This is a genomic window from Calidifontibacter terrae (assembly GCF_054778835.1).
In genome coordinates this window covers 454,928-510,968 of the sequence record NZ_BAAGZF010000001.1, presented here as the reverse complement: position 1 = coordinate 510,968, position 56,041 = coordinate 454,928, and the positions used below count along the sequence as shown (strand labels likewise).

The following is a 56,041-nucleotide window of genomic DNA, read 5'->3' as shown; positions in this document are numbered from 1 at the left end:
ACTGAGTGGTTGCGCCCCAGTCGAGCAACGCCACCGACGCGTCGGCGAGGTGCTTCCCCTGGACCTGCTCGTTGACGATCGTGCGAAGGCGATCGACCGCGGCCGGGTCGTGAGCCACGCTGACGACCCGTTGGTGAACCCGGCCGGTCGACAGGATGATCACCGTCATCAACCGCATCTCGGTCAACGACACCAATTCGATGTGGCGAACGGTCGCCCGATTCAGCGTCGGGTATTGCATCACCGCGACCTGCTGGGTCAATGACGACAGCAGTCGTACGGTCCGGTCGACGACGTCGTCCAGATCGGCCGCCTGCTCCAGGAAGGTCTCGATCGCGCCGCGCTCGGGGCGCGACAGCGGCTTCATGTTGTCGATCCGGTCAACGAACCGCCGGTAGCCGGCATCGGTAGGCACCCGTCCAGCGGAGGTGTGCGGGGCGCTGATCAGCCCCTCCTCCTCCAACGCCGCCATGTCGTTGCGGATCGTGGCGGCGCTAACCCCGAGGTGGTGGCGATCAAGCAGCGCCTTACTGCCCACGGGTTCGGACGTGGCGACATAGTCCTGCACGATCGCGCGCAACACATCAAGTCGTCGTTCCTCGCTCATGGCACCTCCCGCCGTTTGGCACTCTGGACAATCGAGTGCCAATTCTACGTCGTCCGCGCGCTCGGGCGTGTCCCCTCCCGGGTGACGTTCATCGCGTCCTACGGTGGCGCGGTGAGTTACGACCGATACGGCAGCGACATCCTCTCCAGCGACTGGCGCGCACCCAAGCGCGGCCGCTCGGTCGATGTCCCCGCGGAGAAAGACCTGGTGGTCGAGGATGCCGAGTCCGGCTATGTCGGCGCGGTCGTACGGGTGGAGAAGGCCGGCGGCATGCACGTCGTCCACCTGGAAGACCGACGCGGCAAACTCAAGGCGTTCCCCCTCGGCGCAGGCTTCCTGATCGACGGTCGTCCCGCCACCCTCGTACGGCCGAAACCGGCTGACGCTCAAGCACTTTCGGCCGCCCGGCAGGCGACCTCCCGCACCGCGAGTGGCTCGGTGGCCGTGGCCGGCCAGCAGGCGCGTGTCGCCCTCGGCTCGCGGATCTTCGTCGAGGGAAAACACGACGCCGAACTGGTCGAAAAGGTGTGGGGTGACGACCTGCGCGTTGAAGGTGTCGTCGTCGAGATGCTCGACGGGGTCGATGACCTGGCGAGCGTGATCCGCGACTTCAACCCCACGGCGCAGCGCCGGATGGGGGTGCTGGTCGACCACCTGGTGACCGGGTCGAAGGAAGACCGGATCGTCCAGGTCGCCCGCAAGGTGCCCCAGGCCCGCGATCACGTGTTGATCCTCGGGCACCCCTACATCGATGTCTGGCAGAGCGTTCGGCCCGAGCGCCTGGGGTGGGAGGCCTGGCCGGTGATCCCGCGCGGCACCTCCTGGAAACACGGCATCCTGGCCGAACTCGGCTGGCCGCATAACACCCAGGCCGACGTCGCCCGCGGGTGGAAGCGGATCCTGGGAACCGTCACCTCGTACGCCGATCTGCAGCCCGAACTCCTGGGGCGCGTCGAGGAGCTCATCGACTTCGTCACCGCCCCGGTCTGACCGATTACGGTTAAGCCCGTGCCCCACGACATCTCCGCCGCCGCACTCGCCGCCGAACTGGTTGCGGTGGTCCTGTCGGTGGGCGAGGAACCCATGGTGCTCGCCGCGGGCGAGCCGCTGCACCTACCGTCCGGGCCGCTGCGCACCGACCACCATTCGTTGCAGAACGGTGTGCGCGCCTTCGCAGAGGAACAGACCGGCCAGGCCCTGGGTCACATCGAACAGCTCTACACGTTCGCTGACCTGGGCCGTTCGAGCGCGGCCGCCCGGTCGATTTCGATCTCCTACCTCGGCCTGACCCGGCCCTCCGCCGATCCCGGCTGGCGGCCTGTCTATGCGCTACTGCCGTGGGAAGACCGCCGCTCACCCGCCTCCGACGACCTCTGCCGTGAGCTGCGCGCGAGTTTGGCCACAGTCGGCAGCGACCTCGCGCAGCGGGCCGATCATCTCTTCGCCACGGGCCCAGACCTCTGGCGACCGGAGCTGGTGCTACAACGCTACGAACTGCTATGGGAAGCTGGGCTGGTCGACGAATCTCCTTCTGCCGCAGATCGATCCATCGACACTGGCAGTGGAATGTCGATGGACCACCGGCGAATCCTGGCCACCGCGCTCTCCCGACTGCGCTCCACATTGCAATACAGGCCGGTGGTGTTCGAGTTGTTGCCGCCGACGTTCACCCTCGGTCGGTTGCAGGCGGTCGTCGAGGCGCTCGCCGGGCAGACCATGCACAAACAGAACTTCCGCCGAGTCGTGGAGAACCAACACCAGTTGGTCGAGCAGACCGACGAGATCGACCACTCCACCGGTGGTCGCCCAGCCCGCCTCTACCGCTTCCGGCGCGAGGTTCACGCCGAGCGACTGCAAGCCGGAACCAAACTCCCGCTGCCGCGCGCTCGCTGAGTCAACCCAGCCAGGTCAGCGGCGACGGTTGAGCGATCCGATGCGCGCGGTCAGCACAGCCGCGAATCCGGTCCACAGCGCGTACGGCGCCAGCACCGCGCCCTTCTCCGGTGACACTGCGCGAGAGCGGCGAACCAGATCTGCGCTGCTCACCGCGAGGGCGACAGCCTCGAACGCCGCCGTGGTTGGCCGGTGGCGGCCGAAAAACAGGATGCTCCATCCCGCATTGAGAGCGAGGTTCGCCCCCAATGCGACTGCGTACGAACGCCGTTCGGTGGATCGCCCCGTCTCGGCGAGGTCAGCCAGGCTGAGGGCGGAAACCAGGGCGATATCGGTGTAGAGCGCAGTCCAGACCAACGGAAAGGCAACAGCAGGTGGCTGCCAAGACGGGGTGCGCAGCTCTCGATACCACCTACTCGAGGGGTCAGTCGCCGCCCCGCCAACCAGGGCCGTCGCCGCGACGGCCGCTGTCGTGGCGGCGAGCGTACGGACCCAGCGGTGCTGGTGATCCTGGGGCGCGGCCCGACGTACGGCCTCATCGAACGGCAGAACTCCGCCCGGCGGCGGACCCACCAGCTCGTCAAGGTCGCGTTCCTGAACGACAGTGTCGTGCAACAGGCTCCCGACCAGCGGCTTCGCCAACTCGGTTCCCACCGGCGTGACGAGTCCGATCCAGCGCGCGCCAAGGTTCGCGGTGGTCACCGGCGCGATGAACGCCGGGCGCGGTAGGCGCCCGGTGGCCCGGGCATAACGGCTGATCATCTCGCCATAACGCAGCGCCTCCGGTCCCCCGATGTCGAAGGTGCGGTTGAGGTCGGGCGGCAGATCCGCGGCGGCAACCAGGTAGTGGACGGCATCCGTCACCGCGATCGGCTGGATGCGATTGCGGACCCATCGCGGCGCGACGATCGCCGGCAACCGCTCGGCGAGATGGCGCATCATCACGAACGACGCAGACTCTGCCCCAATAACGACGCCGGCCTGCAATGCTGCAGTTGGCACACCTGAGTCGAGCAGGATCTTGCCGACGGCGACTCGGGAGGCGAGATGCTCGGACAGTTCTTCATCCCGCGGGTGCAGTCCGCCCAGGAAGACAATGCGTGAGACCTGTTGCGCGCGAGCCGCGTCGGCAAATGTGGTCGCCATCCGCTCTTCGGCCTGCGCGAAGTCATCACCCTGACCCATGGAGTGCAGGAGATACCAGGCGACGTCGACGTCAGCGAGCGCCTCGGCGACAGCTTGGGGATCGGTCGCGTCGCCCTCCACCACCTGCGCACGGCCGGGCGTTGCGGGCTCACCGTCCGGAACGACCAGCCCACCCCACGGCAAGTCACGGACGGCGTCAGCGTGACGACTGAGCAAGCGCACGCGCCAACCGCGACGCAGCAACTCCTGCGCCACTTCGCCGCCGACATAGCCGGTGGCACCCGTCACAAGTGCCAAACGTTCGCTCATACCGTTGCCTCCTGGATCAGTCGATCGGTCAGCCGGGCCCATTCGGCCCCAGCCCATCGTGTCAAAGGCGGCAGCACCACGATCGTCTCACTGGTCCAGATCAGCTGAATGATCATCGGCGACTGGACGCCGCCCTTGACCCGTCGCGCAGTGCCGGTGATCACCATCGTTGCCGCCGTCACGATCTGCCGACGGCGGAAGCTGCGGGCATCTTGATGGTGGTCTCGCTCAACCGGTTGCAGCCACGGCATCTTCGCGAGTCGTCGTGTCGTCGTGTTCATCCACGCCTCCCCTTCACGCCATCCGCAGGATCCCTACTGCGCACTCTTGGCGCAGCTCCTCGGGATCGAACGTAACTTCTGCCGCCCCCGAGCGGTGATCCGTTGTCCAACGTCCGTCTGTTATGCTCAACTTAAGCTTTTGCTCACAGTGAGCAGAACTAGCCGAGGGGTCGCCATGACGACAACGACGTACGACAAGGTCCGCAACATCATCCCCGAGGTCGAATGGGCCGTCTTCGAGCCCGAGATCGCGGCGATCGAGCAGCTCAAGCGCGACCACGACGCGGTGATCCTCGCGCACAACTACATGACGCCCGAGGTCTTTCACGGCGTCGCCGACATCGTTGGTGACTCCCTCGCCCTCGCCCGCGAGGCGCAGACCGTACGGGCCGGAACGATCGTTTTGGCCGGCGTGCACTTCATGGCCGAGACGGCGAAGCTGTTGAACCCGGCCAAGCGGGTGTTGCTGCCCGACCTGCGCTCCGGCTGCTCGCTCGCCGAGAGCATCACCCCGGCCGATATCGCAGCCCTGCGCGCCGAACACCCCGGCGTTCCGGTGGTGACCTACGTGAACACGTCTGCGGCGGTGAAGGCCGCCAGCGACATTTGCTGCACCTCCGGGAACGCGGTCGAAGTGATCGAGAGCCTCGGCGTCAACAAGGTGATCATGATCCCCGACCAATACCTCGCCCGGAACATCGCGGCGCGCACCGGCGTGGAAGTCATCACCCACCCTGGCGCCTGCGAGGTGCACGAACGGTTCAGCCCGAAGGACATCGCGGACATCCGCGACGGGAACCCGGGCGTCACCGTCATCGCTCACCCCGAGTGCCCGCCCGAGGTCGTTGCGGTCTCGGACTTCGCGGGGTCGACCGCTCAGATGATCGAGTTCGTCGCGATCAACAAGCCGCGCAACGTCGCGCTGATCACCGAATGCTCGATGAGCGACAACGTCGCCGCCGAACACCCCGACGTCGACTTCGTACGCCCCTGCAACCTCTGCCCGCACATGAAGCGCAACACGCTCACCGCGATCCGTCGATGCCTGGAGACCGGCACCCACGAGATCACGCTCGACCCGCTGCTCGAGGAGCCGGCGCGCCGGGCCATCGAGCGGATGCTGGCGGTGAAGTGATGCAGATCGACCGCCCCGTCGTCATCGGCTCCGGCCTCGCCGGATTGGCCACCGCGTGGGCCCTTTCCCCACAGCGGTGCATCCTGCTCACCCCGGGCCGGATCACCGAGCAGGCCGCGAGCATGTGGGCCCAAGGCGGTATCGCCGCTGCGCTGTCGGCGGACGACTCCCCCGAGTTGCACGCCGCCGACACGCTGCGCGCCGGCGCCTACGCCGGGGACACTCGCGCGATCGCGCGGATCACCGACGCAGCACCGGACACCGTACGACTGCTGGATGAGTTGGGGGTGCCGTTCGACCGCGCCGCCGACGGGTCGTACGACCTCGCCCTCGAAGGTGGCCACAGTCGGTCCCGCGTCGCCCACGCCGGCGACTCCTCCGGGGCCACCGTCACCGGAACCCTCGCCGGAATCGTCGCGGCTCTGCCTTCAGTCGACCTGCGCGAGGGCCACCGAGTGGTCGATCTGGTGACCGAGGGTGGGCGGGTGACCGGCCTGCTGGTGGCCGGTCCGGACGACGACATCTATCGGTTGTCGACATCTCGGGTGGTGCTCGCCACCGGCGGGATGGGCGGTCTGTGGCCGACCACCACCAACCCGGCGCAGGCCCTCGGTCAAGGCGTCGCGCTCGCCGCCCGCGCCGGGGCGCGCACCGACGACCTGCACCTCGTGCAGTTCCACCCGACCGCGCTCGACGTCGACGCCGACCCGAACCCGCTGCTCACCGAGGCCCTGCGTGGCGCCGGCGCCCTGCTGCTCGCCGACGGCGAACGGTTCGTCGAAGAGTTGCAGCCGCGTGACGTCGTCGCTGCCGCGGTGTGGGAGAAGCTGCAGGAGGGCCGCGCGGTGCGCCTCGACGTGCGCGCGATCCCGCAGGTGCGCGAGCGGTTCACCACCGTCGCCGCCTCCTGCGACCGGTTCGGCTTCGACATTGCCCACGACCTGCTGCCGGTGCGACCGGCACTGCACTACGCGATGGGCGGCGTCACGACCGACGCTCGGGCGCGGACCTCGGTTGCTGGGTTGTGGGCGGTGGGTGAGGTCTCGCGCACCGGTCTGCATGGGGCGAACCGGCTGGCTTCCAACTCGCTGCTCGAAGCGGTCGTCACCGGTCGAGCCGCCGCGCTCGACCTGGCCACGGCCGACGTTCGCCGGTGGTCCGCCGATGTCTTGCCAGTCGACCCAGCGACAGTAGTACCGCGATCGATCGACCCGAATCCGTTGGCCCGCAGCGAAATTCGCCGCCTCATCGGGGGATCATGTGGGGTGATCCGTGACGGATCGGCCCTGGAACATGTGGTCGACACGCTCAGCGCACATCGCGGCGACGACACTGCGTACGCCACCTGGCTGGTGGCCCGTTCGGCCCTGCTCCACCCGCATAGCGTCGGCGCGCACCGCCGCGCCGACGACCCCGCGCTGGTTTCCGAACTCGAGGTGGCCTCGGCATGAACCGCACCGAACTCGACCGCGTCATCGCTGTCGCCCTCAACGAAGACCTCGGATTGGCCGGCGACATCACAACAGCCGCCACCGTCGATCGCGATGCCACGGGCGTGGCTCACATCGTCGCCCGCGAAGAGGGCGTCATCTCCGGCGTCACGGTGGCCGACCGCGTCTTCACGACGGTCGACCCCACGCTGGCCTGCAGTTGGTCGGTCCGCGACGGCGACCGGATCACGCGAGGCACCGTCGTCGCGTCGATCAGCGGTTCATCGGCATCGATCCTCACCGCCGAGCGGACCGCGCTGAACCTGATCGGCCACCTCAGCGGCATTGCCAGCCGTACGGCATCGATGGTCAAGCTCGTCGACGGCACCGCCGCCAGGATCGCGGACACCCGCAAGACAACTCCCGGGCTGCGCGCACTGGAGAAGGCGGCTGTCGTCGACGGCGGCGGGGTGAACCACCGGTTCGGACTGCATGACGCAATCCTGGTGAAGGACAACCACATTGGTCTCGGTGGCGGTCTCCTGGCAGTGCTCGACCGGCTCGCCGCTCGCGCTGGCCACATGGTGCTCGTCGAGATCGAGGTCGACACCATCGACCAGTTGCAGGTCGTCCTGGCCTACGACGCCGCCCGGATCGCCAACCACCTCCCGCCGGTGGTCAACGGGGTGCTGCTGGACAACATGGTCCCCGACCAGATCCGCGCAGCCGTCGAACTGCTGCGCGCCCATCCCGCCCCGATCACCGTGGAGGTGTCCGGCGGGGTGAACGAGCAGACCGTACGCGGCCTGGCCGAAGCCGGCGCCCAGATCATCTCCGTCGGCGCGCTGACCCACAGCGTGACCTGCCTGGATCTCGGGCTGGACTTGTAAGCCCTCCCCCGGCGCCCAGCCGCGCCGCCGATACGTCGCAACGAGCCCGGCATTCCTGCCCGCCGCGCTCAGAACCCGAGGAGCCGCCGCACGACGGTGTCCGCGAGCAGCCGACCGCGCACGGTCAGCACCAGCCGCCGCTCGCGAAGCACCGTCGAGCCCTCGACCAGGCCGTCCGCGATGAGCCCAGCGACTGCCGTACGTCCTTGCGCGGCAAGGGAATCGACGGCAAGTCCGACGCTGCGGCGGATGCCGAGCAACACCTGCTCTTCATACCGCTGAGTGTCGGTGAGCAACTCGCGCCCGGCGCCTGGGGATTGGGTTTCCCGCAATCGGGAGGCATAGGCGGAAGGGTGCTTTACGTTCCACCAGCGAACGCCGCCGACGTGGCTGTGGGCGCCGGGCCCGAAGCCCCACCAGTTCGCATCCGACCAGTACAGCTCGTTGTGGCGGCAACGCAACGAGGCGTCGGTGGCCCAGTTCGAGACTTCGTACCAGCCGTAACCCGCGGCCGACAGCAACGCGTCGGCCAGTTCGTATTTGTCAGCCTCATCGTCGTCGTCGGGCATCGTCACCTGACCGCGCCGGACCTGCGCGGCCAACTTGGTGCCGTCTTCCACGACGAGCGCGTAGGCGCTGAGGTGACCGGGTTCGAGATCGATCGCCGTCTCGAGCGAGGTGCGCCAGTCGGCTAGTGACTCCCCCGGCGTGCCATAGATCAGGTCGAGGCTCACCGCGAGGCCCGCTCCACGGGCCGCCGCGAGCGCTCGACTCACATTGGCCGGATCGTGGGTGCGTTCGAGGGTGTGCAAGACGTGGGGAACCGCAGACTGCATGCCGAACGACACTCGAGTGAATCCGCCCTCGGCCAGCACGGCCAAGGACTGCGGGGTCACTGAGTCGGGGTTCGCCTCGGTGGTCACCTCAACATCCGCAGCGAACCCAAACCGGTCGCGGAGCCGATCCAGAATCCGCACCAAATCCGTGGCCGGCAGCATCGTCGGCGTTCCCCCACCGAAAAAGACCGTGTCGATCGGTGGGCGGGAGGGCAAAACCGACGCGGCGAGTTCGATCTCGGCAGCGACTGCGTCGGCGTAGGTGTCAACACTTGCGCCATGGCCACCCAGCTCAGTCAGCGTGTAGGTGTTGAAGTCGCAATAGCCGCAGCGCACCCGGCAGAACGGGATATGGACGTACGCGCCGAACGGGCGCTCCCCCGCGGTCGCCACCGCCGCTGCGGGTAGGGATCCGTCGGTCGGGACGGGTTCACCATCGGGAAGAGCGCTAGGCATTGCTCCATTGTCACCCAGCCGGAGCGGGCAACGTTCCACGCCAGGCCTCACGGTCGGCGGCGTAGGCAACCATCCAGTGCGGTCGCAGTCGATAGAACCGGATGTCGGGGCCCCAATCCAACGGTGAGCTGCCGTAGTGGGCGCTCCAATGCTCGTGGATCGGCGGGAAATCGGGGTGGTCGGGCAACAACCGCTCGGCGTCACCGTGGGCGAACAACGCGAAGGCCTCGCCGTCGACGTACGACACGCTCACCGCCGGTCGCTGCTGCAGGTGGCCTGCCTTCGCCGCGTCTCCGGCGGTCGAGAAAGTCCAACTTCCGAACAGGAAGTGGCCATCTAGCGCGCTGATCCGCGGCTCGCCGCGGGCGGTAACGGTCGCCACCGAGATCACCTTCATCCCGGTCAACGCGCGCACCACGTCACCAGCCGCAACCACCCGGTCGTCGTTGATGATGCTGCGCAAATGTTCGGTCGAGCGGCTGACCGACGCATCCAGCAACTCCTGCAATGCCTGCATATGGGCTGCGGTCTCCTTCATCACCTGAGGCTAGAGGGCGGCACCGACAACCCGGCGTGTCACCAGGTTCCGGTCAAGGCCTGCAGGCCAAGGCTCGAACAGGCCACCAGCACCCACAAGATTCCGCCGAGCAGCAGCGGACGCACGCCCGCTCGCCGCAGCTCGCCCAGGCGCAACGACAGACCGATCCCGGCCAACGCAACCGTGATCAGGAAGGTGCCAAAGGCGGTTAGCGACGGGTGCCAGGCGGCAGGCACCACACCGAGTGAGTTCAGCGCAGCAGCCACCAGGAAACCAACCAGGAACCCGGGAATCACCCGCCGCCACGGCACGCCGGCGGTGGTGTTGCCGGACCGGCGCGCGGTCAGCCAGGCGAGCACGACGGTCACCGGGATGATCATCAGCGAGCGGGTCAGCTTCACCACGATCGCGTATGGTCCCGCCCCGTCGCCGAACGAATATGCCGCCGCGACAACGGAAGACGTGTCGTTCACGGCCGTTCCGCTCCACAGACCGAACGCGTGACCGCCCATCCCGAACAGATGGCCGAGAACTGGGAAAGAGAGCACCGCCGCGATGTTGAACACGAAGATGGTGCCGATGGCGTAGCCCACATCGGCATCCTTGGGCCGGGTGACGGCGGTGGCGGCAGCAATGGCCGACGCACCGCAGATGCCCGTTCCGACGCCGATCAAGGTCCGTACGTCGCGCTCGACCCGCAGCGCCCGGCCGATCAGTGCCGCGCCACCCAAGGCCACGGCGAGAGTCCCCACCATCACCGGCAGTGACGAGCCACCCACCTGGACAACCTGGTGCAGCGACAAACCTGTGCCGAGCACCACGATCGAGGCCTGAAGCACCTGTTGCGCTGCAAACGTGCGCCCCGCGGCAAGAGCTGGGGCTCGCAGCGCGGGCACGGTCGAGGCGAACACGATGCCAAGGACGATGCCGAACACCGGGCCACCGACCAGCGGCAGCCAGGAACCGAGCAGGGCGGCGAGGCAGGCGACGAAGACGGCGACCAACAATCCGGGTAGGACTGAGCCGACGTCATGGACCACGGCGCGGGTGGGCCGTGCACAGACAGCAGTGGACATGACTCCAGATTGGTCGATCCACGGGGGCGGCGGTAGCCCCTACATGCGCATGACGGCATATCCTGCGCATATGCCAACGTGGCCCGACACCACCGCGCTCGAACTCCTGGTTGCCATCGCCGACCACGGCAGTGTGGGCGCCGCGGCTCGCGCCGTCGACATGGCCCAACCGAACGCCACCCGATCGTTGAGTCGACTGGAACGACAGTTGGGGTGTGACCTGGTGGTTCGCGGTGCGCGTGGATCAACACTCACTCCGGCCGGGGTGGTGTTGGTCGAGCGGGCGCGCGCAACTCTCGACGCTTGCCGTTCCCTGCTGGACACGGCAGCCTCGCTGCGCAACGACGGACAACAGAGCCTCACGGTCGCCGCCAGCCAAACGGTTGCCGAGCATCTCCTTCCGACATGGCTCGCCACCCTTCGCCGGGAACGCCCGGAGACGACCGTGGTGGTCCACGTGCACAACTCACATGACGTGGTCGACGACCTTCGAGAAGGTCGCGCAGCGCTCGGCTTCATCGAGCATCCAACCGTTCCGCCGGGGGTTCACCACCGGCGGGTAGCAGTCGACGAAATGGTTCTGGTCGTCGCTCCGCACCACGTCTGGGCAAAGCGCCGCCGCGCGGTGCCGCTCGAAGAATTGGCCGATACCCCGTTGATCACCCGCGAATCGGGCTCGGGAACCCGCGTTGCGCTCGACGAGGCGCTTGGCTCCCCCATCGAGCCCTATCTGGAGATGCCCAGCAATGCCGCCGTACGAGTCAGCGTCGCCTCGGGCGCTGCGCCCGCGGTGCTCAGCCGGCTGGCGGTCACCGACGCACTCGCGGCAGGGACGTTGGTCACCGTGCCGCTCGCGGCGCGGATCCGCCGGCCGCTGCACGCGGTCTGGACCGGACCGCGCCTTCTGACCGGCGTTGCCGCCGACCTGGTGCAGATCGCCGGCCGCGGATCAGCGTGAAGCTGTCACCCACACCGGGATGACGCCGCGTACGACCTCGGTGCCGTCGTCAATGCGAGCGACACAGATGACATCGACCTGGAACGGTGGCTCCTGGGCCCAGTCGGCCGCCGCGGTGGTCGCCTCGCAGCGAACGTTTGTGGGCACTTTCGCCAGGTAGTCGAGCTCAATTCCCTTGGGAATCCATCGCATTCCCGCCGGAACGGTGGCTTCACAGAGCAGCCCCATGGCGGCCTCCAGACCGTTCGCAACGGCAATGGCGTGAACCGTTCCGATGTGGTTCTGAACGGCACGACGCTTCTTGATCCGCACCTCGCTGTGATTCGGCTCCATGGTGACCACGCGTGGTCGCACACTGGCGAAGTAGGGCGCCTTCAAGCTGAAGCCGAGGTCGAACATCGCCCCGCCGAATGGCTTGTCGGACAGGCGGCGATAAAGATCGTAGGTCGCAGTCATACCCAGATGTTACTCATGGGTAGGGGTTAGCGGGTCGTCACCTGAAGATCGCGGACCACCCGATTGACCCGAAGCCCCTTGCCCTCGAACCTGGTGATGGGCCGCAGTTCGAAGCGCGGGGCGAACCCGCCTCGGTTTCCGGCAGGGTCGACCTCCGGGTCACCGGGATCGGCCAGCCGGCCGGCGTGTGGGTTGACCAGCTCGGGGCAATCCTCCACCACGTCACGCATCTGCCAGGCATAGTCGGCCCAATCCGTCGCGAGACGCCAACTCCCCAGCGGTTCAAGGAGTTCGGCAATCTGCAGGGCAAATTTCGGTTGCACCATCCGGCGCTTGTGGTGCTTCTTCTTGGGCCACGGGTCGGGGAAGAAGGTCCACACTTCGTGCAGCGAACCCGGCTCCATCATCAGTGGCAACGACCACGCGGCGTCAGCGATCGCGATCCGCAGGTTCGTCACCTCGGCGGCAACGGCCTTCGCGATGGTGTGCGCAACTCCGGGTCGCCAAACCTCAAACGCCAGGAAGTCCAGATCCGGCCGCGCGGCTGCGGCATGGACGACGCAGTCGCCAGCCCCCGAGCCGATTTCAACGATCAGCGGAGCTTCACGGCCGAAAGCTTCGGCACGGTCGAAGTGATAGTCGGCCACGAGCGCGGTGTCTGTGCCGTTCAACGGCAGATCGAGCACGTACGTCGGACCGTGATCGACCATCACCTTCTCGTGACGCTCCGGCATACGGCCACCGCGCCGGGTGAAGGAGCGGTTCCTGGCCACCGGACGACCGTCGGCGGTGAGTGGCACGACCGAATCAAGGTGTCGCTCGCGCACGGTCACTTCTTCTTTGGCTCGGGAGCGTCCTGGGACAAAGCGGCGATGAAGGCTTCCTGCGGGACCTCGACAGAGCCAACCATCTTCATCCGCTTCTTGCCCTCCTTCTGTTTCTCCAGCAGCTTGCGCTTACGGCTGATGTCGCCGCCGTAGCACTTGGCCAGGACATCCTTGCGGATCGCCCGAATGTTTTCGCGAGCGATGACGCGGGCGCCGATGGCAGCCTGAATCGGCACCTCGAACTGCTGGCGCGGAATGAGTTCCTTCAGCTTGCCGGCCATCTCGACGCCGTAGGCATAGGCCCTGTCGCGGTGGACAACATTGCTGAACGCGTCGACCGTGTCGCCCTGAAGCAGGATGTCGACCTTGACCAGATCGGCCACCTGGTCACCATCGGGTTCGTAGTCGAGCGAGGCATAACCACGGGTCTTTGACTTCAGCGAGTCGAAGAAGTCGAACACGATCTCCGCCAGCGGCAGCGTGTAACGCATCTCGACGCGGTCTTCGGAGAGATAGTCCATGCCGCGCAGGGTGCCTCGACGCGACTGGCACAGTTCCATGATCGCGCCGATGAACTCGCTGGGCGCCAGGATCGTGGAGCGGACCACCGGCTCGGTGATCGAGTCGATCTTGCCCTCGGGGAACTCCGAAGGGTTGGTGACGGTGACCACGCGACCGTCGTCGAGCTTCACCTCGTAGACCACCGACGGCAGCGTCGAGATCAGATCGAGCGAGAATTCGCGCTCGAGCCGCTCCCGAACGATCTCCAGGTGGAGCATCCCCAGGAAGCCAACGCGGAAGCCGAAGCCGAGCGCGGCGGAGGTCTCGGGCTCGTAGACCAATGCGGCGTCGTTCAACTTGAGCCGGTCGAGCGCGTCGCGCAACACCGGGTAGTCCGAACCGTCGATCGGGTAGAGCCCGGAGAAAACCATCGGCTTCGGGTCGCGGTAGCCGCCCAGTGCCTGGGTCGCCCCGTCGCGCGCAGAAGTGACGGTGTCACCGACGCGGGACTGGCGTACATCCTTCACACCGGTGATCAGATAGCCCACCTCGCCGACTCCGAGTCCCTTGGCCGGGACCGGTTCGGGCGAGATCACGCCGATCTCCAGCAGTTCGTGAGTGGCCTTCGTCGACATCATCTGGATCCGCTCGCGCGGGCTCAAGCTTCCGTCGATCACTCGCACGTAGGTGACCACACCGCGGTAGGTGTCGTAGACCGAGTCGAAAATCATCGCGCGGGCGGGCTTGTCGGCATCGCCCTGGGGGGCCGGGATCTGGCGGACGATCTGGTCGAGCAGTTCCTCCACCCCGGCTCCGGTCTTGCCGGACACCCGCAACACGTCGTCGGGGTCACAGCCGATCAGACCCGCCAGCTCGGCGGCATATTTCTCCGGCTGCGCCGCCGGCAGATCGATCTTGTTCAGCACCGGAATGATCGTCAGTTCGTTCTCCATCGCGAGATAGAGGTTCGCGAGGGTCTGGGCCTCGATGCCCTGCGCTGCATCCACCAGCAGGACCGCACCTTCACAGGCGGCCAGCGAGCGCGACACCTCGTAGGTGAAGTCGACGTGTCCAGGGGTGTCGATCATGTTCAGGCAGATGGTCTCGTCAGCCAGCTCCCACGGCATCCGGACGGCCTGGCTTTTGATCGTGATCCCGCGCTCACGCTCGATGTCCATCCGGTCGAGGTATTGCGCCCGCATCGCGCGCTCCTCGACGACCCCAGTGATCTGCAACATCCGGTCAGCCAGCGTCGACTTGCCGTGGTCGATGTGGGCGATGATGCAGAAGTTGCGGATCTGGGACGGCGGGGTCGCTGCGGGCTGCAGCGAGTTCTTGGCCATGGGTGCCACGTTGACGGGTTCCTCGAGACTTCTTCGCGGGTAGCGGTCGTACGACAGATCGCTCCAGTCTCCCACGTCGGCGACGGTGGTCGATCCGGTCGCGCAGGACTGGGCCTGGCGGCTCCTGCAGACCGAGCCGGACGCTCGAACGAATGCTGCCCAGAAGGTGACGCCGGAGTTCGACGTCAACCAGCTCACAACTTGTTACCGTCGAGTAGTAGTCCCAACGGAACCACCGACTGACCGCACACTTGAAGGAGTTCGCATGAAGCCGCTCGCCCGCCGCGCAACTCTGACCGTAGCCGCAGCTTCCACCATTGGCGCCGTTGTCGTCGCCACCAGCCCCGGTGCGTCCGCCACGACGGTCTGGACGCTGAAGTACAACGCGTCCGCCTCCACGACGATCGCCAAGATGGGCAAGACCGTCACGACGACGGGCACGGACACGACGTACTACACGCTCGACAACAACACGCTCACCTCCGACCTTGCGCTCGCGCCGGTGACCACTCCCGCGCTGAGCCTGGGCAGCCTGCCCCTCGCCTACGCGACGGTGGCCGTCGAACCGACCGCCAGGGCGACCGGATATGTCGACAAGAACCAGCTGGTGCACATCACCCAGAAGGTGAACTTCCACATCACCAAGCTGTCGGGTCCGGCCAAGGTGACCAACTTGGTCGGTTCCACCTGCAAGACCAGCACCCCGGTCACGATGAACCTCACCGGGAAGATGGGCGGACTGTTTGACCCGCTCAAGCTGTCCGGAAGCTTCACGATCCCGCAGTTCAGCGGCTGTGGCCTGCTCGGCGCCATGAACTCAGTTGTGTCCGGCCAGATGTCGGGACCAGGCAACTCGGTTGCCATCACGCTCACCCCGCGCGCCTAGTCACGCGCAAGCGTTCATGCCCCGTCCAGTTCCCGGGCGGGGCACGCTGCTGTTCAGGCGGTCGTACGGCGTTGCAGGACGGCCGAGATCGCGGTGATTCCCAGCCCGCCCACCGCCAGAACCGCACCGACTCGACTGGGCCACTCGTACCCATACCCGGAACTCAGGACCACACTGCCGAGCCATGCGCCCAGCGCGTTGGCCATGTTCAACGTCGAGTGGTTGAGCGCGGCGGCCAGAGATTGCCCTTCATGGGCCACGTCCATCAGCCGGGTCTGCAGCATCGGGACCAGGATCGTGGGCAGAAATCCGAGCAGGAAAACCGCCACGACCGCCGTCACCATGGTGTGCGCCATGAATCCGAAGACCGCCAGCAAGACCGCGATGGCGGCGAGGGTGCCGAAGATGCCGCGCATCAACCCGCGCTGGGCAACCCGGCCGGCAATGGTCGCGCCGATGGTCATGCCGACGCCGTAGACAACCAGGACCAGCGGCACCGCATGCTCCTGGAAACCGGACAGGTTCGTCAGTGTCGGGGTGATGTAGGAGAAGGTCGCGAACATTCCGCCGAACCCGACTGTCCCGATGCCGAGCGCCAGCCAGACCTGCGGCCGGCGCAGCGCGCTCAGTTCCGCGGCGGCCGACGCCTTCGGGTCGGCGGGCTGCGGCGGCACCCAGAGGCGCACGGCCACCACGCACAGCAGCGCGATCACCCCGACAAATACATACGGCACCTGCCAGCCGAGGTTCTGGCCGAGCACGGTTGCCAGCGGCACCCCGACGATGTTCGCGACCGTGAGACCAGCCAGCATCATCGACACCGCCCAGGTACGACGATGCGGCTCCACCAGCGACGCAGCCACGACCGACCCGATGCCGAAGTAGGCGCCGTGCGGCAGCCCGGCGAAGAAGCGCGCGACCATCAGCCAGCCGTAGCTCGAGGTCATCGCCGAGGCGATGTTGGCCACCGCGAACGCGATCATCAGGGAGATCAGCTGCACCCGCCGCGGCCATCGGGCAGCGAGCGTGGCAATCAACGGGGCACCGACCACAACACCTAGCGCGTAGGCCGATACAACGTGGCCGGCGGTCGGGATGGAGATACCGACGCCGTCGGCGATCTGAGGCAGCAGCCCCATGGTGACGAACTCGGTCGTGCCGATCGCAAACCCACCAAGGGCCAGCGCGACGAGGGCGAAACCGACATGGGAGGTCCGGGCCGCGGGTGCGGGAAGTGGGGCATCTGTCACCGATCCAGTCTGCCGGTGGCACGGGTTACTGACGAATCAGCTACCTGCGAAGTGACTCAACTCACCCTTCCTGTGTGATCCGGGTTACGTTTGGCCGGACCATTAACGGAGGAGCGAACGTGCTTACCCAAAATCCGAGCGCCGTCCCGGCCGTGATCGAGGCCCTGCACGCCGCCCTGCCGCGTCGCAAGGTGTTGACCGACCCCGCCGAACTGACCGCGTACGACTGCGACGGACTTCTTATCCACCGCGTCACGCCGGCTGTGGTCGTCTTGGCCGACGACGCCGAAGACATCCAGAAGGCGGTTGCGGCATGCGCCGCACACGAGGTGCCGTTCGTGGCTCGCGGCTCGGGCACGGGCTTGTCCGGCGGGGCTCTCCCCCGCGCCGATGGGGTGCTGATCGTCACCAGCGGCTTCCGCGCCATCCACGAGGTCTCCCGCGTCGACCAACGCGCAGTGGTTGACCCTGGAGTCATCAATCTTTCTGTGACACAGGCGAGTTCCTCGCAGGGCTATTACTTCGCCCCAGACCCATCGAGTCAACAGATCTGTTCGATCGGCGGCAACGTCGCAGAGAATTCCGGCGGCGCCCACTGCCTCAAATACGGCTTCACCAGCAATCACGTGCTCAGCGCCGACGTGGTGTTGCCCGACGGCCAGCAGGTCACCCTCGGCCAGCGAGCGCCGGACGCCCCTGGCTACGACCTGTTGGGCGCCTTCGTGGGATCGGAGGGCACGCTCGGGGTGACGACCAACGTGACCGTACGACTGCTGCGTTCCCCCGAATCCGTCCAGACCTTCCTGGCCGGTTTCCACACCACCGACGCAGCCGGTGCCGCGGTGTCGGCGATCATCGGCGCGGGCATCGTCCCGGCGGCGATCGAGATGATGGACGCGCTGGCCATCGAGGCAGCCGAGGCCGCGGTGAGCTGCAACTATCCCGCCGGTGCGGGCGCGGTATTGGTCGTCGAACTCGACGGCCCCGAGGCGGAGGTCGAAAGCGAGTCACAAGCGGCGCAAGCGATGTGTCGCGATCACGACGCCTTCGAGATTCGGCTCGCCGCCGACGCGCAGGACCGCGCCGCGATTTGGCGCGGCCGCAAGTCCGCTTTCGCCGCGGTGGGTCGCATCTCGCCCGACTACATCGTGCAGGACGGCGTCATTCCACGCACCGCACTGCCGGAGGTGCTCGCGGCTATGTCTGAACTCGCCGACCGGGCCGGGGTGCGAGTGGCCAACGTGTTCCACGCCGGCGATGGAAATCTGCATCCTCTGGTGCTCTTCGACGGTTCGGTGCCAGGTCAGGACGAGCGGGCCGAGGAGGTCTCGGGTCAAATCCTCGACCTCTGCCTGGCTCACGGTGGCTCCATCACCGGTGAACACGGAGTCGGTTCCGACAAGGCCAAACACATGCCGAAGATGTTCACCGAGATCGACCTCGACACCATGCAGCGGGTCCGCTGCGCGTTCGATCCGGCCGGCATCTCCAACCCCGGCAAGATCTACCCGACACCGCGGTTGTGCGGGGAGGTCCCGCGTCGAGCGCGCGCGGGGGATCCGCAGCCGTACGCCGGAAAAGCGGACCTGTTCTGATGACCCTGCTGGAGGATCTCTGCACGGTCGGCGAGGCCCGTCGCGGCACCGATGACGAAGCCTACGACGGCGCGGTTCCGCAGCTGATCGCGCGGGCCACCTCGACCGAGCAACTGTCCGGTTTCCTTGCCGCGACCCACGCGGCTGGGGCGACCGTCGCCGTCCGGGGCAACGGCAGCAAGTTGACCTGGGGTTCCGCCGCGCCCACACCCGACGTGGTGGTGGATCTACGCGCGATGAACTCCGTCTTGGAACACCAGCCCGGCGACCTGATCGTCGCGGCGCAGGCCGGCTGCTCGCTCGCCACCCTGAACGCACACGTTGCGACCGGCGGCCAGCGCCTCGCGGTGGACGAGGTTGTGAGCGGCACCACGGTCGGCGGACTGGTCGCAACCAACCCCAGCGGACCGTTGCGCCAACTCGCCGGCACCACTCGCGACCTGCTGATCGGGATCACCGTGGTGCTCGCCGACGGAACCATCGCCCGCGCCGGCGGCAAAGTCGTCAAAAATGTCGCCGGTTATGACCTCGGCAAGTTGATGGTGGGTTCGTACGGCACCCTCGCGGCCATCGCGGACGCCACCTTCCGACTCCATCCTGTGCCGCGGGCGCAGGCGTGGGTCACCGCCACGGTCGATAACGGTCTCGAGACTGTGCTGCGCGAGGTGACCCATACACAGGACGCCCCCAGCGCCCTTGAACTGCATGCCGAGCCCGGCTGCGCGATCACCCTCGCGGTCCATCTTGAGGGCACCGAAGCGGGCGTCGAACATCGCGCTCGACGGGTCGCCGACCTGATCGGCGGACAGATTGCAGCTCGCCCGGACTGGACCCATTCCTACCCGTGGCGTGTCGGCATCGGCACTGGACTGAAGATCACCTGCGCCCTGTCAGCCGTGGCCCAGGTCGCCGCCGAGGCGCGAGCCCTTGGCTGGATCTTGCAAGGCTCGTTCGGCGCGGGGGTGCTCCACGCGGCCGTCCCGGACGGTCTGGACCTGCCCGAGATCAGCCATGGCTTGCGCGGTCTACGCGCCGCCGCTCGCGGCGGCAGCGTCGTCGTACTTGATGCGCCACGCGCCGTTCGGGAGAACGTTGATGTCTGGGGTCCGATCCCCAACCTTGAGTTGATGCGGCGCGTCAAGGACCAGTTCGACCCTGACCACCTACTCACGCCCGGCCGCTTCGTCGGAGGTATCTGACATGACCGACATCCGCACCTTCGATGACCACCACCGCCCCGACGACGACCTCATCAGCGACTGCGTGCATTGCGGCTTCTGTCTGCCGACATGTCCGACGTACGTCCTGTGGGGTGAGGAGATGGACAGCCCTCGCGGGCGGATTCATCTGATGAAGTCGGTCAACGAGGGAGCCGAACTCACCGACACCGTCGCTGGCCATTTCGATGCTTGCCTCGGCTGCATGGCCTGCGTGACGGCTTGCCCCAGCGGGGTCCAATACGACCGCTTGCTGGAGCAGACCCGCGCCCAAGTCGAACGGAATGTCGAACGGCCCCACGCCGAACGCGCGCTGCGCTCGGTGATCTTCGCGCTCTTCCCTTACCCCGCCCGGCTACGCCGACTCACCGGCCCCTTGCGGTTGACCCAAAAGGTTGGTCTTGACCGCGTGTTATCGAAATCTGGTCTGCTGGAACGGATCTCGCCATCGTTGGCGATGCTGCACCGCCTCACCCCGGAACTCACCCAGCGAGAAGACCTCCCCGAGGTGATCCCTGCCCAGGGTGAACAACGAGCCACTGTGGCCCTGCTGACTGGCTGCGTTCAGGACGCCTTCTTCAGCGGCGTGAATGCCGCGACCGCGCGCGTGCTGGCCGCCGAGGGTGTCCGCGTGATCGTCCCCCGCGGTCAGGGCTGCTGCGGGGCCCTGTCTGCTCACTCGGGGCGCGAGGAAGAAGCCGCCGGCTTCGCCCGCTCGTTGATCGACACCTTCGCGGCCTACGACGTCGACCACATCGTGGTGAACTCCGCCGGCTGCGGCAGCGCGATGAAGGACTACGAGTTCCTGTTGCAGGACGACGCCCCTGCCGCGCTCCCCCGGGTGGCCGAGTTCCGAGCGAAGGTGCGAGACCTCTCGGAGTTGTTGGTCGAGATCGGCCCGCGGGCACAGCGCCACCCGCTGCCGATCTCGGTGGCCTATCACGATGCCTGCCACCTGGGCCACGCTCAGGGGATCCGCGACCAACCGCGGCAGTTGCTCCACGCCATCCCGGGACTTGAGGTCCACGAGATCAAGGATGCCGCGATCTGCTGCGGGTCTGCCGGTGTCTACAACATCCTCAACCCGCAACCGGCGCAGGAACTGGGAAACGCCAAGGCGCGCAACGTGATTGACACCGGTGCGCAGGTCCTGGTGACGGCCAACCCCGGGTGCATCATGCAGATCGCGCTCGGCGTCGAACGACTCGGTGGTCACGTCGGCACCGCGCATATCGCCACGGTTCTCGACCTTTCGATTCGCGGTGCGAGCGTCGAGGACCTGCTGAAGTAGACGCCATGAGCTTCCTGGATCGCGTCCTGCGCGCCGTACGAACGCCGCGCACCTCCCGAAAGACACCTCCCGCCGCTCCCGTAGAGCGCCCGGGATATCCGGGCGATTTCCACGGCACCCCGCAGGTGTCCTACACACCAAACCGGGACGGTCGACCCGATCCGGGCGAGATCGTCTGGACCTGGGTTCCCTACGAGGAGGACTACACCAAGGGCAAGGACCGTCCAGTCCTACTCGTCGGTCGCGACGGGCCGTGGCTGCTCGCGCTGCCGCTGACCAGTAAGGACCATGACCGCGACGCGGCGCAGGAGCACGGCGTTGGCCGCGACTGGGTCGACATCGGCTCCGGCTCCTGGGATACCCGCGGGCGCCCCAGCGAGGTGCGGATCAACCGGATCCTGCGTGTCGCCCCGGATGCCGTACGCCGGGAGGGTGCGGTGCTCGACCAGAGCCGCTTCGAGGCGGTTGTTGCGGCGATGCGTGGGGATACCCGCCAGTAAACGGTGCGCGTTGTTACCGATACTTCGAGTACCGACATCCGTTACCCTCGTGCGCAGGGCCCTGAAAACGGGCCACCACACCCGCGAACGAAAGGCACGAGATGTCGAGCCAGAGCAAGCCGTCGCTCGCCGAGAAGGGGCAGGCGCTGGGCATGCGGTTGATCACCCGGGCCGGTGGTCTCGAGGCGATGAAGAATCCGGCAATCCGCTCCAAGATGGAGCAGATCCTTTACAAGGGTGCCAAGGGTGGATTCAAGGCGCAGACCGTTGCCGGTCGCGCGTTCACCCGCAAGCCGGCCGCCGGCGACCCCACCCGTCCGAAGTCAACGAAGCCGCGGCGCCAGTTCGACCTGACGCCCAGCGAAGACCAGCAGATGATCGCCGACGCGGCGCGCGAACTGGCCGACGAGGTTCTGCGCCCCGCCGCCGCGACCGCAGATGCCGAGCGCAGAGCGCCCGACGAGGTCCGCGAGCAGGCCGCCGCGATGGGCATGACCCTGTTGGGCGTTCCTGCGGAGCTTGGCGGAATCGCCGAGGAGCGTTCCGCCGTTACCAGCGCTCTGGTGTTGGAGCAGCTTGCCCGTGGCGACATGGGGCTCGCGGTCGCCGTGATGGCATCGGCCGCCGTTGCGAATGCGCTTGCCAACTATGGCGATTCGGCTCAGCAGGCCACCTTCCTGCCAGCCTTTACCGACGAGAAGTCGCCAGCCACCGGCGCGCTCGCGTTGATGGAGCCGGAGCCGCTGTTCGACCCGCTGGCACCCTCCACGACCGCGACGCGCGAGGGCGACACGATCGTCCTCACCGGCTGCAAGTCGCTGGTTCCTGGCGCGTCAACGGCCGATCTGCTGATCGTGTCGGCCCTGATCGACGGTGAACCGCGCCTGGTGATCGTCGAACCGGGCACCACCGGTGTCGCAACCTCCGATGACCCCGCCATGGGTTTACGCGCCGCGCACACCGAGACACTCCACCTCGACAAGGTGGCCGTGCCGGCCACGAATCTGCTGGGCTCGACGCAGGACCACCTCGACGCCGTACGTCGAGCCCGCCTCGGCTGGGCCGCCGCGGCGGTCGGAACGGGTCAGGCGGTCTTGGACCAGCTCACCACCTACACCGTCGAGCGCAAGGCCTTCGGCGAACCGATCGCCTATCGGCAGGCCGTCGCGTTCACCGTCGCGAACATCGCGATCGAGACCGACGCCCTGCGTCTGGTCGTCTGGCGCGCGGCAGCCCAGCTCGACGCCGGCAAGGACGCGAGCAAGCTGATCGCCCAAGCCCGTTCGCTGGCTGCTCGCCACGCGATGCAGATCGGCAGTGACGGCGTGCAACTACTCGGCGGCCACGGCTTCGTCAAGGAATTCGATAACGAGCGCTGGTTCCGCGACCTGCGCGCCACCGGGGTGCTCGAGGGCACCCTGCTGGTCTGAGGAGGAGACGTTCGATGATTGATCTTGAGATTCCGAAGAAGTTCCGCCCGCTGCTCGGGCAGGCCGCCGCGTTGGCCGATGAGGTGTTCCGGCCGATCAGCCGCAAGTACGACCTCGCCGAACACGAATACCCGCGCGAGCTCGACTTGTTGTCCGCGTTGATCGACGGGATGTCCGATTCCGGTGCCGGTCAGGGCGCGGGCGCCAGCGGTTCGGCGAAGGCTGCCGATACCGCTGATGAGGACCCGGCCGGCGTCGGTGCCGGCAAGCGTGGGTCGGCGGCGAAGGCCAACCGCAACGGCACCAATCTCTCCTCCGTTTTGTCGATCATGGAGACCTGCCGCGGCGATGTCGGCCTGACGCTGTCCATCCCGCGACAGGGCCTGGGCAACGCTGCCATCGCGGCCGTCGCCAATGACGAGCAGAAGGAGCGCTACGGCAACCGCTGGGCGGCCATGGCGATCACCGAGCCCGACACGGGCTCGGACTCCGGCGCCATTCGTACGACCGCGGCCAAGGACGGCGACGACTACGTCCTGAACGGGGAGAAGATCTTCGTCACCGCTGGCGAGCGCGCCGAACTGGTCGTCGTCTGGGCGACCCTGGACCGCTCCCTCGGCAAGAAGGCGATCAAGTCCTTCGTGGTCGAGCGCAGCAACCCGGGGATGAAGTTGGTGCGACTGGAACACAAGCTCGGCATCCGCGCTTCGGACACCGCCGCGTTCAGCCTCCAGGACTGCCGGGTTCCCGCCCAAGACCTGCTGGGCGACCCGGAGATCCGCACCGAGGGCGGCTTCGGCGGTGCGATGCAGACCTTCGACAACACCCGCCCGCTGGTTGCTGCCATGGCGGTCGGTCTGACGCGAGCCTCGCTCGACCTGGCCACCGAACTGCTGGCCAAGGCCGGCGTTGAGGTCGACTGGGACAAGCCGGTCGCCGGCCAGTCCTATGCGGCCGCCAAGCTGATCCAGTTCGAGGCCGACTTCCAGGCCGCCTATCTGCTCGCGCTGCGCGCGGCGTGGATGGCTGACAACGGGAAGCCGAACTCGATGGAAGCCTCGATGGCCAAGGCGAAGGCGGGGCGTACGTGTGTCGACGTCGCCCTCGGCTGCGTCGAGTTGTGTGGGGCGACCGGCTACGCCGAGACCGAACTGCTGGAGAAATGGGCCCGCGACTCCAAGATCCTGGACATCTTCGAGGGCACCCAGCAGATCCAGTTGCTGGTCGTCGCGCGCCGATTGCTCTCGCTCAGTTCGAGCCAGCTGAAGTAACCGCGCCGGGGTTTCGCCCCGGCCGCAAAAATGCGAGTCCGGAAGGGTCGATGACCTTTCCGGACCCGCATTTTTGTTCTAACGATTTGTCCGGCGCGCAGACGGACGGTCGCCCGAGGCGATCAGCCGGCGGTCGCAATCAGCGAGTAGCGGTGCGCTGCCACGCCATGATCAGGTCGTCGCGGGCCGCCGGGGTGCCGGCGTTCTCGATCGCCTTGGAGATCGCGCGACGGGTGCGCAGGGACTCACGGCGGCTCTTGATCGACTTCGCGAACGAGGTCATGACTATTGGCTCCTTTGCCAAGCGGTGTGTGATCAGTGTCTCAAAGTTCGGTTTGGAACTCTTCGATATCGAAAGAATACACCTGCGCTGTTGGCCTGACCAAATCTGCCGACCGCAACGTGACCAACCTCACCGCGTGCTCGCCACTGCCGAAATTGGCATGAAAAGCGCCGGCAGATGGGCGATCCTTGATCCTCGTGGGACACATTGACGTCAACGGGATCGACTACTTCCTTCCCGACGGTCGGCCGCTGCTCGGCGGAGTCAGTCTGCGAGTCGGCGATGGCGCGAAAGTAGCGCTCGTTGGCCCGAACGGCACCGGCAAGACGACCCTGCTGCGGATCATCTCCGGAGAGCTCACCGCCCATGACGGCGCAATCACCCGCAGCGGTCAGATCGCGGTCATGCCGCAGTTCATTGGCAAGGTCGGCCGCGCCGGCGAGAATGTCACGGTGCGCGACTTGCTGCTGACCGTCGCGCCGAGCGCAACACGGGATGCCGCCGCGGCGGTGGATCGCACCGAACTGGCGATCATGGAGCGCGACAGCGAAAAGGACCAACTCGACTATGCCCAGGCACTGGTCGACTGGGCCGAGGTCGGGGGCTACGAATGGGAGACGCTCGCAGACGTCTGCACCGTCGCCGCCTTGTCGGTCCCCTTCGAGCAGGCGCAGTGGCGCAACGTCGACACCCTCTCCGGCGGCGAACAGAAGCGTTTGGTGCTCGAAGCGTTGTTGCGCGGCCCCGAGGACGTCCTGCTGCTCGACGAGCCGGACAACTACCTGGACGTTCCCACCAAGCGGTGGCTGGAACAGCAGTTGAACGCCTCCCCCAAAACGGTCCTGCTGATCAGCCACGACCGCGAACTGCTCAGCACCGTCGCGACCCGCATCGCGACCCTCGAGCCGCAGGCTTCCGGCGCGACGTGCTGGGTGCACCCCGGCTCGTTCGCGACCTATCACCAAGCGCGCCGCGACCGGAATGCCCGGCTGGAGGAATTGCGCAAGCGCTGGGACGAGGAACACGCCAAGCTCAAGGCGCTGGTTCTGATGTACAAGCAGAAGGCTGCCTATAACTCCGACATGGCAGCCCGCTACCAAGCGGCCCAGACCCGGTTCGCACGCTTCGTTGACGCTGGCCCACCCGAGGCCCTGCCCTTCGAGCAGAAGGTCACCATGCGGCTGACCGGTGGCCGAACAGCCAAACGCGCCATCATCTGCGAGGGCCTCGAGCTGACCGGCCTGATGAAGCCCTTCAACTGCGAGCTTTGGTATGGCGAACGCGTCGCCGTGCTCGGGTCGAACGGTTCGGGCAAGTCCCACTTCCTGCGGCTGCTGGCCGCCGGCGGCAGCGACCCCGACGCCGAACACCGACCGGTCGGTGACTTCAGACCAGACCCGGTGTCTCACACCGGAACAGCCCGACTCGGCTCACGCGTGCGGCCCGGCTGGTTCGCCCAGACACACCAACACGCCTCGCTGGACCAACGCACCCTGCTAGACGTGCTGCATCGCGGCGACGACCACCGGCAGGGCATGCCGCGCGAGCAAGCCTCCCGCGCCCTCGACCGCTACGAGTTGGCCCATAGCGCCGAACAGACCTTCGGGTCACTCTCGGGTGGTCAGCAGGCTCGCTTTCAGATCCTGCTGCTCGAACTCAGCGGCGCCACCCTGTTGCTACTCGACGAGCCGACCGACAACCTCGACTTGCACTCCGCCGAAGCCCTCGAAGAGGGACTCGACGGCTTCGAAGGGACCGTGGTGGCCGTGACCCACGACCGCTGGTTCGCCAAGGGATTTGACCGCTACCTCGTCTTCGGATCCGACGGTCGCGTCTACGAAGCGCCGGAACCGGTCTGGGACGAGACCCGCGTCGTACGCACGCGCTGACCCGCCGCGCGCCGCGATAGGTTTCGCATCGGTTCTGTCGCAATCGGCGATGGACACGGCACCACGGCGGGAGGCCTCGGGGTGAACAGCGGCACGCTCAGCGTCCTGCACGAGGTGGACCTCGTTGGGATCGCCCGGGGCGGATCGCTCGCCGACATCGTGCGGGCGGTCGACCTGATCGGGGTCGCCGCGAACGGGCTGCTCGGCGGCGAGATCGCCCGCCGTGAACGACTCGACCCGGTCGGCTTCACCGTGTTGGCGATCATCTCCGCTCTCGGCGGTGGCTTGCTGCGCGACACCCTCCTGCAGCGGGGCACCCCGGTCGCCCTAACCGACAGCGCCTACCTGATGACCGCGGTCGGCGCCGCGGTGGTCGCCTACCTGATCACCTTCGAGGGACGCCTCTGGAACCGCATCTACCCGGCGCTCGACGGACTGGCATTGGGCACCTGGGCGGCGGTCGGCACCCAGAAGTCCCTGTCGTACGGCCTGGGCTGGCTGCCGTCGCTGTTGCTCGGGGTCATCACCGCCGTCGGCGGTGGAATGGTGCGCGACATCATCCTGTCGCGGCGGCCGGCGTTCCTGGGCGGCAATACGCTCTACGCCACCTGCGCGATCATTTCCAGCGGCGTGGCCATTCTTTTGAACGGGTTCGTCACGCCGGAAATCGGCATCTTGGCCGCCACCGCGATCGGCGCACCGATGGTGATCATCGCGAAGCATCGTGGCTGGACGCTACCGGGCGAATCCGCCCGTCAGGGAGTGCGCGCGATCCGCCGGCGCTACCCGCGTCAGCCCTGATCTGCACCCTTGGCTGGCGCCTTATCGCCGCCTTCTTTCGATGAATCCTTCTTCGACAAGACCCGCTCAGCGGCCAGCCGCTCCGGGTCCACCGTCGCCGACACGTCGAAGAAATCCGGCAACGGCGTTCGCTTCCCAGCCAGGGCAGCGTCGATCGTGATGCCGTCAACGTCAATCCGTGCCTGTCGCAGCGTTTGACCGTTGTTCTGCATCCACGCCGGCTTCGACCAGTCGACGTTCGCGAAGTAGCGGAACCCCTGGTCGTAGAGGTATCTGTACTTCTCGTTGTCGGGTCCGTATTTCTTGACGGCACTTATGTCGGCACCGAACGGATAGATCAGTTCTTTCGTCGGTCCGATGATCGGTTCGACGTCGGCCTTCCAGCGCTCGTTGTCGAGCTTGATCTTGCTCAGTGGCGACTTGGTGAAGTTGATGTGGCCATAGGAGTGCGAGGCGAAGTTCCACCCGCTCGTCTTCATGGCCGCCGCGACCGCCGTGGCGCTCTTGCGCGCTTGATCGGTGGCCGGGTTGTGGCCGTAGGCCAGGTAGCTGGAGTGATAGCCCAAGACCCCGTTGTAGCCGGTCAAAGCGATCGTGCCCTTGTCGCCCTGATACGAGAAGTCGGGGTGTTCGCCCACGAAATCATCGACCACGGTCGACACGTCATAAGCGCCGATGTGTTTAACACCTTGGGCATCGATGTAGGTGTTGCGCACCTTGCCACTGGGATCGACCATCAGGTTGGTGGCGAATCCGTCGCCCACCATGTAGTCGTAATAGCTGACGTCGTCGATCGACAGAACCAGGGGCTTCTTGCCCGGCGGCAACATGATCGGCTTGGTGACCATCTCGCCGGACGCGTTCTGCGCAGCGATCCGTTCGGGGTGGACCAGGACGTAGCCCTTGGCGTACATCTGCGCGAGCTGACCCTTGAACTCCTGCTCGGTGACCATGTAGTCGAGGTAGCCCCGGACCTTGTAGCCCGAGTGGAATGCGCGCTTCGGGTCGACGATCAGCGAGTGATAGAAGAGGTGCGAGATCGACATGTCGTCGGGGTAGGCCGTGGTGGCCCGCTGCGCGGTGGCGATGGTTCGGCGCAACCGCGCGGCCCGGGGGTCAGCCACATTTTTCAGCGTGGCGGTGGCGCCGGCGTAGTCGTACATCGCCAATTGTTGCGTGGCGACAGTCAGAGGGTCTGTCGGGTCCGGACGAGCAGTTCCATCGACGGATACCTTGCCCAAGTGGGCAATCCCGCGACTGGCTCCAGCGGTGCCGCCGGGCCCGCAGGCAGCCAGCATCGCTACCGCGGCGATTCCCGCCGCGACCCTGCGGAACGGTGTTCCTGTCGTGCGTTCCATGGTCACCCCCTGACCTGACGGACGCGGCCACCGTAACGGCCCTCGGGCATGCGAATCACGCCGCCACGCCGCCATCCCAGCGTTCGGACGCCGGGTCCCGGCGTGTCGGGCCCGCGACCCGTCCGTACGATCGGAGCATGCCTCCGCGCGTCCGCCAGCAACCCACACCGATCCCCAGGGGCAAGGCCGGTCTGTCGATCGGCTACCGATTGGGCTGGCGATTCCGCTACACCCTGCTGCTCTGGGGCGGTCCTGCGCAACGACCCCTCGATGCCGATCCGCGGGAGCGGATGCGGCGCGAGCGAGCCGCGAAGGTGCGCAGCGCCGAAGACGGCGCCGAAAACAGCGAGGCGAGCAGCGCCGAAGAAAGCTAACCCACCGACCTCACGTTTGCCCTCCCCCACCCGACTACCGGGTGATGAGGAGGAGACTGATCGTGATGACCACCACCGACACCCGCAACGCGACGGTTGCGACCACGCTGGGCGACTTACGTCTGGTGGCAACCGCCGACGCCATCGCGGGGATCTACTTCCCGGGTCACTGGCACCTGCCGAAGGGCGCCGACCCCTACGGCCGCACCATCGAGGCCGGCGATGACCCGCTGCTGGCTCAGGCCGAGGAAGAACTCAACGAATACCTCGCCGGCAGTCGCAGGGGTTTCACGGTGCCGGTTCGGGCGGAGGGTGCCGCCTTTTTCCGGGAGGTCTGGTCGATGTTGCTGGAAATCCCGTACGGCGCCACCACCACCTACGGCGCCCTCTCCGAAAGACTCGGCAATCGTCACCTGGCCCAGCGCGTAGGGCAGGCCGTCGGCCACAATCCGGTGAGCATCATCGTCCCCTGCCATCGGGTGGTGGGGGCTGACGGGTCACTGACCGGATACGCCGGTGGGCTCGACCGCAAACGCCGCTTGCTGGCGTTGGAGGAACCGGCCGAACTGACAGCGGCACGGCTGTTCTGAACATGATGTTCTGAGTCATGGACCAACCTTTCGAATACGCCGTACGGCAGCATGGCCCGGTCGTGTTGCGGGTTTGTCGTGCGCTGCTCGGCCCCGGTGCCGACGCGCAGGACGCGTGGTCAGAGACCTTTCTGGCCGCGTTGACCGCGTGGCCGGATCTGGCGCCCGACACCCAATTGCAGGCGTGGCTGGTTCGGGTTGCCCAGCGCAAAGCGATTGATGTCGTACGAGGTCGGCGAGCGGTTCCGACGGCAGACCTGCCGGATGCACCCTCGACCCTCGGGCTGCCGGGAGCAGGCGACGACGATCTCTGGGCGCAGGTCGCGGCGCTGCCCGAACGACAGCGGCTCGCGCTGGCCTATCACTACCTCGGCGGGCTGCCCCATACCGAAACCGCCGCTGTGATCGGCGGCACTCCCGACGCCGTACGCCGGGCGGCCGCCGACGGCCTGAAAGCCCTGCGTCGCCACTACGCCACATCCCTTGAAGGAGCGCCATGACAGACCGGCCTGTCTCACCAGAACAAACACAGCAGCTATTTCCTGCGTCGCCCGAAGAGCTCGCCATCCTGCATGAGCGCCTCGCCCGACTGGCGGACGAAGCCGGTCTGTTGGAGGTCGCCTACCGCACGATCGACACTCCAGTTGGGCCGCTACTACTGGCCGCGACCAACCGCGGATTGGTGCGCGTCGCCTTCGAGTGCGAAGGCTTCGACACGGTGCTGCACGCCCTCGCCGGAAGGCTCGGCCCGCGCATCCTGCAGGCGCCATCGCGGCTCGACCCGGTCGCCAGCGAGATCACGGACTACTTTGCCGGACGGCGCCGCAGCTTCGATCTGCCGCTGGATTTCTCGCTGTCCACCGGGTTCCGGTCGGTGGTGCAGCATTACCTGCCCGAGATCGGCTACGGCACGACCCAGTCCTATCGGGACGTCGCCGAACATGTCGGCAACCCCGGAGCGGTACGCGCGGTCGGAACCGCATGCGCGACGAATCCATTGCCGGTCGTGGTGCCCTGTCACCGGGTGGTTCGATCCGACGGGACTTCGGGCAATTACCGCGGTGGCCCCGCGGCGAAGGCAGCCCTGCTGATGCTGGAGCGAGCTGCGTGAGCGAGCCGACCCGCGCAATCGTCGTCGGCCCCGACGGTCTGGCCCGTCCGGTTTGGGCGAGCGTCGACCCATTACTACGCGAGTACTACGACACCGAGTGGGGCATGCCGGTTCGCGACGAGCGCGGCATGTTCGAGCGTCTTAGCTTGGAGGCCTTCCAGTCGGGTCTGTCCTGGGCGACCATCCTGCGCAAGCGCCCGGCGTTCCGACAGGCGTTCGCCGATTTCGACCCGGAGGTGGTGGCTGGCTTCACCGAGACAGACGTTGAGCGATTGATGAACGACGCTTCGATCGTCCGCAATCAGGCGAAAATCCGGGCGACCATCGGGAATGCAGCGGCCACCATCCAGTTGCGCGACGAGGGCGGACTCGCTCCGTTCATCTGGTCGTTCCAGCCATCGCAGACGCCCCGACCGAAGTCGTTCGCCGACGTACCGACCCGAACAACGGAATCGGAGGTGCTTTCAAAAGCGTTGCGGCGCAAGGGGTTCTCCTTCGTCGGTCCCACCACGATGTTCGCTCTGATGGAAGCCGTCGGGATCGTCGACACCCACCTGCTCGGTTCGCATCGTCGTGGCAGCTCTGGGGTCTGGCCCGACTGAGCGCCCGGCCCAGCCGGGGTGGCCACGACGTGTGGCGGGACCTGCCAGCGTTGCGGCCTCAGACGTGGGCCGGAGCCGAGAGCCGCGCCGAGTAGATCGAGTAGCCATCAATCCACCTCGTGACGGCGGTTGCGGCCACCGTGGCGATGACCATCGGAACCATCAGGTCGAAACCGCCGTGCATCAATTCGAGCATCAGAGCCAGCGCGGCCAGCGGCGCCTGCATGCCGGCGCCGATCATCGCTGCCGCACCGATCACGGCGTAAGCGCCCATCGGTGACCCGGGCCAAAGATGCGTCCACAGGATTCCGAAGACGGCACCCAGAGCGGCACCCGTCGAGAGCACCGGGGTGAACAGTCCGCCCGAGGCACCGCTGCCCAGACACATGACGGTCACCAACGGTTTCAGCAGCGCGAGCGCCAGGAACAACGCCAGTGAGCCCGAGCCGAGGAAGGCGAGGTGGGCGATATCCGCCCCGTTGCCATAGAGCAGCGGCCACCGCAGTGCGAGAAGACCGAGCACCGCGAACGCTGAGAGCGGCGCCACCAGCATCCAGGCACCCTTCACCCGGTGGTGCGAAATGATGCCGATCAGGCGCACGTAGCCGGCCGCCACAGCGCCGATGATCGGGCCTGCGATGAGTGACCACACCAGCAAGTTCGGGTGGTAGCTGAAGTCCGGGAGGTAGACGTACGTCGGGCTGTTCGACAGTCCGATCCAGGCGGTCGCCGTGGCACTCGCGGCGCAGGTGAGGGCGGGAAGCACAATCGGCAGGTTCACGGCCCCGACCAGCACCTCCGCGGTGAACAGCGCGCCACCGAGCGGAACGTTGTAGACACAAGCAAATCCAGCGCCAGCGCCACAGGCGACGAGCAACCGCAACTGCGCTGGGGTGAGCCCGAGCCGGGTCGCGACGACGTTGCCCGAGACCGCTCCCATCAGCTTCGGCGCCGCCTCGCGGCCCAGTGACGCGCCGAGCCCAACGATGATCTCTGACAACACGGAGGTGCCGAGGCTGCGACGGAAGGACAGCCGCCCCTCCCCCGTCCACAGCACGTCATCCACCTCCGACTTGCGACCGGCGGTATATCGGCGCAGCAGGAACCAACCGGGGCCGGCGATCGCACCGGCCAGGAGCACCGGCCAGAGCCGGCCCCACGGAGCAGCGGCCTCAACCTTCGGGGCGAAGTCAGCGAAATCGCGGGCGCCGAAGGCAAGCCACGCCACGAACTGAAGCAGCTTCATCAGCGCAATTCCTGCCAAGCCGGTGACCACGCCGGTCAGCACGATCGCGATCCAGAAGCGGGGTGTGAGTGCCGCATCCCCGTCGTGGGTCACGTTCGGCTGCATCATTGCACCGCGGCCCGACGGTAGGCGGCGCTTCAGCAGCGGCGCTGGAATCCGTTCCCGTTCGCTGGTCACGCGCGCTCTCCTTCGTTGCTGGCCACTCGGAAGTCGGCGGGCCGACGGATGGGTCCGAGGGCATGACGGTCAGCTTAGACACCCCCAACTGACCGACTTGGGGGCTCATTCGCAGGTCGACGGGTGCGGTTGCGCGGTAGCGTGCGCCTCGTCCACGTCAGCCACTTTCAGCAAGGAGACGGTCATGGGAACCTTCCGTGCAGCGATCGAAGCCAAGGACATGGACGCGGTGGAAACAATGCTCGCCGATGACGTCGTGTTCCACAGCCCAGTGGCGTTCCAACCCGCCGCAGGCAAAGCGGTCACCGCGGCCATCCTGCGGTCTGTGGTGGAGGTCCTCGAGGACTTTCACTATGTCCGCGAGATGCAGGACGGCCCCCATCACGCCTACGTGTTCGAGGCGACCGTCGACGGGCTCCAGCTCACCGGCTGCGACTTCCTGGTCTTCGACGACGGAGGCAAGATCGTCGACTTCATGGTGATGGCGCGCCCGCTGAAGGCCACCCAGGCGCTCGCGGCGCGGATGGGCGAGCGCTACCCCGACATCCTGGCAGCCGCGGCCGCAAAATCCGCGTGAGTTGATGCAACTGACACGGATCCACGATGCCTATGCCGATGGCAGCCCATGGACCGCCGGAGGATCAACCAGACGTTCTTCCGCGAGATCCTGGTCGGCGAAGACGACCAGGATCGCTGCCACCAAGGCCGAGCCGTATGCAACTCTCAGCGATCCGAGCATCCGTCGAGCTGCTCGTACCTACCAGGCCTTGGTAAACACCGACGGTCTCCCAGCCGAGGACAGTACGACTCCGGGCGCACAGACCGCTCAGGACGCCCTGGCACGTCAGGTTGCCCGAACGAGCACGGCAGAACGTCCAGAACGCAAAGGGACGCGCCGCAGCGCGTCCCTTTGAGGAAGAACGTTCGCCTTCCTCGCCCGGTCGCGTCGCGACGCAGGTATGAAAGAAGAACGCTTGGTGGAGCATAGGGGATTCGAACCCCTGACCTCTTCCATGCCATGGAAGCGCGCTACCAACTGCGCCAATGCCCCGTACTAGGTGTCCCCGGCTCGCGGCGACCGGCTTACTCTAGCCCGGCGGCTCACCCAACTCCAAATCGACCGCAGACCCCCACGGAAGGGTCGGATGCGGCACCGTTGGCACATGAACACTCCACCTTCCCCGTCCAGCGGAGTCGTCGAATCCGACGCCCCCGCAACGGAATCGATTCTCGGACAAGGTCTCAAACAGCGTCACGTCACGATGATCTCGATCGCCGGCGTCATCGGCGCTGGACTGTTCGTAGGGTCGGCGAACGCCATCGCCAAGGCAGGTCCCGCGGTGCTGGTCTCCTACGCCCTCGCCGGCACGCTTGTCGTGTTGGTGATGCGGATGCTCGGCGAAATGGCGACGGCCCACCCCGACACCGGGTCCTTCTCCACCTACGCCGACCGCTCACTCGGTCGCTGGGCTGGCTTCTCGATCGGCTGGCTCTACTGGTGGTTCTGGGTGGTGGTCATCCCGATCGAAGCGACCGCAGGTGCCTCGATCCTGAACAACTGGACCGGTTGGCCGCAGTGGATCTTCGCGCTCCTGATCACCGGCTTGCTGATGGGCACCAACCTCTTGTCGGTTGGAAACTACGGCGAGTTCGAGTTCTGGTTCGCGATCATCAAGGTCGTGGCGATCGTCGCCTTCGTCAGCGTCGGCCTGTTGGCGGTCTTCGGTGTGTTGCCCGGCTCGCACACCTCCGGAATCGGCCACCTCACCGGCGACGGCGGTTTCATGCCCAAGGGCATCACCGGCGTCATCGCGGCCATGCTGACCACGATGTTCACCTTCATGGGCACCGAGATCGTCACCATCGCTGCAGCCGAGTCGCCCGACCCGGAACACGGCATCCGCAAGGCCGTGAACTCGGTGATCTGGCGCATCTCCTTGTTCTACCTGGGCTCGATCTTCGTGGTCGTGGCCCTGATCAGCTGGAAGGATCCCGGACTCGCGGAAAAGGGGTCCTATCAGTTCCTGCTCGACCGGATCGGTCTCGGCAGTCTCACGACTGTGCTCGACGTGGTCATCCTGACCGCCGTGGCCAGCTGCCTGAACTCCGCGCTCTACACCGCCTCGCGGATGGCGTTCTCGCTGTCCAAACGAGGAGACGCGCCCAAGGGGTGGTCCCACGTCACCAGCCGCGGTGTCCCGGCGCCGGCAATCATCGTCAGCAGCATCGTCGGATTCCTCGGTGTCATCGGCAACTACGTTCTGCCGGACAAAATCTTCGGCTACCTGCTTGCGACCTCCGGAGCCATCGCCCTGTTCGTCTACATCGTGATCGCGCTGTCCCAGCTGCGGATGCGTCAGACCACCGACATGAGCCACGCGTCCGTACGGATGTGGTTCTTTCCCTACCTCACCGTCGCCACGATCGCGTTCATCGTGGTGGTGCTGGCGTTGATGGCGATCATGCCCGGCCAGCGGCTCGAGCTGGTGCTGTCGGTGGTGCTCGCCGCGATCATCGTGGCCGCCGGTTTCGTCGTACAAAACCGGCACAAGGCAGCAAGCCGCTAACCCTCGTCCCAAACGACCGAGCCCGGACCGCAATGGGTCCGGGCTCGGTCGTCTGTATGTATCGGTCAGGCCGACGCAGGTTCGCGCAGCTCGCGCTTCTTGCGAACGTACAACTGCCGGCGTACGCGGGCCACGACGGTTCCGTCGGCCAGCGTCAGCTCGGTCTCGAACCAGGGCAGCACCTTCTGCCCCGATGCTGCCTGCTCGCGGATCGCGGCGGCCTGTTCCTCGGTTACCTCGAAGCGGCCGAAGACGCTCGAGACACCCGGGCTCACAAATTCGATCTCGGCGGCTTTGTCCCACACGTGGTAGTCGCTGCCGAGCTGGTGCATCAGCAGGAGAGCATGGAACGCGTCGGACATCGCACCGATCGCGCCGCCGAACGCGGTGCCATGCTGATTGCGATTGAAGCGATTGAGTTTCAGCTCAACCCGACAAGCCGTCCCATCGTCGTTGAACTCGCGGACCTTCAACCCCATGCCCAGGAACGGCGGATAGAAGTTCATCAATCGCTGCAGCCGTTGCGGCGCGATGCGGCGGCGTTCGCCGTGCTCGGAGATTTTTTTCCTCATGGCAGGTCCCGACTCAATGGAGCGGCGGCGTTCCACTTCTCGATGCGCCAGCCGTGAGCACCCTCGGCGAGCTCCACCCAATGACAGTTATGCAGGCCGGCGAGGCCGAGCCAAGCGGCGTGCAGGTCTATGCCGACCAGGGCAGCGGCCAGCGCGCGGGCGGCGACACCGTGGCTGACGATCAGGGCGCTCTGCCCGGGGTCCAGTTGCGCGATGAGGTCGCGGGCAGCGGCCGACGCCCGTTGCGCCACTTCGGAGACGGTCTCCCCCGTCTCACCGCGGCGTACGTCGTCGCCCGTCGCGATCGCGTCCAGTTCGTGGCCGTAGTGAGCGCGGACATCGTCCATGGTTCGGCCCTGCCACAGGCCAACGTTGATCTCACGCAACCGCGGGTCGACGCGCACCGGTCGATCCCCGGCGACCGACAACGCCGTGGCGTGAGCGCGCTTCAGATCACTCGACCAGATCGCCGAGAACTGCCTGTCCAGCAACGCTTCTGCGGCCGCTGCGGCCTGGCGCAGACCGACCTCGGATAGTTCGGTGTCGAGCTGCCCTTGCCACACACCGTCGGCGTTGTGGGTCGTCTGCCCGTGGCGCAACACCACCAGCCGACGAGGCTTCGCACCGAGCATCAACCGCTCGGACGGTCCGGGGACCGGTCCGGTCATTCTTTTTCGGCGTCGCGGGCGGGCAGCTCGAGGTCGATCGTCGGGCAATCGCGCCACAGACGCTCAAGCTGGTAGAACTCCCGCTCGTCGTCGTGCTGGACGTGAACGACGATGTCGCCGAAGTCGACGAGCACCCATCGGCCCTCACCGCGACCCTCGCGGCGAACGGGCTTGCTGCCACGTTCGAGCAGTGCATCTTCGATTTCGCGGACGATCGCGTCGACCGTGCGTTCGTTGTCGGCCGACGCGATGACGAAGACGTCGGTCAACGCGAGATGTTCGCTGACATCAAGCGCGATGATCGACGTTGCGTTCAGGACGTCAGCGGCCCGAGCGGCCGCACGGGCCAACTCGATCGCTTCTGGGGTGGCACTCACGACTGCTCCTCCTGCAGCTCTCCGCCGTCAGGCTGGTAGAGCCGATACTTTCCGATGTATTGGACGACGCCGTCCGGCACGAGATACCAGACCGGCTCGCCGGAACGCACCCGGTCACGACAGTCGGTCGAGCTGATCGACATCGCGGGCACTTCCTTAAGCTCCACCTTGTGTTTGGGCAGACCCTTGTCAGACAACACGTGGCCGGGCCGGGTGACGCCGATGAAGTGGGCAAGGTCCCACAGCTCGTCGACGCCTTTCCACGACAGGATCTGACTCAGCGCGTCAGCGCCGGTGATGAAGAACAGTTCCGCGTCGGGCCGTTGCCGACGCAGGTCAAGCAAGGTGTCGCGGGTGTAGGTCGGTCCCGGTCGATCGATATCGACCCGGCTGACCGTGAAACGCGGGTTGGACGCGGTCGCGACGACGGTCATCAGGTAGCGGTGCTCGGCGGGTGAAACATCACGGCCGGCCTTCTGCCAGGGCTGACCGGTAGGAACGAACACCACCTCGTCGAGATCGAGCAGCGACTGCACTTCGCTGGCCGCGACCAAGTGGCCGTGGTGGATGGGGTCGAAGGTGCCGCCCATCACCCCCAGGCGCACGGTCAGTGTGTCGGTCCCGTGTGATCGGTGGCGCCGGTGTTGCTTCCCGGACGGTGACCGTCCTGCTCAGACACCTTCGGCGAGGTGTTGCGGAAGGACCACAACACGCCGAGCATCAGGAAGAACACCAACAGGGCGATGCCGCCGTAGGCGAGGTGCGCCATGGGCAGTTCGTGTTCGTGCAACGCCGGCACGTCGGGCTCGGCAATCATGGTCAGGACACGCGACGTCATGAGCGCAGCCTACCGGGTGCCCCGACGTCCGTTGTCAGCGTGCTCGTTTAGAGTTGCCGACACCATGAAGCCAGTGCTCTCCATCGTCGTTCCCATGTTCAACGAGGAGGAGGTCCTCCCCCTCTTCGTCGACCGGATCGGGCCTGTTCTTGCCGATCTGAAGGTGCCCTACGAGGTGGTTGCCGTCGACGATGGATCCAGCGACCAGACGCCGGTTCTGCTGCAGAAATACCTGCGCCGGTGGCCGGAACTGCGGGTGCTGCGACTTCGTACGAACGCCGGTCACCAGGCGGCGATCTCGGCCGGACTGGTCGCCGCTCGCGGCGATTGGATGGTGACGATCGACTCCGACCTGCAGGATCCGCCGGAGGTCATCGCCGATATGTGGCGAGCGGCCACCACCGGCGACGACGTCGACGTTGTCTACGGGGTGCGGTCCGACCGGGCCACCGACTCCCGCTTCAAACGCACCACGGCGCGCGGCTTCTACCTGCTGATGCGGCGCTGGTCAGATGTCGATGCCCCGATGGACGCCGGTGACTTCCGGATGATGTCGCGGGCCACCGTCGACGCGATCAACGCGCTGCCTGAGGCGAACCGGGTTCTGCGGCTCGCGGTCCCCACCCTTGGGTTCCCCTCGACCACGGTCGACTACAAGCGCGACCCTCGCGCGGCGGGCACCTCCAAATACCCGTTGTCGAAGATGTTGAAACTCACCTTCGATGCCCTCACCGGTTTTTCCCACGCGCCGTTGCGATTGGCCACCTGGTTCAGCCTCGCCGGTTTCGCGCTCGCCACGGTGATGTTCATTTACGCGATTGCGATGAAGGCATTCGGCCAGGCGCTGCCCGGCTGGACCTCCACCGTCGTCATCGTGTCCGGCTTCGCCGCGGTCCAGTTGTTCTGCATCGGGCTGATCGGGGAATACGTCGGCCGGATCTACCTCACCCAGCACGCCCGACCGTCGTATTACATCGCGTACGACTCCGCCGACGCCGCGGCTTCCTCGGCGGCAGCCCCAGCAACCAACACAGCAGCCAAGCCAGCCGCCACCTCCCCCCGAGCGGACTGATTGCAGTCAGACTGGCGCAGGCTCAGCGAATCTGACCATCACCCTCCACGACCCATTTGGTCGTCGTGAGCTCGGCCAACGCCATGGGGCCGCGGGCGTGCAGCTTCTGCGTCGAGATCCCGATCTCCGCACCGAACCCGAACTCGCCGCCGTCGGTGAAGCGGGACGAGGCGTTCACCATCACCACCGCGGAGTCGACACGAGCCACGAACTCGCGCGCCACACCGCGATCCGCGGTCACCACCACGTCGGTGTGATGGGTGCTGAATCGGTCGATGTGGTCGACCGCGTCGTCCAGCGAGTCGACCACGCCCACACTCATTTCCAGCCCGTGGAACTCGGTGTCGAAGAGGTCATCGGTGACCGGTTCGACCGCGGTCTCCCCCGCGAGCGCCCGGACCCGGTCGTCGCCGTACAGCGTCACGCCGGCGTCGGCCAGCCGCGCCAGCATCCCGGGCAGGAACCGATCCGCGACCGCGGAGTGGACCAGCAGGGTCTCTGCCGCGTTGCAGACGCTGGGGCGGTGGGTCTTGGCGTTGAAGGTGATGTCGCCGGCCATCGTCAAATCAGCAGCGGCGTCGACGTAGACGTGGACGTTGCCGGTGCCGGTCTCGATCACCGGCACGGTCGCGCCGAGCACAACCGTCTCGATGAGCTGGGCCCCGCCACGCGGAATGACCAGGTCGACCAGGCCACGCGCGGTGATCAGCGCGGTGACGTCGTCATGACCGCCATCCAGCAGTTGTACGGCGTCGGCCGGCAGGCCGTGATGCACCAGCGCCTCGCGCAGCACCTGCACGATGACGGCGTTGCTCGAACCCGCGGCCGACCCGCCGCGCAGAATCATTGCGTTGCCGCTCTTGAGCCCCAGCGCCGCAGCGTCGACGGTGACGTTCGGGCGAGCTTCGTAGACCATTCCGACCACGCCCATCGGCACCCGCACCTGGCGGATCTGCAACCCGTTGGCCAGGGTGGAGCCGCGTACGACCTCGCCGACCGGGTCGGGGAGCGCGGCGACGTCCTGCAGCGCGTCGGCGATGTCCGCAACGCGTTCCGGGGTCAGCCGCAGCCGGTCCTGCAGGCTTGCGCTCATCCCGCCGGCGCGACCCCGCTCGAGGTCTTCCTCGTTGGCGGCGACGATGCGGTCAGCCTCCTTGCGCAGCGCGTCGGCGAGTGCCACCAGCGCGGCGTCCTTCTCCGAACGGCGCAACAGCGCGAGCTTCTTGGCGGCGACCCGGGCACGTCGCCCGGCAGCCTCGACGCGTGCGGTGGACTCACCGCTGACCGTGGTGCTCATGACACCAGGGTAGGCGTGGCCGAACGGGATCGTTCGCGCGTTCCACCGCCGCAGGGACCAGCAGCACCATCGTGGGGACGAGTGGTGACGCGCTCGTTCACGTGCGGACTCATTGGGCGGACTCATTGGGCGGACTCATTGAGCGGACTCGCTGAGCGGACTCACCAGTACGGACGACTCCACCGGGCTCCCCCGGTGCTGCGCTCGAGCAGGTCGTCCACCCGTTCCTCCGCGTCGCGTTCCAGCCTGCTGCGCACCGCCTGCACCAGGTCGCGCCGGACGAGTTCACCGGCGACGGCACCGGCCACGTCCGCAGACACGCCGGCTTCCGGAGCCCAGCTCAAGGCGTACGCGATCGCGACGAGTTGTGCGTCGGTGAGACCCGGGATCCCCGCGTGCAGCGGCGGCGGCAGGATGTTGTTGACGACCGGGCGCGGCGGCGGCAGCTCGGCGAGGTGGCGCCGCCAGTCGTACCCCGCATCGTCCTGCAGCAACCGTCGCAGGTGGGCGAACACCAGGTCGGTCGGCACCCCGCGCTCGGCGAGCGGAAGCAGCTTCTTGGCCCGCGCGATCAGCGGGCTTTCCGATCGCTGCAGGGCCTTGGCGACGGCAGCCGAGCCGACGCCGCCGCGACACATCTCGACCAGTTGTTCGTAGTCGTCCTCGGTCCACGGTTCGCCCGACCGGCCTGGATGGACGTAGCGCAGCGGGACCACGGGTTCTGGAAAGCTCGACAGGGTCATGCTCGGAGTGTGGCCGCCGGCACGGTGCCGGAAACGATGTCCACAGGCCCCGATTCCGGCTCGCGGCTCACGCGGTGCCGGATGCCCGCGGACCTAGGAACTCCCGGGCTCCGCGCAGACGGGTGCCGAGCAGGCTCTGCGTCGCGCTGCAGTCGAGCCGCAGGTCGAGCGCACCCGGCACCGGTAGGTCGGCCCGCAGACCGGTGCGCAGCCGGTCGGCCGGCAGTCCGTCGCGCTCGCACACCAGCACACCGATCTCGTACCGGGACAACGCGTCCGGGCCACCGACGTGGAACATGCCGGCCCGGCGAGCGTCGGCCAGTTCCAGGATCGCCGCCGCCAGGTCGTCGACGTGCACCGGACAGCGGATGTCGTCGGTGAACAGGACCCCCTCGCGCTCCCCCGTGGCCAAGGCCCGGGCGAGCGTCTCCATCGGCGCCCGCGAGTGGCCCATGATCAGCGTCGTGCGCACGATGGTCGCCTGCGGCGCCACCGCCCGTACGCCGACCTCGGCGGCCGCCTTCGCCGCGCCGTACGGGATCAGCGGGTCGGGCCGGTCCGTCTCGACGTACGCGGGGCGGTGGCCGGAGAAGACCGCGTCGCTGGACACGTGGACGACGTGGGCACCCACCCGCGCCGCCGACCCGGCCAGCAGCACCGGCGCGACGGCCGTGGTGTCCCAGTCGGCGTACGCGTAGGCGGCGTTGATCAGCAGTTCCGGCCGCACGCTCTCGACCAGTTCCGGGAGCGCGGCGGCGTCGGACAGGTCGACCGGCACCGACCGTACGGACGGGATGTCGACCGGGGTGCGGTGGACCGTGGTCACGACCTCGTCGCCGCGGCCGACCAAGGCCCGCAGCAGGTGGCTGCCCAGTGCCCCCGAGCCGCCGGTGACCAGCACCCGGGTCAACGCGCCGCCTGTTCCCGCCGTGCCCGAATGAACGCGCTGACGAAGATGAACACGATCATCACGATGGCGAACCACCAGGCGTAACGCGACAACTGGTTGACCAGATCCTTGGCCGGTGAACCGATCCGAAAACCGAGATACATCCACAGTCCGCGGTAAACCAGGCCACCGAGGAAGTCGATGAACATGTAGGTGCGGGCCTTCATGCCGACATCGCCGACAAACGCGGCGACGATTGCTCCGGGCAGGAACGGGATGAACCACGCGAGGAAGATGGCCGGTCCACCGAACTTCTTGGCCAACCGCTCGGCGTAGCCAGCGGTTCGGGCAGCCCAGCGCGAGCGGCCACCCATGACGTCGATGATCCCCTTGCCCCACAGCTTGCCGGCCCACCAGAAGATCCAGTCGAACTTGATTGAGGTGAGCGCCGAGCCGAGCAAGGCGACCCACCACCACGGCTGGGGACCGGTGGCTGCCTTCGCGCCGATGTCGACCATCGCGATGTTCGAACCTGTGACGAATGCCAGTGGGTAAGACCCGAGGCCGAGCAGGAATCCGCGCAGCGGGAGCATCGCCAGGCCGTAGACGCCCAGCAGACCAAACGCGACCCAGCAGCGCTTGTCAGCCGCTGTCGGAGCACCCTGCCAGGGCAGACGTTGGTCTTCCCACCACTCCTTCTTCGCTGTCGCCATGCCCTGCGTGCCTTGTTCGTCGGGAGCGTCGGACTCGCCTGTTGCCTTCGCGTCGTTCGGTTCCGAGGTCATCGGGGTTCCTTCCGCAGCACCACGAGATCGTCGCGATGGATCACTTCACGTTCGTACTCCGGCCCCAACGAACGAGCCAACTCCTTGGTGCTCCGCCCCAGCATGTCGGGCAGCTCGCGGGCGTCGTAGTTGACCAGGCCGCGGGCCACCGGCACCCCGTCGGGTGCGATGAGGTCGACGGCATCACCGGCGACAAAACGGCCGGCTACCGAGCGAATTCCAGCTGGTAGCAACGACTTTCCGCGCTGCACCACGGCCGCCACCGCACCCTCGTCGAGATGCAGTTGGCCCCGCGGGCTCGTCGCGTGGGCCAACCAGAGTTGTCGAGCGTGACGGGTGCGGGGCAACGGTTCGAAGAGGGTTCCGACGGGTTCGCCGAGGATCGCCTCAGCCGCCTCTTGCGCCGAGGTGAGCACCGTCGTGATCCCGGCCGAGGTCGCGATCCGAGCCGCCTCGACCTTGGTCACCATGCCGCCGGTTCCGACGCCAGACCTACTGCCACCAATGTCGATCGCGTCGAGTTGGGTTTCGTCACTCACGACATCGATCCGCTTGCTGCCGGGCCGGCTGGGCGGCCCGTCATAAAGTCCGTCGACGTCGGAAAGCAGCACCAGGGTGTCGGCATCGATGAGGTGAGCCACCAAGGCGGCCAACCGGTCGTTGTCGCCGAACCGGATCTCGTGGGTGGCGACGGTGTCGTTCTCGTTGACCACGGGAACAACACCCAGCCCGAACAATCGCTCCAGGGTGCGGCGCGCGTTGGTGTAGTGACCTCGGCGGGTGACGTCGTCGCTGGTCAGCAAGACCTGCCCGGTGACCAGACCATGACGCGCAAAGGCCGCGGTGTACGCAGCAACGAGCGCTCCCTGCCCCACGCTGGCGGCCGCCTGCTGGGTCGCCAGATCACGCGGTCGTCGGGTCAGACCCAACGGTTCGAGCCCGGCCGCGATGGCGCCCGAGGAGACCAGCACCACGTCGGTGCCGGACAGCCGCCGCCGCGCAACCGCGTCGGACAGGCGTTGTACGGCGTCGGGATCAAGACCACCGCCGGGCCTGGTCAACGAACTCGACCCGACCTTCACCACCATCCGCGCGGCAGCGCGTACGGCATGGCGGGAGTCGGCAGTCACGTGGTCGAGGGTACGGCGCAACGACTCACTCGTCGTCGTCGGTCCACAGGCCCGCCTCGCGCTCGGTCCATAGTTCCTCGCGCGCTTCCCGTTGGGCGTCCTTGCGAGCGTGGAAGTCGTCGCGGCGCTCCCCACGCGTCGGGCGCGTACCCTCGTCCAATCGCAGGTCGGTGCCGCGGGCACCCAACAACTCGGCGCCAGCCTGCAACGTCGGCTCCCAGTCGAAGACGACCGCGTTCTCTTCGGGACCAATGACAACCGTCGACCCCGGAACGGCGCCGGACTTGAACAGTTGCTCTTCGACGCCCAGACGGGCCAGGCGGTCGGCGAGGTAGCCGACGGCCTCGTCGTTGCTGAAGTCGGTCTGTCGCACCCAGCGGGTCGGGCGGTCGCCGATGACCCGGAAGATCGGATTCTCGCCGCCCTCGACCTTGATCCGGAAACCGGTGTCGTCGACCGCCTTCGGGCGCAGGATGACTCGCTGCGGCACGACGTCGGCCTCGATCTCGGCGCGAGCCTGCGCAACGTGCTTGGCCAGAGCAAAGCTCAGTTCGCGAACGCCGTGGTGGGCGACCGCGGAGATGATGTGGACCTCGAGACCGCGGGCCTCCAGGTCGGGCTTGACGAACTCGGCGAGTTCCAGCGCATCGGGAACGTCGGCCTTGTTGAGGACCACGATGCGGGTGCGCTCCGAGAGCGGCTTCCCACCGAGGGTCTCGTCGGCGACGTATTCAGACAACTCGTGTTCGATGACGTCGAGGTCGGTCATCGGGTCGCGGCCGGGTTCCAGGGTGGCGCAGTCGATGACGTGGACCAACACCGAGCAGCGCTCGACGTGTCGCAGGAACTCCAGGCCGAGGCCCTTGCCCTGGCTCGCGCCCGGGATCAGACCTGGGACGTCGGCGATCGTGTAGCGCTCGGATCCGGCGGTCACCACTCCGAGGTTCGGAATGAGGGTGGTGAACGGGTAGTCGGCGATCTTCGGCTTCGCGGCCGACATCACCGAAACTAGCGACGACTTGCCCGCGGAGGGGAATCCGATCAGCGCCACGTCGGCAAGGGTCTTGAGTTCCAGCACGACCTCGAGCTCGTCGCCCGGTTCACCGAGCAGCGCGAAGCCGGGAGCCTTGCGGCGGGCCGACGCCAGCGCCTTGTTGCCCAGGCCGCCACGGCCACCACGGGCAACGACGAAACGGGTCCCTGCACCCACCAGGTCGGCGAGGATCTCGCCGCCTTGGGACTTGACCACGGTGCCCTCGGGCACCCGCAACACCATGTCCTCGCCATCGGCGCCATTGCGCTCGTCGCCGGCGCCGGGCTTACCGTTGGTGGCCTTGCGATGCGGGGTGTGGTGGTATTCGAGCAGCGTCGTGACCTGCTGGTCGACCTCCAACACGACGTCGCCGCCGCGACCGCCGTTGCCGCCGTCAGGTCCCCCGAGCGGCTTGAACTTCTCACGATGCACGGAGGCAACACCGTGACCGCCCTTGCCCGCGCTGACGTACAAGACAACGCGGTCGACGAAGTTGGTGGCCATGTGATGCTCCTACGAAAAGGTGTTCATGACGGTGCAGGGTGGGCCCGAAGTCGGACCCACCCTGCACCGGAAAGCAGTCTGGAAGCTCAGGCCTCGGACTGAACGATGTTGACCGTCTTGCGGCCACGCTTGCTGCCGAATTCGACAGCGCCGGGGACGAGCGCGAACAGCGTGTCGTCCTTGCCGCGGCCGACGCCCTCACCGGGGTGGAAGTGGGTTCCGCGCTGTCGGACGATGATCTCGCCGGCGCCGACAACCTGACCGCCGAAGCGCTTCACGCCCAGTCGCTGTGCGTTCGAGTCGCGACCGTTACGGGTCGAAGACGCACCCTTCTTGTGTGCCATGTCTGTGTGTCCTTAACTATTCGTGAGCGGGAGGCTCAGGCCTCGATCGCGGTGACCTTGACGCGGGTCAGCGGCTGACGGTGACCCTGGCGCTTGCGGTAGCCGGTCTTGTTCTTGTACTTGATGATGGTGATCTTGGGGCCCTTGGCCGCCTCGACGACCTCGACCTTGACCGAGACCTTCGCCAGCTTCTCAGCATCGGAGGTCACCTTGTCGCCGTCGACCAGCAGAATCGCCTTGAGGTCAATGGACTCACCGGCCTTTACGGCCACCTTGTCGATGATCAGCACATCGCCCACGGAGACCTTCTCCTGGCGACCGCCTGCGCGAACAATCGCGTACACGTCGTAACTCACTTTCGTTGTGGCGCACTCGCTCTGTCTGAACCGGCCAACAGCGACCCCTTGCGGGACGTCGGCTCGGTGGGCGCACCGAGGATCAACTTTACTCGGTCGGGTCGCCGGACTCCAAATTCACCGGCGGCCCTGCCGGCGCGACAACGCGTGCCCGCTTCGGCCGCCGCTTGACCGGTGGCTTTGCCAGTGCCTGGGCAACCGGCGCAGGGTCGACCTCGGCCGCAGCAGCCTGCGCCGCGGTGACCGTGACGGGCACCTCGACCGGGCTCTGCGCAGCCACGGGTGCGACCGAGGGCGACGCCGCCCGTCGCGAACCACGACGACGCTTGGCGGGCTGCTCTTCAGCAGGTGCTGAAGCGGGTTCCGCGATCGGCGCGATCGCTGCAACCGTGGGGGCAACCTTCGGCTCAGTCTTCGGTTCGGATCGACGCTCAGCCTTGGGCTCAGACCTGCGCGCGGGGGTCGCTTCGGTCTTCTCCGCGGCCTGCTGCACCTTCTGGGCGATCGGTTCGACCTCGGCAAGGACGTCTTCGACCTTCTTGTCACCGGCCAGCGCGGCCGCGTGAGCGGCAGCGGCGATCTGCGCGGCGGACGGTCCGGACTGCTCCTGCTCCGGCTCGTCGTTCTTGCGGCCCCGCTTCGTACGACGGGAGCTGGCGTTGTTGTTGCCGCCGCCGTTGTTGCCGTTGCTGTTGCCACCGCCTGAGTTGCCGCCGTGGCTTCCACCACCGTTGCCACCGGACTTGTCGACCGGCAGGTCGTGAACCACGATGCCGCGTCCGTCGCAGTGCACGCAGGGCTCGGAGAAGATCTCCAGCAGACCGCTGCCAACGCGCTTGCGGGTCATCTGAACCAGACCCAGCGAGGTCACCTCGGCGACTTGGTGCTTGGTGCGGTCGCGACCAAGGCATTCGAGCAGTCGTCGGACGACCAGGTCGCGGTTGGACTCCAGGACCATGTCGATGAAGTCGACCACGATGATGCCGCCGATGTCGCGCAACCGTAGCTGGCGAACGATCTCCTCGGCCGCCTCCAGGTTGTTGCGAGTGACGGTCTCTTCGAGGTTTCCACCCGAACCGATGTATTTGCCGGTGTTGACGTCGATGACCGTCATGGCTTCGGTGCGGTCGATGACCAGCGAGCCACCCGAGGGCAGCCACACCTTGCGGTCAAGCGCCTTGGTGAGCTGCTCGTCCACGCGGTGAACGGTGAACAGGTCGGTGGTTCCGGTCCACTTCTCGACCCGCTGAGCGAGGTCGGGAGCCACCGAACCGAGGTAATCGGAGACCTCGTCGTAGGACTTGTCACCGGCGATGATCAGCTTCGAGAAGTCCTCGTTGAAGACGTCTCGGATGACGCGCAGGGTCAGGTCGGGCTCGCCATGCAACAGCGAGGGCGCCGAACCGGACTTGCTCTTGGCTTGGATCTCTTCCCAGGTCTGCTGCAGGCGTTCGATGTCGGCCTTGAGGTCTTCCTCGCTGGCGCCCTCAGCCGCCGTACGGACAATCACACCGGCGTGGGCCGGAACGATCTCCTTGAGGATCTTCTTCAGGCGGGCGCGCTCACCCTCGGGCAGCTTGCGCGAGATGCCGGTCATTGAGTTGCCCGGCACGTAGACCAGGAAACGGCCCGGCAACGAAATCTGCGATGTCAGACGCGCACCCTTGTGGCCGATGGGGTCCTTGGTGACCTGCACCAGGACGCTCTCACCGGAGGACAGCGCGTTCTCGATCCGCTTGGCCTGGTGGTCCAGACCAGCGGCGTCCCAGTTGACCTCGCCGGCGTAAAGGACGGCGTTGCGGCCGCGGCCGATGTCGACGAATGCCGCCTCCATGCTCGGCAGCACGTTCTGCACCCGACCGAGGTAGACGTTGCCGGCCATCGAGGCCTGCTGGGTCTCCCGCGAGACGTAGTGCTCGGCGAGCAGGCCGTCTTCGAGGACACCGATCTGGGTGCGGCCGTCGCGCTCGCGGACGACCATCAGACGCTCGACGCTCTCCCGGCGGGCGAGGAACTCAGCCTCGGTGATGACCGTACGGCGACGGCCGGCATCGCGGCCCTCGCGGCGGCGCTGCTTCTTGGCCTCCAAGCGGGTCGATCCCTTGATCGACTGCACCTCGTCGCGCTCCTTGCGGGGTTCGCGGACCTTGGTGACGGTGTTCGGCGGATCGTCGCCATCGGTGCCGGACCCGCTGCGACGACGACGCCGGGTGCGACGACGGCTGTCGTCACTATCGCCCTTGTCGTCCGAGTCGGGACCGTCGTTGGGCTCGTTGCTGGCGTTGCTGTTGGTGTTACTGGAGCCACGGGAGCTGCGTGTGTCGTTCGTCGCGTCGGCATCGGAGTCGTCATCGGTCGAAGCGTCGCTGGCGTCGCCCCGGTTCTGCCGGCTCGCGGACGCGCTGTCCTGCTGCTCACCCTGGTCGGTGTCGCCAGGCTTGCGGCGACCGCGGCCACCGCGCCGACGGGAACGGGCGGTGGAGTTGTCATCGTCGCCGGAGTTGTTGTCGTTCGAGGGGCCGGCGTTGCGGTTGCCCTGGCCGGAGTCGGCGGGCTCCTCTTGGGCCTGGTGAACCTCGGGGGCCTCGCGCTGCGGTTCGCGGCGCGGAACCCGGAACTCAAGGTCCGGGGTCTGGAAGATCAGCCCGAATCCGACCTCGGGAGCCGCGGGCGCGGTGGTCGGCTCAGGCACGACCTGACCGGCCTGCGAGAAGAGCGAATCGGTGCTGTTGTCGGAGTGCTGCTGGGGGGCCATGCCCCTCCTTGTCGTCAGCATGCGAAGCGGCCCACAACCGGAGGCATTCGCCTCGCGCACCCGCATGTCGCGGTAATGCCGTCGCGCCCGGGTTCGGGCCGGCGACGAAAAAGTCGACTGTTGCACCGGTGGCAGCTCGCGCATTGCGCGGCACTGACCGATGCCGTCCCTGGTCTAGTTGCGCGGTGAAGCACGACCGCCATAGGACGGGGCACGGCGTAGGTGTGGTGTACGGCGTGACCGATGTGCATTATCGCACATCTCGGGCGGGTTGCACGGATCGCGGCCCGGATGGCATGCCGCCCGAGGCCGCAACAGATCAGCCCAGCGGGTCGGTGATCGTGCCCTCATCGTCGAGCGGACCCTGCGCCCTGCGCGTGGTCAACGGTGGCCGGCTCGGCTCGATCCCCGAGACCTGACACAGGGCATTGAGGACGTCGTCGGGGCGTACGGCCGGGGTGGTGTGCTCGAGCACGATCGACACGACGCGGCTGTCAGGTTCGACGGTCATTGACCGGATCGCGCTGCGTACGTCGAAGGTTCGTGGGCCGGACTTCATCATCCGGGTGACCTCGACCCGATCCTCGGCCAGCAAACCCGCGACCGCGGAGGTCAACGTCGGGGCATCGGGATCGGCGAACTCCAGATTCCAGGAACTGCCCTGCAACCGGTCGGCGAGCGCCCCGGTCGGGGCCACGATCACCTTGATGACGTCGAGACCCTGCGGCAATGCAGCGTCGAGGTCACGAGCGACCTGCTCGGGGTCACACTCCCGCTGCAGCGCGATCTCGAAGTATTCGGCCTCGCTGGCCGTTCCGGTCGCGGCCGCGTTCGCATAGGAAATGCGCGGGTGGGGGTGGAAGCCGGCGGAGAACGCCACCGGCAGCTGCGCCCGGCGTACGGCGCGTTCCAACGCCCGCTGGAAGTCGCGGGTGGAGGTGAATCGCAAACGCCCCCGCTTGGCGTATTGAACCCGCAGTTTCTGCACCACCGGAGCAGGCGGCGGACCCTCGGGAACACGTTGTCTGGCCATCGGTGCATCGTATCGGCCGGTGGCGGGCGCGCTCAGACCGTGGCCGCGGTCCGACAGAATCACCTGCATGAACTCCCGCTCGACGCGCCGCATCCACCCCGCGTGGATGATCGCCGGCGTCACCTTGCTGACGATGATGGGTTCGGCCGGCTTCCGCGCCGCGCCCGGTGTCCTGATGCACCCGCTGCACGACGAGTTCGGCTGGTCGATGGGCCTGATGGGCACCGCGGTGTCGATCAACCTGGTGCTCTTCGGGCTGACCGCACCGTTTTCGGCGGCGCTGATGGAACGTTTCGGGGTGCGTCCGGTGATGGCCGGCGCGCTGGTGTTGATCGGCCTCGGGTCTGTGCTCCCCCGCTGGATGAACGCGCCGTGGCAACTCATCGCCTGTTGGGGCGTTCTGATCGGGCTGGGCACCGGCGCGATCTCAATGTCGCTGGTCGCAACCATCACCGGTCGCTGGTTCGTGGCCAAGCGCGGCGTGGTGTCCGGCGTCCTGAGCGCCGCCAACGCCACCGGCCAACTCGCCTTCCTGCCGGTCATGGCCTGGCTGTCGACCCACCAGGGCTGGCGCGCCGCATCGACAACCATCGGTGTTGCCGCGTGGTGCGCCGTTCCACTGGTCGTGCTCTTCATGCGCAACCGCCCGGAGGACCTAGGAACCAGGGCGTACGGCGCCGCCGCCGACGCTCCCCCGACGCCCGTCGCGTCGGGCAACGCCGCCGCGTTGGCTGTCGGAACGCTGCGTGATGCGCTGCACCACCGCGCATTCTGGCTGCTCGCGGGCACCTTCGCGGTCTGCGGAGCGAGCACCAACGGCCTGGTCGGCACCCACTTCATCCCGGCCGCGATGGACCACGGCATGGGCGAACAGGCAGCGGCCGGACTGCTGGCCTTGGTCGGGGTCTTCGACATCGTCGGCACCATCGCCTCGGGGTGGCTCACCGACCGCGTCGATCCGCGCCTGCTGCTGGGGATCTACTACTTCGGCCGCGGGCTATCGCTGTTCGCGCTGCCGTCGCTGTTCAGCAACTCGATGCACCCGAACATGCTCGCCTTCATCCTGTTCTACGGCTTGGACTGGGTGGCGACCGTCCCGCCGACCATGGCGCTGTGTCGCGAACACTTCGGCGACCGCGCACCCGTCGTCTTCGGCTGGGTGTTCGCCAGCCACCAGATCGGCGCCGCCGTCACTGCTTCGGTCGCCGGTTGGGTGCGCGACAGCGAGGGGACCTACGACATGGCGTTCTACGCCGCAGCCGTCTTGTGTCTGATCGCGGCGGCCGTGTGTCCGACAATCCGCTCGCGCGGTGGGTCAGGCAAGTCCGACACGACCGCGGCCGAGGTGGCGTCCGAGCTCCAGGTGTGACGAGCGAACTCTCCACCCACTGAGTAGCTGGTCAGACGACGGTCAGCGGGAGCAGCTTTTGGCCGGTCGGGCCGATCTGGATGTCGGTGCCCATCTGCGGGCAGACGCCGCAGTCGAAGCAAGGGGTCCACCGGCAGTCGTCGACCTCGGTCTCGTCGAGGGCGTCTTGCCAGTCGTCCCAGAGCCACTCCTTGTCGAGGCCGGAGTCGAGGTGATCCCACGGGAGCACCTCGGTCTCGCCCCGCTCACGGGTGGTGTACCAAGCGACGTCCAAGTCCCAGGGCAACTGGTCGAAGGCCGCTGTGGCACAACGCATCCAGCGTTCGTACGAGAAATGCTCGCTCCAACCGTCGAACCGGCCACCGTCGCGCCAGACCGCCTCGATCGCGCGACCGACACGGCGGTCGCCGCGGGAGAGAAGTCCTTCGACGATTCCCGGCTGACCGTCGTGATAGCGGATGCCGATCGAGGAGCCGTAACGCTTGTCGGAGCGGATCGCGTCGCGCAACTTCTGCAGCCGCGCGTCAGTCTCCTCCACCCCGAGTTGGGCGCACCACTGGAAGGGGGTGTGAGGCTTGGGAACGAACCCACCGATGGACACGGTGCAGCGAATGTCCTTGCGGCCGCTGACCTGCCGGCCGGTCTCGATGACCCGCTTCGCGAGATCCGCGATCTGCAGGACGTCTTCATCTGTCTCGGTCGGCAGACCACACATGAAGTAGAGCTTCACCTGACGCCAGCCCGCGCCGTAGGCAGCCGCGACGGTGTTGATCAGGTCGTCCTCGGAGACCATCTTGTTGATGACCTTGCGGATCCTCTCGGAACCGCCCTCGGGGGCGAACGTGAGCCCGGAGCGACGTCCGTTGCGGGTGAGTTCGTTGGCAAGGTCGATGTTGAACGCGTCGACGCGGGTCGACGGCAGCGACAGACCCGTCTCGGTGCCCTCATAGCGATCGGCGAGACCCTTGGTGATCTCGGCGATCTCGCTGTGGTCCGCCGAGCTGAGCGACAGCAGGCCGACCTCTTCGAATCCCGTTGCGGCCAGGCCACGTTCGACCATCTCGCCGATGCCGGTGATGGTGCGTTCGCGGACCGGACGAGTAATCATTCCGGCCTGGCAGAAGCGGCAGCCACGGGTGCAGCCGCGAAAAATCTCAACGCTCATCCGTTCGTGGACCGTCTCGGCCAGCGGCACCAGCGGCTGCTTCGGGTAGGGCCACTCGTCCAGGTCCATCACGGTGTGTTTGCTGACCCGCCACGGGACCCCGGGGGCCTCGGGCGAGGGTGCGACCCGCTTGATGCGCCCGTCGGGCAGGTAGTCGACGTCGTAGAACGCCGGAACGTAGACGCCGCCGGTTCGAGCCAGCCGCAGCAGAAGTTCGCGGCGACCGCCCGGACGACCCTCGCTCTTCCACGTCTTGATCTTGTCCGTGATCGTGAGGACGGCTTCTTCGCCGTCTCCCACAACCGCACAGTCGATGAAGTCGGAGATCGGCTCGGGGTTGAACGCCGCGTGGCCGCCGGCGAGCACGATCGGGTCGTTGTCACCGCGGTCGGCCGCATGCAGCGGGATGCCGGCGAGGTCGAGCGCGGTGAGCATGTTGGTGTAGCCCAACTCGGTCGAGAAGGACAGCCCGAAGACGTCGAACTCCCCCACCGGACGGTGCCCGTCGACGGTGAACTGCGACACCCCGTGTTCGCGCATCTGCGCTTCCATGTCGGGCCACACCGAGTAGGTGCGCTCGGCGAGCGCATCGGGGCGCTCGTTCAGCACTTCGTACAAGATCATGACGCCCTGGTTGGGCAGGCCGACCTCGTAGGCGTCGGGGTACATCAACGCCCATCGAGTGGTCAGTTCCTGGCCCTGCGGCCCATGGCCACCACAGTTCCAGTCCTTGGTCTGCGAGTTCAGCTCACCACCGACGTACTGGATCGGTTTGCTCACCCGCTCCAGCAGCGGTTCGAGGGTTGGAAACAGCGACTCTCCGGACATGTGTTCCAGGGTAGGTCAGCAGACCCGGCGCGTCGAACCATCAGCTGCGACATGACACGAGCCCCGGACCAGCGCGGTCCGGGGCTCGAGGTCGTACGGCGTTGCAATCAGTCGACGTAGAGGCTGTCGAGGTCGTCGCGGAACTTCTGCACCACGATCTTGCGCTTGAGCTTCAGGCTCGGGGTGATCTCGCCCTCCTCAACCGACAGGTCGCGCGGCAGGATGATGAACCGCTTGATCTGCTCGTGGCGGGCGAGCTTGGCGTTGAGCTGATCGACGTAGCCCTGCACCATCGTGCGCGCCTCATCGGACGTCACGATCGTGCGGTAGTCCTTGCCCTTGAGCGACGGCGCCTTGCTCGCGGCCCAGTCGGTCATTGCCTCTTCGTCGAGGGTGATCAGGGCGGCGACGAACTTGCGGCCGTCACCCTCGATCACCAACTGCGAGGCGTAGGGGCAGATGCCCTTGAACAGGGCCTCGATCTGGCTCGGCGCGACGTACTTGCCGTTCGAGGTCTTGAAGAGGTCCTTCTTGCGGTCGGTGATCTTCAGGTGACCGGTAGGCGTCAACTCGCCAATGTCGCCGGTGTGGAACCAGCCATCGACCAACGTCTCCGCGGTGGCGTCATCGAGACCGCGGTAGCCCTGCATCACGCCCGGGCCCTTGATCAGGATCTCGCCGTCATCGGCGATCTTCACGTCGGTGCCGGGCAGGGCCCAGCCGACCGTGCCCGGAATGTTGGAGTAAGGCCGGTTGACGAAGGAGGCGGCGCTGGTCTCGGTGAGGCCGTAGCCCTCGAGGATCGGGATGCCCATGCCGTCGAACCACTTGGCGATGTCTTGGTTGAGCGCCGCGGAGCCCGAGATGAAGAAGCGGATGTTTCCGCCGAACCGCTCGCGCACCTTCTTGGCGACCAACGCGTCGCCGATCTTGTGCTGAACGGAGGTCGCCAGGCCCGGCTTGGCGCCCTTGGCTCCCGCGTCGGACACCTTAGCCGCGTTGCTCGAATGCCAACCGAAGAGCTTGGCCTTCACGCCGCCCTCGTCCTGCATCATCGTCGAGATGCGGCCGTAGACCTTCTCGAAGATGCGCGGAGCCGCGCCCATCCAGACCGGCTTGACGATCGGCAGGTTCTCGATGATCTTGTCGACTCGGCCGTCGATTGCGGTGGTGAAGCCGATCTGGAGCGGCAGCGTCAGCAGCACCTTTCCGAAGACGTGAGCCAACGGCAGCCACAGGTAGGCCTTGTCGTCAGGGCCTAGCAGGTGGGCCGAGTCGACAGCGGCGACTTCATAGGTCCACGCGCTGTGCGGCAGCCGTACGCCCTTGGGACGGCCGGTGGTGCCGGAGGTGTAGATCAGCGTGGCGAGGTGGTCGGGGCGGATCTGCTCGACCCGCTCCTCCAGGACATCGGGGTGAGCAGCGATGAACTCGGCACCCAACTTCTCCAGGTCGGCCAGGGTGATCACGTTCTCACCGTCGGCGGCGCCGTCGAAGGTGATGATCTTGACGACGTCCGGAATGACATCCTTGCCATCAGCAAGGATCTTGGTGTGGGTGTCGTTCTCGGTGAAGACGACCTTGCTGCCCGAGTCGCTCACGATGAACAACGTGTCGTCGATCGTGGAGGTCGGGTAGATCGTGGTGGTTGCGGCGCCGGCCAGCATCACGCCGAGGTCGGTCAGCGCCCATTCGACGCGGGTCGAGCTGGCAATCGCCACGCGGTCCTCAAGCTCGACGCCCAGGCTGACCAGACCGGCCGCGATCCGGCGAACTCGATCATCGGCCTGCGACCAAGTCATCGAATGCCAGGTCTCGGCGGCGTCCGGATATTCGAACGCCACACTGTCGGGTGACTTCGCCACCCGGTCGAGGAAGAGTCGCGCAACCGAGGGTGCGGCGTTGTCGATGACCGCCTGTTCGGGGGTCTCGTCCTGCACGGACATCATCGCCATCGGGGAACTCCTTTGTTGCCTGGTGTTGGCGCACAGGTTACTTGGCGGTTGCCGGGAGCGGGGAGGGAACCGGGCAACTGTCTAGTGCAGGCGCCGCAGACTCACCAGATAAACGTTCTCCAACAAGCCAATTGCCGCCCAACACGCGAGCATGCTGGAACCGCCGTACGACACGAACGGCAGAGGCAGCCCCGTCACCGGCATAAGGCCCAGATTCATCCCGATGTTCTCCAGAATCTGGAACAGGAACCAGCAGACGATGCCGACCGCGACCAGTCGTCCGAAACTGTCCTGCGATCGGCGGGCGATGAGCACGCCGCGTACCACCACGATCCCGAGCAGGATCACCAGGACGGCCGCCCCCAGGAAGCCCCATTCCTCCCCCGCAACCGAGAAGACGAAATCGGTCTGCTGGAACGGGATGAAACCGCCTTGGGTCTGTCGGCCGGCGAACATGCCTTCGCCGAACCAGCCGCCGGACCCGATGGCGATCTTCACCTGACGCACCTGGTAACCGATGCCAGTTGGGTCGACAGTGGGATCGATGAAGGCCGTCAGCCGGGCCCGCTGATAGGCCGACAGGGCGCTCGTGGTGACCGCGACGACCACGGCAGACGTGAGTGCGACCAGCACCGCGACCAACCACCACCGGGAAGCCCCGGCGGCCGCGACCACCCCGACGCTGAGCATCATCAGCACCAGCACCGAGCCGAGGTCGGGCTGCGCCAGAACCAGCAAAATTGGTGCGCCGGCCACCAACCAGGCCAACCACACGTCGCGCCGCGGCGGCGGCGCGTCCCGCTCGCCGCGCTCGGCCAAGATCATCGCCAGCCCGATCGCCAGGGCCACCTTCGCCAACTCGGCCGGCTGAATCGAAAACCCGGGCACCTGGATCCACGAGCGTGAACCGTTGATCGTCGACCCGAAGGGGGTCAGGACCAGCAGCAGACCGAGCAGGCCGAGAACGTAGAGGATCGGGGCGAGGGCCCGGATGGCGCGCATATCCGCCCGGATGATGACGGCAGCCAGCAGCATCCCCAACGCGGTGTTGACCAAATGGCGCAGCAGGTAGCCGCTGCCAGCAGTGTTCCGGGTGGCCGACCAGACCAGCAGACCACCAAAGCCAGAGAGCGCCGCGCAAGTGACCAACAGCACCCAGTCGCTACGGGTCCACGACAACTGCCGTCGATCGAGCGGATCCCAGCCCG

General features: G+C 66.8%; 55 protein-coding genes and 1 tRNA gene (2 of these 56 cut by a window edge). 24 read left to right on the top strand and 32 right to left on the bottom strand.

Annotated elements, in window-relative coordinates:
- Positions 1 to 607: the 5' portion of a heat-inducible transcriptional repressor HrcA gene (gene hrcA, locus ACYU98_RS02475; protein ID WP_460466591.1), read on the bottom strand. 398 nt of this gene lie to the left of the window's left edge; the window shows 607 of its 1,005 coding nt (coding positions 1-607); it begins with the start codon at positions 605 to 607; its stop codon lies off the left edge, out of view.
- Between the two features lie 111 nt (positions 608 to 718).
- Here hrcA and ACYU98_RS02470 point away from each other — a divergent pair, with 111 nt between their 5' ends.
- Positions 719 to 1,597 (top strand): DUF3097 domain-containing protein, encoded by an 879-nt coding sequence (locus ACYU98_RS02470; RefSeq protein WP_460466590.1) that lies wholly within the window; start codon positions 719 to 721, stop codon positions 1,595 to 1,597.
- A gap of 18 nt (positions 1,598 to 1,615) precedes the next feature.
- On the top strand, positions 1,616 to 2,500 hold the full coding sequence (locus tag ACYU98_RS02465) for an NUDIX hydrolase (protein WP_460466589.1): 885 nt from the start codon (positions 1,616 to 1,618) through the stop codon (positions 2,498 to 2,500).
- A 15-nt stretch (positions 2,501 to 2,515) separates the two neighbouring features.
- Here the strand turns inward: ACYU98_RS02465 and ACYU98_RS02460 are convergent, their stop codons facing one another.
- Together ACYU98_RS02460 and ACYU98_RS02455 are read right to left on the bottom strand one after the other, a co-directional pair.
- A complete protein-coding gene (locus tag ACYU98_RS02460) occupies positions 2,516 to 3,955 on the bottom strand; it encodes a tryptophan-rich sensory protein (protein ID WP_460466588.1) in 1,440 nt (479 codons plus the stop codon).
- Positions 3,952 to 4,236, bottom strand: coding sequence for a hypothetical protein (locus ACYU98_RS02455; RefSeq protein ID WP_460466587.1), 285 nt, complete (start codon positions 4,234 to 4,236; stop codon positions 3,952 to 3,954). The genes ACYU98_RS02460 and ACYU98_RS02455 overlap by 4 nt, the downstream gene beginning before the upstream one ends.
- Positions 4,237 to 4,411: 175 nt before the next feature.
- Between ACYU98_RS02455 and nadA the strand changes: the two genes are divergently transcribed.
- Genes nadA through nadC form a run of 3 tightly spaced genes read left to right on the top strand, consistent with a single transcriptional unit; the run spans position 4,412 to position 7,691 of the window.
- Positions 4,412 to 5,371 (top strand): quinolinate synthase NadA, encoded by a 960-nt coding sequence (gene nadA / locus ACYU98_RS02450; RefSeq protein WP_460466586.1) that lies wholly within the window; start codon positions 4,412 to 4,414, stop codon positions 5,369 to 5,371.
- Positions 5,371 to 6,822 (top strand): L-aspartate oxidase, encoded by a 1,452-nt coding sequence (locus tag ACYU98_RS02445; RefSeq protein ID WP_460466585.1) that lies wholly within the window; start codon positions 5,371 to 5,373, stop codon positions 6,820 to 6,822. The genes nadA and ACYU98_RS02445 overlap by 1 nt, the downstream gene beginning before the upstream one ends.
- On the top strand, positions 6,819 to 7,691 hold the full coding sequence (gene nadC, locus ACYU98_RS02440; RefSeq protein ID WP_460466584.1) for a carboxylating nicotinate-nucleotide diphosphorylase: 873 nt from the start codon (positions 6,819 to 6,821) through the stop codon (positions 7,689 to 7,691). The genes ACYU98_RS02445 and nadC overlap by 4 nt, the downstream gene beginning before the upstream one ends.
- A gap of 68 nt (positions 7,692 to 7,759) precedes the next feature.
- On the opposite strand, the gene hemW is transcribed toward nadC, so the two are convergent.
- From hemW to ACYU98_RS02425, 3 genes are read right to left on the bottom strand one after another with little or no spacing between them, the layout of a single operon-like run.
- Positions 7,760 to 8,983: a radical SAM family heme chaperone HemW gene (hemW, locus tag ACYU98_RS02435; protein ID WP_460466583.1), complete on the bottom strand. Its 1,224-nt coding sequence runs from the start codon at positions 8,981 to 8,983 to the stop codon at positions 7,760 to 7,762.
- Between the two features lie 10 nt (positions 8,984 to 8,993).
- Positions 8,994 to 9,521, bottom strand: coding sequence for a pyridoxamine 5'-phosphate oxidase family protein (locus ACYU98_RS02430; protein WP_460466582.1), 528 nt, complete (start codon positions 9,519 to 9,521; stop codon positions 8,994 to 8,996).
- A 38-nt stretch (positions 9,522 to 9,559) separates the two neighbouring features.
- Positions 9,560 to 10,597 carry a YeiH family protein gene (locus ACYU98_RS02425; RefSeq protein ID WP_460466581.1) on the bottom strand — a complete coding sequence of 346 codons (1,038 nt, stop codon included), beginning with the start codon at positions 10,595 to 10,597 and terminating at the stop codon, positions 9,560 to 9,562.
- Between the two features lie 70 nt (positions 10,598 to 10,667).
- Here ACYU98_RS02425 and ACYU98_RS02420 point away from each other — a divergent pair, with 70 nt between their 5' ends.
- Complete coding sequence (locus ACYU98_RS02420; protein WP_460466580.1) at positions 10,668 to 11,555, top strand: LysR family transcriptional regulator; 888 nt, start codon at positions 10,668 to 10,670, stop codon at positions 11,553 to 11,555.
- Here ACYU98_RS02420 and ACYU98_RS02415 read toward each other — a convergent pair.
- From ACYU98_RS02415 to lepA, 3 genes are read right to left on the bottom strand one after another with little or no spacing between them, the layout of a single operon-like run.
- Positions 11,547 to 12,011, bottom strand: coding sequence for a hotdog fold domain-containing protein (locus ACYU98_RS02415; protein WP_460466579.1), 465 nt, complete (start codon positions 12,009 to 12,011; stop codon positions 11,547 to 11,549). The genes ACYU98_RS02420 and ACYU98_RS02415 overlap by 9 nt on opposite strands.
- A 26-nt stretch (positions 12,012 to 12,037) precedes the next feature.
- Positions 12,038 to 12,838 carry a tRNA (guanosine(46)-N7)-methyltransferase TrmB gene (gene trmB, locus ACYU98_RS02410; RefSeq protein WP_460466578.1) on the bottom strand — a complete coding sequence of 267 codons (801 nt, stop codon included), beginning with the start codon at positions 12,836 to 12,838 and terminating at the stop codon, positions 12,038 to 12,040.
- Between the two features lie 2 nt (positions 12,839 to 12,840).
- Entirely contained in the window at positions 12,841 to 14,682 is a 1,842-nt protein-coding gene (lepA, locus tag ACYU98_RS02405) for a translation elongation factor 4 (protein WP_460466640.1), read from the bottom strand.
- 265 nt (positions 14,683 to 14,947) lie between these two features.
- Here lepA and ACYU98_RS02400 point away from each other — a divergent pair, with 265 nt between their 5' ends.
- On the top strand, positions 14,948 to 15,568 hold the full coding sequence (locus ACYU98_RS02400) for a hypothetical protein (RefSeq protein WP_460466577.1): 621 nt from the start codon (positions 14,948 to 14,950) through the stop codon (positions 15,566 to 15,568).
- A gap of 53 nt (positions 15,569 to 15,621) precedes the next feature.
- On the opposite strand, the gene ACYU98_RS02395 is transcribed toward ACYU98_RS02400, so the two are convergent.
- Positions 15,622 to 16,818, bottom strand: coding sequence for an MFS transporter (locus tag ACYU98_RS02395; RefSeq protein ID WP_460466576.1), 1,197 nt, complete (start codon positions 16,816 to 16,818; stop codon positions 15,622 to 15,624).
- A gap of 119 nt (positions 16,819 to 16,937) precedes the next feature.
- Here ACYU98_RS02395 and ACYU98_RS02390 point away from each other — a divergent pair, with 119 nt between their 5' ends.
- The 6 genes from ACYU98_RS02390 (at position 16,938) to ACYU98_RS02365 (ending at position 24,122) form a co-directional block, all read left to right on the top strand.
- Positions 16,938 to 18,413 (top strand): FAD-linked oxidase C-terminal domain-containing protein, encoded by a 1,476-nt coding sequence (locus ACYU98_RS02390; protein ID WP_460466575.1) that lies wholly within the window; start codon positions 16,938 to 16,940, stop codon positions 18,411 to 18,413.
- Complete coding sequence (locus ACYU98_RS02385; RefSeq protein ID WP_460466574.1) at positions 18,413 to 19,612, top strand: FAD-binding oxidoreductase; 1,200 nt, start codon at positions 18,413 to 18,415, stop codon at positions 19,610 to 19,612. Before ACYU98_RS02390 ends, ACYU98_RS02385 begins: the two co-directional genes overlap by 1 nt.
- 1 nt (position 19,613) lies before the next feature.
- Positions 19,614 to 20,921, top strand: a complete 1,308-nt coding sequence (locus ACYU98_RS02380) for a (Fe-S)-binding protein (RefSeq protein WP_460466573.1) — start codon at positions 19,614 to 19,616, stop codon at positions 20,919 to 20,921.
- A gap of 5 nt (positions 20,922 to 20,926) precedes the next feature.
- Positions 20,927 to 21,421: a type II toxin-antitoxin system PemK/MazF family toxin gene (locus tag ACYU98_RS02375; RefSeq protein WP_460466572.1), complete on the top strand. Its 495-nt coding sequence runs from the start codon at positions 20,927 to 20,929 to the stop codon at positions 21,419 to 21,421.
- Between the two features lie 101 nt (positions 21,422 to 21,522).
- On the top strand, positions 21,523 to 22,851 hold the full coding sequence (locus ACYU98_RS02370) for an acyl-CoA dehydrogenase family protein (RefSeq protein WP_460466571.1): 1,329 nt from the start codon (positions 21,523 to 21,525) through the stop codon (positions 22,849 to 22,851).
- Between the two features lie 14 nt (positions 22,852 to 22,865).
- Positions 22,866 to 24,122, top strand: coding sequence for an acyl-CoA dehydrogenase family protein (locus tag ACYU98_RS02365; RefSeq protein WP_460466570.1), 1,257 nt, complete (start codon positions 22,866 to 22,868; stop codon positions 24,120 to 24,122).
- Positions 24,123 to 24,261: 139 nt separating this feature from the next.
- On the opposite strand, the gene ACYU98_RS02360 is transcribed toward ACYU98_RS02365, so the two are convergent.
- Positions 24,262 to 24,405, bottom strand: a complete 144-nt coding sequence (locus ACYU98_RS02360; RefSeq protein ID WP_460466569.1) for a hypothetical protein — start codon at positions 24,403 to 24,405, stop codon at positions 24,262 to 24,264.
- Between the two features lie 197 nt (positions 24,406 to 24,602).
- On the opposite strand from ACYU98_RS02360, the gene ACYU98_RS02355 reads away from it, so the two are divergent.
- Both ACYU98_RS02355 and ACYU98_RS02350 read left to right on the top strand, forming a co-directional pair.
- Complete coding sequence (locus ACYU98_RS02355; protein ID WP_460466568.1) at positions 24,603 to 26,294, top strand: ABC-F family ATP-binding cassette domain-containing protein; 1,692 nt, start codon at positions 24,603 to 24,605, stop codon at positions 26,292 to 26,294.
- Positions 26,295 to 26,375: 81 nt separating this feature from the next.
- Positions 26,376 to 27,095 (top strand): trimeric intracellular cation channel family protein, encoded by a 720-nt coding sequence (locus ACYU98_RS02350; RefSeq protein WP_460466567.1) that lies wholly within the window; start codon positions 26,376 to 26,378, stop codon positions 27,093 to 27,095.
- Here ACYU98_RS02350 and ACYU98_RS02345 read toward each other — a convergent pair.
- Positions 27,086 to 28,453, bottom strand: a complete 1,368-nt coding sequence (locus ACYU98_RS02345) for a polysaccharide deacetylase family protein (protein WP_460466566.1) — start codon at positions 28,451 to 28,453, stop codon at positions 27,086 to 27,088. The genes ACYU98_RS02350 and ACYU98_RS02345 overlap by 10 nt on opposite strands.
- Positions 28,454 to 28,590: 137 nt before the next feature.
- Here ACYU98_RS02345 and ACYU98_RS02340 point away from each other — a divergent pair, with 137 nt between their 5' ends.
- The 5 genes from ACYU98_RS02340 (at position 28,591) to ACYU98_RS02320 (ending at position 31,130) form a co-directional block, all read left to right on the top strand.
- A complete protein-coding gene (locus tag ACYU98_RS02340) occupies positions 28,591 to 28,827 on the top strand; it encodes a hypothetical protein (protein ID WP_460466565.1) in 237 nt (78 codons plus the stop codon).
- A gap of 65 nt (positions 28,828 to 28,892) precedes the next feature.
- Complete coding sequence (locus ACYU98_RS02335) at positions 28,893 to 29,417, top strand: methylated-DNA--[protein]-cysteine S-methyltransferase (RefSeq protein WP_460466564.1); 525 nt, start codon at positions 28,893 to 28,895, stop codon at positions 29,415 to 29,417.
- Between the two features lie 17 nt (positions 29,418 to 29,434).
- Positions 29,435 to 29,917 carry an RNA polymerase sigma factor gene (locus ACYU98_RS02330; protein WP_460466563.1) on the top strand — a complete coding sequence of 161 codons (483 nt, stop codon included), beginning with the start codon at positions 29,435 to 29,437 and terminating at the stop codon, positions 29,915 to 29,917.
- Positions 29,914 to 30,528 (top strand): methylated-DNA--[protein]-cysteine S-methyltransferase, encoded by a 615-nt coding sequence (locus tag ACYU98_RS02325; protein WP_460466562.1) that lies wholly within the window; start codon positions 29,914 to 29,916, stop codon positions 30,526 to 30,528. Before ACYU98_RS02330 ends, ACYU98_RS02325 begins: the two co-directional genes overlap by 4 nt.
- Entirely contained in the window at positions 30,525 to 31,130 is a 606-nt protein-coding gene (locus ACYU98_RS02320; protein ID WP_460466561.1) for a DNA-3-methyladenine glycosylase I, read from the top strand. The genes ACYU98_RS02325 and ACYU98_RS02320 overlap by 4 nt, the downstream gene beginning before the upstream one ends.
- Before the next feature lie 58 nt (positions 31,131 to 31,188).
- Here the strand turns inward: ACYU98_RS02320 and ACYU98_RS02315 are convergent, their stop codons facing one another.
- Positions 31,189 to 32,553, bottom strand: coding sequence for a chloride channel protein (locus tag ACYU98_RS02315; RefSeq protein WP_460466560.1), 1,365 nt, complete (start codon positions 32,551 to 32,553; stop codon positions 31,189 to 31,191).
- 184 nt (positions 32,554 to 32,737) lie between these two features.
- Here ACYU98_RS02315 and ACYU98_RS02310 point away from each other — a divergent pair, with 184 nt between their 5' ends.
- Complete coding sequence (locus tag ACYU98_RS02310) at positions 32,738 to 33,130, top strand: nuclear transport factor 2 family protein (RefSeq protein WP_460466559.1); 393 nt, start codon at positions 32,738 to 32,740, stop codon at positions 33,128 to 33,130.
- A 398-nt stretch (positions 33,131 to 33,528) separates the two neighbouring features.
- Here ACYU98_RS02310 and ACYU98_RS02305 read toward each other — a convergent pair.
- Positions 33,529 to 33,604, bottom strand: a tRNA-Ala gene (locus ACYU98_RS02305).
- 112 nt (positions 33,605 to 33,716) lie between these two features.
- Here ACYU98_RS02305 and ACYU98_RS02300 point away from each other — a divergent pair.
- On the top strand, positions 33,717 to 35,120 hold the full coding sequence (locus tag ACYU98_RS02300; protein ID WP_460466558.1) for an amino acid permease: 1,404 nt from the start codon (positions 33,717 to 33,719) through the stop codon (positions 35,118 to 35,120).
- A 65-nt stretch (positions 35,121 to 35,185) separates the two neighbouring features.
- On the opposite strand, the gene ACYU98_RS02295 is transcribed toward ACYU98_RS02300, so the two are convergent.
- Genes ACYU98_RS02295 through ACYU98_RS02275 form a run of 5 tightly spaced genes read right to left on the bottom strand, consistent with a single transcriptional unit; the run spans position 35,186 to position 37,575 of the window.
- Positions 35,186 to 35,692, bottom strand: coding sequence for a DUF4442 domain-containing protein (locus tag ACYU98_RS02295; protein WP_460466557.1), 507 nt, complete (start codon positions 35,690 to 35,692; stop codon positions 35,186 to 35,188).
- A complete protein-coding gene (locus ACYU98_RS02290; RefSeq protein WP_460466556.1) occupies positions 35,689 to 36,360 on the bottom strand; it encodes a histidine phosphatase family protein in 672 nt (223 codons plus the stop codon). Before ACYU98_RS02290 ends, ACYU98_RS02295 begins: the two co-directional genes overlap by 4 nt.
- On the bottom strand, positions 36,357 to 36,737 hold the full coding sequence (gene rsfS, locus ACYU98_RS02285; RefSeq protein ID WP_460466555.1) for a ribosome silencing factor: 381 nt from the start codon (positions 36,735 to 36,737) through the stop codon (positions 36,357 to 36,359). Before rsfS ends, ACYU98_RS02290 begins: the two co-directional genes overlap by 4 nt.
- Complete coding sequence (gene nadD, locus ACYU98_RS02280) at positions 36,734 to 37,342, bottom strand: nicotinate-nucleotide adenylyltransferase (RefSeq protein WP_460466554.1); 609 nt, start codon at positions 37,340 to 37,342, stop codon at positions 36,734 to 36,736. The genes rsfS and nadD overlap by 4 nt, the downstream gene beginning before the upstream one ends.
- Positions 37,343 to 37,344: 2 nt before the next feature.
- The gene (locus tag ACYU98_RS02275; protein ID WP_460466553.1) at positions 37,345 to 37,575 is read right to left on the bottom strand and encodes a hypothetical protein; all 231 of its coding nucleotides are present in this window, start codon (positions 37,573 to 37,575) and stop codon (positions 37,345 to 37,347) included.
- Between the two features lie 64 nt (positions 37,576 to 37,639).
- On the opposite strand from ACYU98_RS02275, the gene ACYU98_RS02270 reads away from it, so the two are divergent.
- On the top strand, positions 37,640 to 38,647 hold the full coding sequence (locus ACYU98_RS02270; protein ID WP_460466552.1) for a glycosyltransferase family 2 protein: 1,008 nt from the start codon (positions 37,640 to 37,642) through the stop codon (positions 38,645 to 38,647).
- Between the two features lie 22 nt (positions 38,648 to 38,669).
- On the opposite strand, the gene ACYU98_RS02265 is transcribed toward ACYU98_RS02270, so the two are convergent.
- From ACYU98_RS02265 to ACYU98_RS02220, 10 genes are all read right to left on the bottom strand, one after another.
- A complete protein-coding gene (locus ACYU98_RS02265; protein ID WP_460466551.1) occupies positions 38,670 to 39,944 on the bottom strand; it encodes a glutamate-5-semialdehyde dehydrogenase in 1,275 nt (424 codons plus the stop codon).
- 161 nt (positions 39,945 to 40,105) lie between these two features.
- Positions 40,106 to 40,687, bottom strand: coding sequence for a hypothetical protein (locus tag ACYU98_RS02260; protein WP_460466550.1), 582 nt, complete (start codon positions 40,685 to 40,687; stop codon positions 40,106 to 40,108).
- Between the two features lie 67 nt (positions 40,688 to 40,754).
- A complete protein-coding gene (locus ACYU98_RS02255) occupies positions 40,755 to 41,588 on the bottom strand; it encodes an SDR family oxidoreductase (protein ID WP_460466639.1) in 834 nt (277 codons plus the stop codon).
- A 5-nt stretch (positions 41,589 to 41,593) separates the two neighbouring features.
- Positions 41,594 to 42,361, bottom strand: coding sequence for a DedA family protein (locus ACYU98_RS02250; protein WP_460466549.1), 768 nt, complete (start codon positions 42,359 to 42,361; stop codon positions 41,594 to 41,596).
- Entirely contained in the window at positions 42,358 to 43,449 is a 1,092-nt protein-coding gene (proB, locus tag ACYU98_RS02245) for a glutamate 5-kinase (RefSeq protein WP_460466638.1), read from the bottom strand. The genes ACYU98_RS02250 and proB overlap by 4 nt, the downstream gene beginning before the upstream one ends.
- A 67-nt stretch (positions 43,450 to 43,516) precedes the next feature.
- Positions 43,517 to 45,028, bottom strand: coding sequence for a GTPase ObgE (gene obgE / locus ACYU98_RS02240; protein WP_460466548.1), 1,512 nt, complete (start codon positions 45,026 to 45,028; stop codon positions 43,517 to 43,519).
- A gap of 86 nt (positions 45,029 to 45,114) precedes the next feature.
- Complete coding sequence (gene rpmA, locus ACYU98_RS02235; protein WP_460466547.1) at positions 45,115 to 45,372, bottom strand: 50S ribosomal protein L27; 258 nt, start codon at positions 45,370 to 45,372, stop codon at positions 45,115 to 45,117.
- A gap of 35 nt (positions 45,373 to 45,407) precedes the next feature.
- Positions 45,408 to 45,716, bottom strand: coding sequence for a 50S ribosomal protein L21 (rplU, locus tag ACYU98_RS02230; RefSeq protein ID WP_460466546.1), 309 nt, complete (start codon positions 45,714 to 45,716; stop codon positions 45,408 to 45,410).
- A 100-nt stretch (positions 45,717 to 45,816) separates the two neighbouring features.
- Complete coding sequence (locus ACYU98_RS02225) at positions 45,817 to 48,549, bottom strand: Rne/Rng family ribonuclease (protein ID WP_460466637.1); 2,733 nt, start codon at positions 48,547 to 48,549, stop codon at positions 45,817 to 45,819.
- 253 nt (positions 48,550 to 48,802) lie between these two features.
- Positions 48,803 to 49,516: a TIGR03936 family radical SAM-associated protein gene (locus ACYU98_RS02220; RefSeq protein WP_460466545.1), complete on the bottom strand. Its 714-nt coding sequence runs from the start codon at positions 49,514 to 49,516 to the stop codon at positions 48,803 to 48,805.
- Between the two features lie 67 nt (positions 49,517 to 49,583).
- Between ACYU98_RS02220 and ACYU98_RS02215 the strand changes: the two genes are divergently transcribed.
- Positions 49,584 to 50,885, top strand: a complete 1,302-nt coding sequence (locus ACYU98_RS02215) for an MFS transporter (protein WP_460466544.1) — start codon at positions 49,584 to 49,586, stop codon at positions 50,883 to 50,885.
- 31 nt (positions 50,886 to 50,916) lie between these two features.
- On the opposite strand, the gene ACYU98_RS02210 is transcribed toward ACYU98_RS02215, so the two are convergent.
- The 3 genes from ACYU98_RS02210 to rodA all read right to left on the bottom strand — a co-directional run.
- On the bottom strand, positions 50,917 to 52,878 hold the full coding sequence (locus ACYU98_RS02210; RefSeq protein WP_460466543.1) for a TIGR03960 family B12-binding radical SAM protein: 1,962 nt from the start codon (positions 52,876 to 52,878) through the stop codon (positions 50,917 to 50,919).
- A 107-nt stretch (positions 52,879 to 52,985) separates the two neighbouring features.
- Positions 52,986 to 54,833, bottom strand: a complete 1,848-nt coding sequence (locus ACYU98_RS02205; RefSeq protein ID WP_460466542.1) for an AMP-dependent synthetase/ligase — start codon at positions 54,831 to 54,833, stop codon at positions 52,986 to 52,988.
- 81 nt (positions 54,834 to 54,914) lie between these two features.
- Positions 54,915 to 56,041, bottom strand: the 3' portion of a protein-coding gene (gene rodA, locus ACYU98_RS02200) for a rod shape-determining protein RodA (RefSeq protein ID WP_460466541.1). 10 nt of this gene lie beyond the right edge of the window; only the last 1,127 of its 1,137 coding nucleotides appear in the window; its start codon lies off the right edge, out of view; the stop codon is at positions 54,915 to 54,917.

What these genes read in the sequence shown, in the direction of transcription:
- ACYU98_RS02460 (WP_460466588.1), bottom strand. Translation starts at nt 3,955, where the DNA reads ATGAGCGAACGTTTGGCACTTGTGACGGGTGCCACCGGCTATGTCGGC.
- ACYU98_RS02455 (WP_460466587.1), bottom strand. Translation starts at nt 4,236, where the DNA reads ATGAACACGACGACACGACGACTCGCGAAGATGCCGTGGCTGCAACCG.
- nadA (WP_460466586.1), top strand. Translation starts at nt 4,412, where the DNA reads ATGACGACAACGACGTACGACAAGGTCCGCAACATCATCCCCGAGGTC.
- ACYU98_RS02445 (WP_460466585.1), top strand. Translation starts at nt 5,371, where the DNA reads ATGCAGATCGACCGCCCCGTCGTCATCGGCTCCGGCCTCGCCGGATTG.
- nadC (WP_460466584.1), top strand. Translation starts at nt 6,819, where the DNA reads ATGAACCGCACCGAACTCGACCGCGTCATCGCTGTCGCCCTCAACGAA.
- hemW (WP_460466583.1), bottom strand. Translation starts at nt 8,983, where the DNA reads ATGCCTAGCGCTCTTCCCGATGGTGAACCCGTCCCGACCGACGGATCC.
- ACYU98_RS02430 (WP_460466582.1), bottom strand. Translation starts at nt 9,521, where the DNA reads ATGAAGGAGACCGCAGCCCATATGCAGGCATTGCAGGAGTTGCTGGAT.
- ACYU98_RS02425 (WP_460466581.1), bottom strand. Translation starts at nt 10,597, where the DNA reads ATGTCCACTGCTGTCTGTGCACGGCCCACCCGCGCCGTGGTCCATGAC.
- ACYU98_RS02420 (WP_460466580.1), top strand. Translation starts at nt 10,668, where the DNA reads ATGCCAACGTGGCCCGACACCACCGCGCTCGAACTCCTGGTTGCCATC.
- ACYU98_RS02415 (WP_460466579.1), bottom strand. Translation starts at nt 12,011, where the DNA reads ATGACTGCGACCTACGATCTTTATCGCCGCCTGTCCGACAAGCCATTC.
- lepA (WP_460466640.1), bottom strand. Translation starts at nt 14,682, where the DNA reads ATGGCCAAGAACTCGCTGCAGCCCGCAGCGACCCCGCCGTCCCAGATC.
- ACYU98_RS02400 (WP_460466577.1), top strand. Translation starts at nt 14,948, where the DNA reads ATGAAGCCGCTCGCCCGCCGCGCAACTCTGACCGTAGCCGCAGCTTCC.
- ACYU98_RS02385 (WP_460466574.1), top strand. Translation starts at nt 18,413, where the DNA reads ATGACCCTGCTGGAGGATCTCTGCACGGTCGGCGAGGCCCGTCGCGGC.
- ACYU98_RS02380 (WP_460466573.1), top strand. Translation starts at nt 19,614, where the DNA reads ATGACCGACATCCGCACCTTCGATGACCACCACCGCCCCGACGACGAC.
- ACYU98_RS02375 (WP_460466572.1), top strand. Translation starts at nt 20,927, where the DNA reads ATGAGCTTCCTGGATCGCGTCCTGCGCGCCGTACGAACGCCGCGCACC.
- ACYU98_RS02370 (WP_460466571.1), top strand. Translation starts at nt 21,523, where the DNA reads ATGTCGAGCCAGAGCAAGCCGTCGCTCGCCGAGAAGGGGCAGGCGCTG.
- ACYU98_RS02365 (WP_460466570.1), top strand. Translation starts at nt 22,866, where the DNA reads ATGATTGATCTTGAGATTCCGAAGAAGTTCCGCCCGCTGCTCGGGCAG.
- ACYU98_RS02360 (WP_460466569.1), bottom strand. Translation starts at nt 24,405, where the DNA reads ATGACCTCGTTCGCGAAGTCGATCAAGAGCCGCCGTGAGTCCCTGCGC.
- ACYU98_RS02345 (WP_460466566.1), bottom strand. Translation starts at nt 28,453, where the DNA reads ATGGAACGCACGACAGGAACACCGTTCCGCAGGGTCGCGGCGGGAATC.
- ACYU98_RS02340 (WP_460466565.1), top strand. Translation starts at nt 28,591, where the DNA reads ATGCCTCCGCGCGTCCGCCAGCAACCCACACCGATCCCCAGGGGCAAG.
- ACYU98_RS02335 (WP_460466564.1), top strand. Translation starts at nt 28,893, where the DNA reads ATGACCACCACCGACACCCGCAACGCGACGGTTGCGACCACGCTGGGC.
- ACYU98_RS02330 (WP_460466563.1), top strand. Translation starts at nt 29,435, where the DNA reads ATGGACCAACCTTTCGAATACGCCGTACGGCAGCATGGCCCGGTCGTG.
- ACYU98_RS02325 (WP_460466562.1), top strand. Translation starts at nt 29,914, where the DNA reads ATGACAGACCGGCCTGTCTCACCAGAACAAACACAGCAGCTATTTCCT.
- ACYU98_RS02310 (WP_460466559.1), top strand. Translation starts at nt 32,738, where the DNA reads ATGGGAACCTTCCGTGCAGCGATCGAAGCCAAGGACATGGACGCGGTG.
- ACYU98_RS02300 (WP_460466558.1), top strand. Translation starts at nt 33,717, where the DNA reads ATGAACACTCCACCTTCCCCGTCCAGCGGAGTCGTCGAATCCGACGCC.
- ACYU98_RS02295 (WP_460466557.1), bottom strand. Translation starts at nt 35,692, where the DNA reads ATGAGGAAAAAAATCTCCGAGCACGGCGAACGCCGCCGCATCGCGCCG.
- ACYU98_RS02290 (WP_460466556.1), bottom strand. Translation starts at nt 36,360, where the DNA reads ATGACCGGACCGGTCCCCGGACCGTCCGAGCGGTTGATGCTCGGTGCG.
- ACYU98_RS02275 (WP_460466553.1), bottom strand. Translation starts at nt 37,575, where the DNA reads ATGACGTCGCGTGTCCTGACCATGATTGCCGAGCCCGACGTGCCGGCG.
- ACYU98_RS02270 (WP_460466552.1), top strand. Translation starts at nt 37,640, where the DNA reads ATGAAGCCAGTGCTCTCCATCGTCGTTCCCATGTTCAACGAGGAGGAG.
- ACYU98_RS02265 (WP_460466551.1), bottom strand. Translation starts at nt 39,944, where the DNA reads ATGAGCACCACGGTCAGCGGTGAGTCCACCGCACGCGTCGAGGCTGCC.
- ACYU98_RS02260 (WP_460466550.1), bottom strand. Translation starts at nt 40,687, where the DNA reads ATGACCCTGTCGAGCTTTCCAGAACCCGTGGTCCCGCTGCGCTACGTC.
- ACYU98_RS02250 (WP_460466549.1), bottom strand. Translation starts at nt 42,361, where the DNA reads ATGACCTCGGAACCGAACGACGCGAAGGCAACAGGCGAGTCCGACGCT.
- proB (WP_460466638.1), bottom strand. Translation starts at nt 43,449, where the DNA reads ATGGTGGTGAAGGTCGGGTCGAGTTCGTTGACCAGGCCCGGCGGTGGT.
- obgE (WP_460466548.1), bottom strand. Translation starts at nt 45,028, where the DNA reads ATGGCCACCAACTTCGTCGACCGCGTTGTCTTGTACGTCAGCGCGGGC.
- rpmA (WP_460466547.1), bottom strand. Translation starts at nt 45,372, where the DNA reads ATGGCACACAAGAAGGGTGCGTCTTCGACCCGTAACGGTCGCGACTCG.
- ACYU98_RS02225 (WP_460466637.1), bottom strand. Translation starts at nt 48,549, where the DNA reads ATGCGGGTGCGCGAGGCGAATGCCTCCGGTTGTGGGCCGCTTCGCATG.
- ACYU98_RS02220 (WP_460466545.1), bottom strand. Translation starts at nt 49,516, where the DNA reads ATGGCCAGACAACGTGTTCCCGAGGGTCCGCCGCCTGCTCCGGTGGTG.
- ACYU98_RS02215 (WP_460466544.1), top strand. Translation starts at nt 49,584, where the DNA reads ATGAACTCCCGCTCGACGCGCCGCATCCACCCCGCGTGGATGATCGCC.
- ACYU98_RS02210 (WP_460466543.1), bottom strand. Translation starts at nt 52,878, where the DNA reads ATGTCCGGAGAGTCGCTGTTTCCAACCCTCGAACCGCTGCTGGAGCGG.
- ACYU98_RS02205 (WP_460466542.1), bottom strand. Translation starts at nt 54,833, where the DNA reads ATGGCGATGATGTCCGTGCAGGACGAGACCCCCGAACAGGCGGTCATC.